Below are 55,098 nucleotides of genomic sequence, written 5' to 3' on the forward strand. Positions count from 1 at the left end.
GATTCTGTTGCTGGGTGCCTTGCACGAGGTCCTCGAAGGCGAACGCCCGGTCCGGCACGCGAATGCGCCAGGCTGGCGGTCGGTCGTCCTGCGGCGGCGTGATGCAGTGGCCGTCGCGATGCAGGCCATCGACGGCGCTCAGGTCGCTGCGACTGCACCAGCAGGCGAAAACCTCTCCATGCTGCTGCAGGTGCTCGAAAGCCTGCAGATAGGCGGTTTCGCGCTGCGACTGATACAGCACAGGTTCGTCGGCCTGCAGTCCGTAGTCATGCAGGGCAGACAGGATCGATGGTGCCGAGCCGGGCACGACGCGAGGTGCGTCGAGGTCGTCCACGCGCAACAGCCAGCGTCCATCGCTCTGGCGGGCGCGCAGCCAGCTTCCCAGCGCCGCGACCAGCGAGCCGGCATGCAGATCGCCCGTCGGCGAGGGGGCGAAGCGTCCACGGTATGTCATGCGCCGATGATGCCAGTGCGGGACTTGAAAGTGCGCGTCGCCGCCCCGATTGCAGCGTTCATGTCAGCCGGGGAGGGGGTTCCCGGCGCCCACTTTCCACGTTTCACCGGAGCCTGATACGCATGAACGCGAACGCCACCGAGACCCGCAAGTTCGAAGCCGAAGTCGCCCAGGTGCTGCATCTGGTCACGCACTCGCTGTACTCGCACAAGGAGATCTTCCTGCGCGAGCTGATCTCCAACGCCTCCGACGCCTGCGACAAACTGCGTTTCCAAGCGCTGTCCGATGCCGCGCTGAAGGGCATGGACGCCGACCTGCATATCGACGTGCTGTGGGATCCGGAGGCGCGCACCATCAGCGTGCGCGACAACGGCATCGGCATGACGCGCGAGGACGTCATCGCCAACATCGGCACCATCGCCAGTTCCGGCACGCGCAAGTTCCTGGAGAACCTCAGCGGCGATCAGAAGGCCGACGCACGCCTGATCGGCCAGTTCGGCGTCGGTTTCTACGCGGCCTTCGTGGTCGCCGACAAGGTCACCGTGCACACCCGTCACGCCGGCGCGGACGCCGCGGACGGTGTGAAGTGGGAGAGCGACGGCAAGGGCGAGTACCTGCTGGAGAGCGAGGAACGGGCCGAGCACGGCACCACCGTGACGCTGCACCTGAAGGCCGACGAGGACGAGTTCCTCAAGGCCTGGCAGCTGCGCTCGCTGGTGCACAAGTACTCCGACCACGTGGCCTTCACCATCCGCATGCCCAAGGACGAGGACGGCAAGCCGACCGACGAGCTGGAGACGATCAACGCCGCCTCGGCGCTGTGGACGCGGCCGAAGAACGAGATCGAGGACGAGGAATACGTCAACTTCTACAAGAGCATGGGCCACGACTTCAACGACCCGCTGGCCTGGACCCACAACCGCGTCGAGGGCACGCAGAGCTTCACCACGCTGCTGTACGTACCGTCGCAGGTGCCGTTCGATCTGATGATGGGCGGACGCGACGAGCGCAAGGGGCTGAAGCTCTACATCAAGCGTGTGTTCGTGATGGACGCCGCCGAGCAGTTGCTTCCGGCCTACCTGCGCTTCGTGCGTGGCGTGGTCGATTCGGACGATCTGCCGCTCAATGTCAGCCGCGAGATCCTGCAGCAGAACCGCCAGGTCGACCGCATCCGCGGCGCCTGCGTGAAGCGCGTGCTGGATCTGCTGGACAAGCTGGCGCGCGACGAGGGCGAGAAGTTCGCCACCTTCTGGGGCGCGTTCGGCAACACGCTGAAGGAAGGCGTGGTCGAGGACCCGGACAACCGCGAACGCATCGCCGGTCTGCTGCGTTTTGCCTCCACGGCGGGCGAGGGTGCGGCGCAGACGGTATCGCTGGACGACTACATCGGCCGCATGCAGGCCGGGCAGGAGGACATCTGGGTCATCAGCGCCGAGACCCACGCTGCCGCTGCGGGAAGCCCGCAGCTGGAAGCGCTCAAGGCCAAGGGCATCGAGGTACTGCTGCTGTCGGACCGCATCGACGAATGGATGCTGAACTCGCTGACCGAATACAAGGGCAAGCGCATCCGCAACGCCGCCAAGGGCGAACTGCCGCTGGACGAGAGCGACAAGCAGAAGCAGGAAGAAGCCAGCAAGGAGGCCGAACCGCTGCTGGAGCGCATCAAGACGCTGCTGGGCGACCGTGTCGGCGACGTGAAGGTCTCGGCGCGTCTGGTCGATTCGCCGTCGTGCCTGGCGCTGGCCGATCACGAGATGGCGCCGCATCTGGCGCGTCTGCTGCGTGAGGCCGGTCAACCCGTGCCGGACAACAAGCCAGTGCTGGAAGTGAACCCGGCGCACGCGCTGCTGAAGCGCTTGCAGGGCACCGAGGACGATGCGCAGGCGGGCGATCTGGCGCTGCTGTTGCTGGAGCAGGCCGAGGTCGCGGCGGGCGCGCCGCTGGCCGATCCGGCGGCGTTCCTCAAGCGCGTGAACCGACTGATCGCCTCGTAGCACGCCGTTTTTCCCGAGCGCGCGGGGCGACCGCCGTCCGCCCCGCGCAGGAATCGTGCGGGGTCGGGCGGACGCCGCCCGTTGATCGTGCGAGGATGCATTCCATTATCCGCAGAGGTTGCTCCATGCAGAATCAGATCCAGAACAAGTCCGACGCCGAGGCCGACAAGGGCGGCAGCCGCGACGCGCAGGTCGACAAACTGATGTTCCAGTCGCGTTTCGTGATGGTGTTCGGCGAGATCAACCATCGCCAGGCGCAGCGCGTGTGCGAACGCCTGCTGGCCATGTCGGAGGAATCGGACAAGCCGATCCGCATGCTGGTGTCCTCGCCCGGCGGTCACGTCGAATCCGGCGACGTCATCCACGACATGATCCGCTTCGTGCGCGCGCCGGTCATCACCATCGGCAGCGGCTGGGTGGCCAGCGCCGGCACCCATATCTTCCTGGCGGCGGAGAAAGAGAACCGTCTGTGTCTGCCCAACACCCGCTTCATGATCCACCAGCCCAGCGGCGGCGCGGGCGGTCCGGCCTCGGACATCGAGATCCAGGCCAAGGAAATCCTGCGCACGCGTGAGCGTATCGCGCGCGTCATCGCCGAAAGTACCGGCCAGCCTTATGACAAGGTGCTGGTCGACGTCGAGCGCGATTTCTGGATGGATCCGCAGCAGGCGATCGAGTACGGCGTGGTGTCGAAGGTGATCCGGCACCATTCCGATCTCGGCATCGAATAAGCGAATGCTTCATGACGACGGCGCGCGGCGGATGTTCCCGCCGCGCGCCGTTTTTCGTTCCTTCCGCGCGAGAAAGCGCGCTGGATGGACCCGCCTATGGATCAGTCTTCGTAGTTCGCCGGCGCCGGATTCAGATGGCCGCAGGCGTCGCAGGTGCGCGCTTCGCGTGAACCGTAGAAGCGGTCGAAGATCGGCGGGAAGTCGTTCTCGATGCTCTCGAGCATGAAATACTCTTCGTAGAGCTTGTGGTTGCACTGTTCGCAGTACCACAGCAGGCCGTCCTTCTCGTGCGGCAGACGCTTGCGCTCGATGACCAGGCCGATGGAGTCCGCCATGCGCTGCGGTGAATGCGGCACGCGCGGCGGCAGATAGAACATCTCTCCGGCGCGGATCGGCAGGTCGCGCGCTTCGCCGTCGTCCTGCACCTTCAGCACCATCTCGCCCTCGATCTGGTAGAAGAATTCCGGACCCTCGTCGTAGTGGTAGTCGGTGCGCGCGTTCGGGCCGCCGACGATCATGACGATGAAATCGCCGTCGACGATGCACTTGTTGCCGACCGGCGGTTTCAGCAGGTGCCGGTGTTCGTCGATCCATTGCTTGAGGTCGAAGGGCGGGGTCAGGGCCATGGTGTGGACTCCGTTGCGGGTGCCCACGGTAACGTCCAGACGATGTGTTGCAAAGTCTGGACCGTCGAGGACGAATCCCGTGCAGCCGACGTCGATGCAATCGGGCGCGACCTTGTTGCGCGCGGGCCTTGCCTGCTACATGCATGAAGACGAAAACGCCGGCGAAGTAGCCGGCGTTTTCGTGCGGACGGAGCATCGCGAGGTGCCTCAGGCGCCGCCGATGGAGCCCTTGGCGATCACGGGGCCGGTCGGCTGGCCGGTCGGCGAGCCGCCCTTGGGTTCGAGCGAGACTGCGAGCAGGGCCTTGTCGCTCAGCTGCTTCACGAGCGTCAGCGGCAGGTCCATGCTGTTGGTCTTGTCCGGCGTGAACACGCCTACCGAGATCGGCTTGTGTCCTGGCGGAATCAGCCACAGCTGGGTCGAGCGATTGTCAGCAATGGCCTGCGGTGTGGCCGGCACCAGGATCATGCGGTGATGGGTGACATCCATCGTCGCGGTCCAGCCGGCGATGCCGTTGTTCTGCTCGATCTTGGCGACCATGAAGGTGGTCGGCGGAGGCGTCGAGGCGGTCTGCACGGGCGTCGGCGCCGGCGAGGGCGTCGGGCGCGGCAGGGTGACCAGCAGCACGAGGCAGGCGGCGGCGACAGTGCTGGCGCCGATACCGATCCAGTGCCACAGGCGCAGGTTGTTCCACAGGCCGCCGCTGGCGGTCGGTTCCGGCGCGCTGCGGGCCATCACGCTGCCGCCCAGGCCGAGTTCGGCCAGGATGCGCGGCCACACGTAAGCGGCGGGCTGGGTGGCGGCGATTTCCTCGGCCAGGGGCGCGAGCCGCTCCTGCCAGGCTTCGACGGCGGCGGCCAGTTCGGGATCTTCCCGCAGTTGCCGTTCGACCTCGCGTCGCTGTTCGGCGTCGAGCACGCCGAGCACGTATTCCGCGCCGCGAAGCTTCTCGTGTCCGTTGGTGTCGGTGGTCGTGGTCATCGTTCCAGGCAGGTGCGCAGTTTGATCAGGCTACGGCGAATCCAGCTTTTCATGGTGCCGAGGGGGACCGAACACCGGTCCGCCAATTCGTTATACGTAGCGCCGCTGAAAAAAGCTTCACGCACCGCGCTGCGATGTTTGTCTTCGAGTTCGTCCAGGCAGTGATCGAGACGCTGATGGTCCTGGCTGGTCTGCGCGTGCGATGGGGGCGTGGGCGCGTCGTCGGCGAAACCGTCGATCATGCTGTCGTCGCCGACCGCCTCGCGCCGCTTGCGCAGGCGGTCGATGGACTTGTTGCGGCTGAGCGTGATCAGCCAGGTCATCGCGCTGGCCTTGGAGGCGTCGAAGCTGGAGGCGCGTCGCCACACCGTGGTGAAGACCTCCTGCAGCGTGTCCTCGGCTTCGCCGCGGTCGCGCAGCATGCGCAGGCACACGCCGTAGAGCTTGCTCGAACTGTGTTCGTAGAGTTTCGCGAAGGCGCTTTCGTCACCGCGGCCGGACAATGTCAGCCATTGTGCGAGCTGCTCCCTGTCGAGCGCGGCATCGGGACTCTGGACCATGCAGTCATCCTGCTTCGTGCAAGTGATGTGTGGGCGTACGTGCCGCGCGCCGCGGGCACCGGGTCAGCATGGCATCGGCGCTGAAGCGGCGCAACACGCCGCTTCGCATGCGTCGTTCAGACTTCCAGCGAGGCGAGGTCGCCTTTCTGTTCCAGCCAGGCCTTGCGGTCGCTTGAACGCTTGCGCGCCAGCAGCATGTCCATGATCTGCGCGGTGCCTTCGTTGTCGTCCACGGTCAGCTGCACCAGTCGGCGCGTGTCCGGATGGATGGTCGATTCGCGCAACTGCGACGGGTTCATCTCGCCGAGGCCCTTGAAGCGGGTGACCGAGACCTGGCCTTTCATCTTCTCGCGCTCGATGCGTTCGAGCAGGATGCGTTTTTCTTCCTCGTCCAGGCAGTAGAACACCTGCTTGCCCACGTCGACGCGGAACAGCGGCGGCATGGCCACGAACACGTGACCCTCACGGACCAGGGACGGGAAGTGCTTGAGAAACAGCGCCGACAGCAGGGTGGCGATGTGCAGGCCGTCGGAATCGGCGTCGGCGAGAATGATGACCTTGCCGTAGCGCAGACCGTCGAGATCGTCCTTGCCCGGATCGCAGCCGATGGCGATGGCGAGATCGTGGACTTCATTCGAGGCCAGCACGCCAGTGGATTCGACTTCCCAGGTGTTGAGGATCTTGCCGCGCAGCGGAAGGATGGCCTGGTAGTCCTTGTCGCGCGCCTGCTTGGCGCTGCCGCCGGCGGAATCGCCCTCGACCAGGAACAACTCGGTGCGGGTCAGGTCGCTGGATGCGCAATCGGCCAGCTTGCCGGGCAGGGCGGGGCCTTGCACGATCTTCTTGCGCACGACCTTCTTGGCAGCCTTCAGGCGCGCGCTGGCGTGGTCGATGGCCAGCTGCGCGATGCGCTCGCCGTCCTCGACATGCTGGTTCAGCCACAGCGTGAAAGCGTCGTGGATGGCATTCTCAACCAGCGAGGCGGCGGGTCGCGAAGACAGGCGTTCCTTGGTCTGGCCGGCAAACTGCGGGTCGCGCATCTTCACGCTGAGCACGAACGACAAGCGTTCCCAGACGTCTTCCGGCGCCAGTTTCACGCCGCGTGGCAGCAGGTTGCGCAGATCGCAGAACTCGCGCATGGCGTTGGTCAGTCCGGTGCGCAGGCCGTTGACGTGGGTGCCGCCCTGCGCGGTCGGAATCAGATTGACGTAGGACTCCTGCACCAGTTCGCCTTCGGGCACCCAGGCAAATGCGGTGTCGACGGTTTCCTGCTCGCGTTCGGCATGCTGCACGAGCAGTTCCGCGGGCAGGGTCTCGATGCCGCCCATCTCGCTCTTGAGGTAGTCGGCCAGGCCGTCCTCGTAGTGCCATTCGACGGTCTCGCCGCTGGCTTCGTCGGTGAGCTTGACGTTCAGGCCTGCACAGAGCACGGCTTTGGCGCGCAGAAGGTGCTTGAGCTTCGAAAGGGAAATCTTTGAAGAATCGAAGTATTTCGGGTCCGGCCAGAAGCGCAGCGTGGTGCCGGTGTTGCGTTTTCCAACGCTGCCGACGACTTCCAGTTCGGAGGCGCGGTCACCGTCGGCGAAGCCCATCTTGTACTCGTTGCCGTCGCGGCGGATGGTGACGTCCAGGCGCGTGGAGAGCGCGTTCACCACCGACACGCCGACGCCGTGCAGACCGCCGGAGAAGGCGTAGTTCTTGTTCGAGAACTTGCCACCCGCATGCAGCCGCGTGAGGATCAGCTCGATACCGGGCACGCCCTCTTCGGGATGGATGTCCACCGGCATGCCGCGGCCATCGTCGCGCACTTCCACCGAGCCGTCCTTGTAGACGGTCACCTCGACATTCTTGGCATGGCCGGCCAGGGCCTCGTCGACGGAGTTGTCGATGACTTCCTGCGCCAGATGGTTCGGGCGCGTGGTGTCGGTGTACATGCCGGGCCGGCGCTTGACCGGATCCAGGCCCGAGAGAACTTCGATGTCGGCGGCGTTGTAGCGACTGCTCATGTTGCGGTGGTCTTCGATCCGGTCGGTGGGTGGCGGTGCAGCATGGCCAGCGCCGTGCATGCGGTCAAGTGTGCGGCAAGTTCGACCTCCTGTCTGCTTTCTGAATAGGACGCGGCGCGGTTTAGGTGCGATTGAGGCGCGACTTCCCAGGGTGCGGCCCGTGGTTCGACGCATCGGCGCCGCCACCGAAATTTCATCCAGCAGGAGGTTTCATCATGAACAAGCTACTTGGCAGTGTCCTGATCGCCAGCGCCGGTTTCCTGGCCGCCCCGGTCTTCGCGCAGGTGGCGGTCGGCGGCGGCGCGGCGGCCCATGTCGGTGGTCAGGTCGGCGGCCTCACGCAGAGTGCGGCCCGGGCCAGTGGTCATCTAAGCGTCCAGGCCCAGACCCGCGCCGCCGATGCCATGCAGCGTGCGCAGATGCAGACCCGCCAGGCCAAGCAGCGCGCGGCGCAGGCCAAGGCTAGCGCCGATACCACGGCTGCCGAGGCGCGCCGGCATGCCGAGCATGCCGCACAGGCCAGCGCTGATGCGGCGGATCGTGCCGGCGGTGCCGTGAGTACGTCCGCGGTGCCGCGTGCCAGCGCCACGGGTGAAGCCCGCATGTCCGCGCAGGGCGGGACGGGTTCCGCTCACGCCGGTATGCATGCATCCGCCCGTAGTTCCGTACATGGCGGTGCCAGTGCCGATGCGCGACTGCATGGCGACGCCGCGGCGGGCGGCGGTCACTGATCCATGCGTTCCGCGCCGGTTGCGCCCCGGCGGATCGATGCAGCGCATCCACAGAAGATGCATCCGCTTGATTGCGCCCGGCCTTGCGCCGGGCGTTCTTTATGGGTGATTCCGGCGTCAGACCGCAGCGCAGCGCGTCTCCAGCCAGGCGCGATCGGCGGGGTCGTCGAGCAGGGGCGATAGCGCCTCGGCGACGCGGGCGTGGTAGTCGTTGAGCCAGGCGCGCTCGCTTTCGTCGAGCAGTGCGAGGTCCAGGGCGCGGGTATCGATGGGACACAGCGTCAGCGTTTCGAATTCCAGGAAGGTGCCGAACTCGGTGTCCTTCCAGGTGCGCACGACGGCCAGGTTCTCGTGACGCACGCCGTGGCGGCCCGGACGGTACAGGCCGGGTTCGATCGACGTGATCATGCCCGGCTGCAGCGGAACCAGTGCGCCGCCCGGTGCCGGCGGGCGGATACCGTGCGGTCCTTCGTGCACGTTGAGGAAGTAGCCGACGCCGTGGCCGGTGCCGTGTCCGTAGTCACCGCCGTCGGCCCAGATCGGCGCGCGCGCCAGGGCGTCGAGCTGCGGGCCGCTGGCGCCGGACGGAAACCGTGCGCGGCTCAGCGCGATGGTGCCTTTCAGCACCAGGCTGCAGTCGCGGCGCTGCTCCGGCGAGGTTTCGCCGAAGGCCCACATACGGGTGATGTCGGTGGTGCCGCCCTCGTACTGGCCGCCGGAGTCGACCAGAAGCAGGCCGTCCGCGTGGAGCTCTGCATGGTGCTCTTCGGTGGCGTGGTAGTGCGGCAGCGCACCGTTGGCCATGTAGCCGGCGATGGTGCCGAAGCTCTCGCTGACGAACGCGGGGCGCGCGGCGCGTTTTTCGCGCAGGATGTCGGCCACGTCCAGTTCGCTCACCGTTTCGTCGGCCTGCAGACGGCGTTCGACTTCGCGCATGCCCTGGACCAGCGCAGCGCCGTCCTCGCGCATGGTGGTGCGGATGTGCGCGATGTCGGCGTCGCTCTTGATCGCCTTGAATGCGGTGGAGGGATTGGCGCGCTCGATCAGACGCGCGCGTTCGGGCAGGCCGTTGACGATGTCCACAACCACGCGTGCGGGATCCAGCATGACGCCAGCATCGTTCGGCAGCGCGGCCATGGCTGCTGCGGTCTCGGCATAGGCGCGCACGACGATGCCGTCTTCCTGCAGCGCGGTGCACAGAGTGTCGTCGAGCTTGTCCGGGTCCACGAACAACGTGCAGCGCTCGCGTTCGATCAGCAGGTGCGCCAGGAATACCGGGTTGTATTCGACGTCGCGGCCGCGCAGTCCGGTGATCCAGGCGATGTCGTCGAGACTGGAAAGCAGATGGTGGCTGGCCTGCGCGTGCTCCATCGTCTCGCGCACGCGCTGCAGACGTTCGCGGCGATCGCCGTCGCACCATGCGGCGGCCTGGGCGCGGACCGGCGCGTGCGGCAGCGCGGGACGGTCCTTCCAGACGGTGCCGGGCAGGTCGAGGTCCGTGCGCAGGCGCGCGCCGGTCTTCCGCAGCCGTTCGCGCAGGCTGCGCGCGCTGGATAGCGCGATGCTGTCGCCGGCCACGGCCAGCGTCTGGCCTTCGCCGAGTTGATCGAGCAGCCAGTCCACGTGCTCGGCGGTGTGCGGTACGCGCAGGCGCATGAGCTCGACGCTGGTGCCGGCCAGTTGCTGTTCGGCCTGTTCGAAGTAGCGCGAATCGGTCCACAGACCGGCGAAATCCCCGGTCACGATCAGGGTGCCGGCCGAGCCGTCGAAACCGGACAGCCACTGCCGCGCCTGCCAGTGTTCGGGCAGGTATTCGGACAGGTGCGGGTCGGCGCTGGGGATCAGACAGGCCTGAATATCGTGCTCGCGCAGCGCGGCGCGGAGGGCGGAAAGTCGGGAAGGAATCTGCGTGTTCATCCGCGAATGCTAGCAGCCGAACTGTGTCGTCGGCAGGGCCGGAGGTCCCGTGCGGCGGGTCAGATGCGGGCACCCAAGCCGGGCTGCAGGCGCTCCAGGAACGCGCGCTGCAGCGGCGCGGCCTGTGTGGACGAACGGTACAGCACCTTGAGCGGGCGACGGATATGCAGCGACTTCAGGCCCAGTTCGCACAGCCCACCGTCGCGCAGTTCCGCGTGCATGCAGATGCGCGGCAGCCAGGCCACGCCGCCGCCGTGGATCGCAGCCTGCTTCAGGGCTTCGGTGTTGCCGAATTCCATGATGCGTGGACTTTCCTTGATGCCGCGCTCGCGCAGCAGGGTGGTGATGACTTCGCGCGTGCCCGAACCACGCTCGCGCATCAGCAATGGCTGCCGGGCGATGTCTTCGATGGTCGGGCGACGACGTGCGAGCAGCGGGTCGTTCTTGGCGACGACCGGCACCAGTTCGTCTTCCTCGAACGTGATCGCGGACAGTCCTTCCAGATGCAGCGGACCTTCGATGAAGCCCAGCATGAAGCGCAGATCCACCACGCCGCGCGAGACCTGCTCGGTGTTGCCGACGAACAGCGTGATGTCGATGTCCGGGTGCTGCGTGCGCATGCCGGCCAGGATCCTGGGCAGCACGTAGGTGCCGATGGTGTTGCTGGCGCCGAGCGTGAGCCGTCCGCTGCGCGCCTCGGCGATTTCTCGAATGGCGGCCTCGGCCGCGTGCTCGATGGCGAACAGGCGCGTAGCGTGCTCATGCAGTACCCGGCCGGCCTGCGTCAGCCGCATGCCGCGCGGGACCCGTTCGAACAGGGGCACGTTCAAGCGTTCTTCGAAGGTCTTCAGTTCGCGCGAGAGTGCGGGCTGCGAGATATGCAGACGGCGTGCGGCTGCGCTGATGCTGCCGGTTTCGGCAATCGCGTGGAAGATCGACAGATGATGGAGATTCATAACAATAATCTATACATATCTTGCTTTATTTGCATTGGATGCATTGCTTCATCTGCGTGATGATCGAAGGCACATTGATTCCACGAGGAGGTGTGCCGTGCGTAGAGACCGTCTTATCCATGTCGCGACGATGCTGTTGTTCGCCGTGATCGCGCTGCCGCTGCAGGCGTCCGCCGCCAGTAACAGCTTCTGGAAGACCCCGACGATCCAGGGCTACGGCAAGATCCACTACCTGGCCGATGCGGCCTATCAGCCGGATCCGAAAGCGACGTACAAGATCGTGTTCGCGCTGACCAAGGGCGCGAAGTCGCCCGATCAGGTCAACGGTTCGCTCGATCATGTGGCGCGTGCCGTGAACCTCTACGTGGCGGCCGGTGTGCCGCTCGACCATCTGAAGTTCGTCGCGGTCGCGAGTGGCGCGGCTACGCCGCTGGTGCTGGACAACGCGCATTACCGCGCCAAGTTTGGCGTCGACAATCCCAACCTCAAGCTGATCGAGGAGCTGCGCAAGGCCGGCGTCGACGTGTCGGTGTGCGCGCAGGCCGTGGCCGAGCATCACTTCCAGTACGGCTGGGTGTCCAAGCATGTCACGCTGGCGCTGTCTGGACTGACCACGACCACCGTCCTGCAGCAGCAGGGTTACGCGCTGAGCCCGCTCTGAGCGACGCCTTCGTCAGGAGACCGCAACCATGACATCGCGTATCGCACGACGCGCCGTGACGCTGGTGCTGGCCGTTTTCGCGGCGGCCGCAGGCATCGCGCCGGCGACTGCCGCAGCACAGACCGCGCAGCAGACCATGCCGCTGGGCGTGTTCCCGCCCTGGCAGGACGGGCGCAACAACGACAGCATCCAGCGCGGCCTGGAGTTCACCATTCCGCAGGTCGACAATCTGGCCGATTTCCACGGCAACCCGGGCACGGCGCGGCTGGTGCTGTACGTGGCCGGCAACTACTACTTCGCCATGGCGCCGCTGGTGCACGCCTTCGAGCGCATGCATCCGCAGTACAAGGGGCGGCTGTACTGGGAGACCATTCCTCCGGGACTGCTGCAGACGCAGATGCAGGCTGGCGGCACGATCACCGTCGGCAACATGACCTGGACCGCGCCGCCGGACGTGTACATGGCGGGGCTGGGGCGTGTGAAGAAAATGGTGAGGGACGGCGCGCTGGACGCGCCGGTCGTGCCGTTCGTGACCAACGACCTGACCATCATGGTGCCGAAAGGCAACCCGGCGCATATCCGCAGCCTCGCCGATCTGGCGCGTGCCGATATCAAGCTGGCCATGCCCAATCCGGCCTTCGAAGGCATCGGCAAGCGCATCGAGAAGGCGCTGGTGAAAGCGGGTGGACCGGCGCTGCTGAAAGCCGTCTACACGGACAAGGTGAAGGCCGGCAGCACCGAGCTGACGCATATCCATCATCGGCAGACGCCGTTGTGGATGATGCAGGGGCGCGTGCAGGGTGGCGTGACCTGGCAGTCCGAAGCCCGCTTCCAGGAAATGGTCGGTCACCCGATCACGCACGTGGACATTCCCGACGCGCACAATGTCACGGCGATCTATGCCGGTGCCGTGGTGCACGGCGCGCCGCACGCCGAGGCGGCCCGTCAGTGGCTGGCCTTCATCCATTCGTCACAGGCGCTGGGCATCTTCAAGCGTTACGGCTTCAAGGCCTACGATGAGGGTGCGCGCTGACGCGCAAGGGGAGTGGACATGTCGATACGAACGCAACGGCGCCGTTTCGCGAAGATCGCGACTGCGCTGACCATCCTTGCCGGCGTGGCGGCGGCCCATGCCGCCACACCCGACGCGGCGCGCATCGCGCAGGTCGGCAATGGGCGCGGTGCGGCACCGTGCTCGGCCTGCCACGGCGCGCACGGCGGCGGGCAGGATGCTGCGGGCTATCCGCGGCTGGCTGGGTTGAACAAGGCGTATCTGCTCAAGCAGCTCGATGCCTTCGCCAGTGGCTCGCGGGCCAATCCGGTCATGCAGCCCAACGCCAAGGCGCTCAGCGTTGCCGAGCGCGAGGCGATGGCCGCGTATTACAGCGCCATGCCGGTGCCGGCTTCCGCGCAGCATCGCGATGCCAAGCCGGTGGCCGACGACGATCCGGGCGCGCAGCTGGCGCAGTGGGGCCGCTGGAGCGAGAAGGTGCCGGCTTGCGTGCAGTGTCACGGTCCGCACGGTGTCGGTGTGGGCGTCAGTTTTCCTCCGCTGGCGGGCCAGCCGGCGAACTACCTCGTCGCCCAGCTCAAGGCCTGGAAGCAGGGCACGCGCAAGAATGATCCGCTGCAGCTGATGCAGCACGTGACCTCGAAGCTGAGCGAGCAGGACATGCGGCACGTGGCCGCCTGGTTCGCTGCGCAGCCAATCAACGCCAGGGGAGAGACGCCATGAATCGGATGATGCATTCGATGCATGCCTGGGCACCCGCCTTCGCCCTTGCGCTGGCCGCCTGTTCCGGGTCTTCGCAGCCTTCGGCGTCGACGAGCGCAGCGTCGTCCACGGCCGCCGTGCCGGCGAAGGCGGCGACGACGTCGACCGCCGCTCCGAAGCAGGCAGTCGCCAAGACCTTCACACCACCGCCGATCGACGCCATTCCGGACACGCCGTTCGGCAAGATGGTGCGCGAGGGCCGGGCGATCTTCATGGACACCCAGACTCATGCCAAGGCCTACGTCGGCAACGGGCTGAGGTGCAGCAACTGTCACCTGGACGCCGGTCGCCTGGCCAATGCCGCGCCAATGTGGGCGGCCTGGGGCATGTACCCGACGTACCGCAGCAAGAACGGGCATGTGAACACCTTCGCCGAGCGCCTGCAGGGCTGCTTCCGCTACAGCATGAACGGCAAGGCGCCGCCGCCCGACAGCCCGGTCATCGTGGCATTGGAAAGCTACGTCTACTGGATGTCCAAGGGGGCGCCGACCGGTGTGGCGCTGGCCGGCCGGGGCTACCCGAAGAAGGGCTTCAAGCCGCCGCAGCCGCCGGACTATGCGCGCGGCCAGCACGTGTTCGAAACCAACTGTGCGTTGTGCCATGGCAAGGACGGGCAGGGCCAGAAGGCGGCGGGCCGCTACGTGTTTCCGCCGCTCTGGGGGCCGCAGTCGTTCAACTGGGGCGCGGGCATGCACAAGCTCGACAACGCCGCGGCCTTCATCAAGGCCAACATGCCGCTGGGGCGCGGCGGCATGCTCAGCGATCAGGACGCCTGGGACGTGGCCCTGTTCATGAACGCGCACGAACGGCCGCAGGACCCGCGTTTCACCGGCAGCGTGGCCGAGACGCGCAAGAAGTTCCATCACAGCAAGATGTCGCTGTACGGCACGGTGGTGAACGGTCATTTGCTCGGATCCGGTTCCCCGCGCTGACCGGCGCGGTCATCGGGCGGCACGCGAACGGCGGAGGCCGGATTTCCGCCGATTTCGCGTGCGCGTCCTATCCCGGTGCTGAACTTCGGGCCCGTCTGGACTCGCAGCATCGCGGACGACTCTGTAGAATGGCCTTTTACCAGCACGAGCCGTCGTTCATGACCCCTCTGATCTTCGTTACTGGCGGTGTGGTGTCCTCGCTTGGCAAGGGCATCGCGGCGTCGTCGCTGGCGGCCATCCTCGAGGCGCGTGGCCTCAACGTCACCATGATGAAGCTCGATCCCTACATCAATGTGGATCCGGGCACCATGAGTCCCTTCCAGCATGGCGAGGTGTACGTCACCGACGACGGCGCCGAGACCGATCTGGATCTGGGCCACTACGAACGTTTCGTGCGCACGCGCCTGACCGGCCGCAATTCCATCACCACCGGCAAGATCTACGAGAGCGTGATCCGCAAGGAGCGCCGCGGCGACTACCTGGGCGCGACCGTGCAGGTGATTCCGCACATCACCGACCAGATCAAGCACTCGGTCTACGAGGCCACGCGCGGTCACGATGTCGCCCTGGTCGAGATCGGCGGCACGGTCGGCGACATCGAGTCGCTGCCGTTCCTGGAGGCCATCCGTCAGCTGCGCATCGAGCACGGTCCCGAGAAGTGCCTGTTCATGCACCTGACGCTGGTGCCGTTCATCAAGGCCGCGGGCGAGATCAAGACCAAGCCGACGCAGCATTCGGTCAAGGAACTGCGTTCGATCGGCATCCAGCCGGACATTCTGGTGTGCCGCTGCGAGCAGCCGCTGCCGGACGGCGAGCGCCGCAAGATCGCGCTGTTCACCAATGTGCCGGAGAAGGCCGTCATCAGCGCGGTCGATCTGGACGTGATCTACAAGTTGCCGTCCTGGCTGCACAAGCAGGGCCTGGACGACATTGTCGTGCGTCAGCTGGGACTGGAGGCCAAGCCGGCCGACCTGTCCGAGTGGGAGGCCACGGTCGAAGCCGTCGAGCATCCGCACGATGAAGTCACAGTCGCCATCGTCGGCAAGTACGTCGAGCACAAGGACGCCTACAAGTCTCTGGGCGAGGCGTTGCGTCACGGCGGCATCAAGCAGAACACCGCCGTGCATCTGAAGTGGCTCGATTCCGAGCAGATCGAGGCCGAAGGCGCCGCCGCGGTGCTGGGCGACGTTGACGCCGTGCTGGTCCCGGGCGGTTTCGGCAAGCGCGGCTTCGAGGGCAAGGTGCAGGCGGCGCAATACGCGCGCGAGCACAAGGTGCCGTACTTCGGCATCTGTTATGGCATGCATGCGGCGGTGGTCGACTTCGCCCGTCATGTGGCCGGCATCGAAGGCGCCGACTCCAGCGAGAACGACCGTCACGCCAAGGACCCGGTGATCGCCCTGGTGACCGAGTGGACCACGGCCAGCGGCGAGGTCGAGACGCGCAGCGAGCAGTCCGATCTGGGCGGCACCATGCGCCTGGGCGCGCAGGAGGCCCGTCTGAAGCCGGGCACGCTGGCGCACAATCTCTACGGTCGCGACGTGGTGCGCGAGCGTCATCGCCATCGCTACGAATTCAACAACCGCTACCGCCAGCAGTTCGAGGACCTCGGCATGGTGGTGTCGGGCAAATCCATGGACGATCTGCTGGTCGAGTTGGTCGAACTGCCGCCGCAGACGCATCCGTGGTTCCTGGCCTGCCAGGCGCATCCGGAATTCACGTCCACGCCGCGCGACGGGCATCCGCTGTTCATCGGCTTCGTGCGCGCCGCGCGCGAATTTCACGCCGTGCGCACCGGTCAGCAGCTGGCCGACGCACAGGAGGCCTCGGCATGAAGTTGTGTCATTTCGAGGCGGGTCTGGACCGGCCGCTGTTCCTGATCGCCGGGCCGTGCGTGGTCGAATCCGAGCAGCTGCAGGTCGACACCGCTGGCACGCTCAAGGAGATCACCAGTGCGCTGGGTATGCCGTTCATCTTCAAGTCCAGCTTCGACAAGGCCAACCGCTCATCCGGAACCAGCTTCCGCGGCCTGGGCATGGAAGAGGGCCTGCGTATCCTCGGGGAGGTCAAGCGCCAGGTCGAGGTGCCGGTGCTGACCGACGTGCACGAATACACGCCGTTCGACGAGGTCGCGGCCGTGGTCGACGTGCTGCAGACGCCCGCGTTCCTGTGCCGGCAGACCGATTTCATCCAGAAGGTCGCCGCCGCCGGCAAGCCGGTGAACATCAAGAAGGGCCAGTTCCTGGCGCCGTGGGACATGAAGCACGTGGTCGAGAAGGCGCGCGCCGTTGGCAACGAACAGATCATGGTCTGCGAGCGCGGCGTGAGCTTCGGCTACAACAACCTGGTCTCGGACATGCGCAGCCTCGCGGTGATGCGCGAGACGCAGTGCCCGGTCGTGTTCGACGCCACCCACTCGGTGCAGTTGCCGGGCGGGCAGGGCGCGAGTTCGGGCGGACAGCGCGAGTTCGTGCCGGTGCTGGCGCGCGCGGCCGTGGCGGCCGGCGTGGCCGGCCTGTTTGCGGAAACGCATCCGGACCCGGACAAGGCGCTCAGCGACGGCCCGAATGCCTGGCCGCTGGACCGTATGAAGGCCTTGCTCGAGACGTTGATGGAGCTCGATGCCGTGGTCAAGCAGCGCGGGTTCCTCGAACAGCACTGACGCATCGGCCGGAGCGAACATCGGTACATGACAGGGGGGAGAGCCACATGAACGAAAGCATCGCCATCCAGCCCGTTTCGACCTCGCCGCCAGATGCCCCGCGCAAGCATTCGGGGCTGGGTATCGCTTCGTTCGTGATCGGCCTGGTCACGCTGGTGATGATGTTCGGCGTGTTCCTTCTTGCCGTAGCCATCAACGTCCACAACGGCGGCGTCGCCCCCGACGAGCATGCGCCGCAGACCGTCATGCTCGGACTGCTGGTCATACTGACCGGCCTGATCAGTCTGGTCGGCCTGGGGCTGGGCGTGCCGCCGTCGTACAGAAATCCCGCCGCCGCACGTTCGGCATCATTGGTCTGTGCCTGAACGCGGCGGTGGTTCTGCTGATTCTTCTTCTCCTCATCATTGGTCTGACCGCAAGCTGACAGGAAACCATGAGCACAATCATCCAACGCATCCACGCCCGCCAGATTCTCGATTCGCGCGGCAATCCCACTCTCGAAGCCGACGTCACCCTGGCCGACGGCAGCATGGGGCGCGCCGCGGTGCCTTCGGGTGCCTCCACCGGCACGCGCGAGGCGGTCGAGTTGCGCGACGGCGACAAGGGTCGCTATCTGGGCAAGGGCGTGACCAAGGCGGTCGACAACGTCAACAAGGTGATCGTCGACGCGCTGAAGGGGTTCGATGCGGCGGATCAGAAGAGTCTGGATGACAAGCTGATCGCGCTCGACGGCACCGAGAACAAGGGCAAGCTGGGCGCCAATGCGCTGCTCGGTGTGTCCATGGCGGCCGCGCATGCCGTGGCCGCTTCGCGCCGCGTGCCACTGTGGCAGTACCTGGCCGGCGGTCGTTCGGTGGAGCTGCCCGTGCCGATGATGAACATCATCAACGGCGGCGCACACGCCGACAACAATGTCGATGTGCAGGAATTCATGGTCATGCCGGTCGGGCTGCCCAGCTTCAGCGAGGCGCTGCGCGCCGGCGCCGAGATCTTTCATGCGCTGAAGAGCGTGCTGAAGGGACGCGGATTGCACACCACGGTGGGCGACGAGGGCGGCTTCGCGCCGGACCTGCGCTCCAACGAGGAAGCCATCGAGACCATCCTCGAAGCCATCGGCAAGGCCGGCTACAACGCCGGCGGCGATATCTGGCTGGGGCTGGACGCGGCGTCCTCCGAGTTCTACAAGGACGGCAAGTACGACCTGGCTGGCGAAGGCAAGGCCTACGATTCGGCCGGCTTCATCGACGTGCTGGCGGGCTGGTGCGACAAGTACCCGATCCTCACCATCGAGGACGGCATGGCCGAGCAGGACAACGCTGGTTGGAAGGCGCTGACCGAGCGTCTGGGCAGCCGCATTCAGCTGGTCGGCGACGACAACTTCGTCACCAACCCGAAGATCTTCCGCAAGGGCATCGACGACGGTATCGCCAACGCCATCCTGATCAAGGTCAACCAGATCGGCACGCTCAGCGAGACGCTGGAGACCATTGCCATGGCCGATGCGGCCAAGTACGCAGCGGTGATTTCGCACCGCTCCGGCGAGACCGAGGACACCACCATCGCCGACATCGCGGTGGCGACGACGGCCACGCAGATCAAGACCGGCTCGTTGTCGCGCAGCGATCGCGTCGCGAAGTACAATCAGCTACTGCGGATCGAGGAGCAGCTGGGCGATGCCGCGCGCTACGCCGGACGCGACGCGTTCCCGAACCTGTCGTCCTTCCCGGACGCATGACGGAACACGGGCCGCTGCCATGCTGCGCTGGATCGGACTGCTGCTGATCGCGTTTCTGCTGATTCTGCAGTGGAAGCTGTGGGTCGGCGCCGACGGCATCCGCGAGGTGCACGCGCTGCGCGCCAGTGTGGCTGCGCAGCGCGAAGAGAACGATCAACTCACGCGTCGGAATCAGGCGCTGGAGGCGGACGTGAAAGACCTCAAGCACAATGGGCAGGCGGTCGAGTCGCGCGCGCGCTCGGAACTGGGGCTGATCAAGCCCGGAGAGACCTTCTACCAGGTGGTCGAACCGGCCTCGGCGAGCAGTTCCGATGCGCACTGACGAGGCCCTGTGGTGCGTGGTGCCGGCTGCCGGCCATGGTCGGCGGTTCGGCAGCGAAGTGCCCAAGCAGTACATGCCGCTGGCCGGTCAGCCGCTGATCCTGCGCACGCTGGAGCGGCTGGCCGCGCATCCGCGCATTGCCGGCCTGATGGTGGTGCTGGCCGAGGGCGACACGGCGTGGGCAGGCATCGACACGATGGACGGCAAGCCCGTGCTCACCACACTTGGCGGCGCCGAGCGTGCGGACTCTGTGCTGGCCGGGCTGCGCGCCTTGCCGGGCGATGTGAGCGCGGATGCGTTCGTGCTGGTTCACGATGCGGCGCGTCCCTGTGTCCGCGCGGCCGACATCGAGCATCTGGTGGTTCGCGCCTCGGTCGGCGAGGGCGGGCTGCTGGGCGCGCCGTTGCGCGACACGCTCAAGCATGCCGATGCCGGCGGGCACAGTTGCGGCACCGAACCGCGCGATGGTCGCTGGCGCGCGTTCACGCCGCAGATGTTCCGCCGTGGTGCGCTGAGCGACGCGCTGACGCAGGCGCTGGCCGATGGCGTGGCGATCACCGACGAGGCCATGGCGATGGAGCGCGCCGGCATGACGCCACTGCTGGTCGAGGGCAGCGAGGACAACATCAAGGTCACCACCCGCGCCGATCTGGCGCTGGCCGAGTTTCTGCTTCCGCGCACGCGGTAAGGCAAGGATTTCAGACATGCGGATCGGACAGGGCTTCGACGTGCACGCCTTCGCCCCCGGCGATCATCTGATGCTGGGCGGGGAACGCATCGCACACACGCACGGCGTGGCTGCGCATTCGGATGGCGACGTGGTCATCCACGCTCTGTGCGATGCCTTGCTCGGCGCGCTGGCGCTGGGCGACATCGGGCAGCACTTTCCGCCGTCCGATCCGAAGTGGAAGGATGCCGACAGTCGCGATTTCCTCGGCGCCGTCGCCGGCATGATCGAGGCTCGCGGCTATCGTCTGTGCAATGCGGACATCACCGTGATCTGCGAGCGACCGAAGGTCGGTCCGCATGCCGATGCCATGCGCGCCAATCTGGCCTTGGATCTGGGCGTCGACGTGTCGCGTATCAGCATCAAGGCGACGACCACCGAACGTCTGGGCCTGACCGGTCGCGGCGAGGGCATTGCCGCCATGGCGGTCGCCTTGCTGGAGCCGTGCGGCTGACATTTGCGCCGAGGTTGCGCGCAATAAGCGCCGTCGCCGCCCATGCGCGCGCCCCAAGCCAGGTCGCTGCTGGTATCATGTGCGGATACACCGGCACAACGTCGGAACTTTCAGCTATGGACGTACCCAGTCAACCTCCCAGTTTGAACGTAACGTTCTCCTTGACCCGGTAACTCCGAAGGCGCGCTCCGCCCTCGGGGACGGAGCGTGTCATGAGCGAAGTCGAAACTCGCAAACCGCAGAGCCGCCTGCAGGAGCAGTTCGCGCAGATCAACGATTTGTTGCAGCGTCAGCGTCAAGCTGAGGAACTGCTACGTCGTCACGGTGGCGAACACAAGCGCGCCGAAAGCCTCATGCAGCGGCAGAATCGCGCCGAACTGCAGCGCTGCCTGGACGGCCTGCATCCGGCCGATATCGCCTACATCCTCGAAGCGCTGCCGCTGGAAGACCGTCTGGTCGTATGGCAGCGCGTGAAGGCCGACCGCGACGGCGACATTCTGCTGGAAGTGTCCGATGCGGTGCGCGAAAGCCTGATCGCGGACATGGACGAGGGCGAGATTCTCGCCGCCATCGAGCCGCTGGATTCGGACGAACTGGCCGATCTGGTAGAGGATCTGCCGCCCGAGGTCCTGCCCGAGCTGATGGCCAGCCTCGATCCGCAGCAGCGCGAGCAGGTGCAGTCCGCGCTGTCCTACGACGAGGACCAGGTCGGCGCGTTGATGGACTTCGAGATGGTCACGATCCGCGAGGACGTGACGCTGGAAGTCGTGCTGCGCTACCTGCGCCGCTTCGACGAACTGCCCGAACAGACCGACAAGATCTTCGTCATCAATCAGGACAGCGTGCTGACCGGCGTGCTGCCGTTGAAATGGCTGGTGGTCAATTCGCCGGACAAGAGTGTCGGCGACGTCATGGCGCGTGACGTCAACACCTTCCTGCCGACCGACGACGCCGACGACGCGGCACAGGCCTTCGAGCGCTACGATCTGATCTCCGCGCCGGTGGTGGACGGCGAAGGGCGCCTGATCGGCCGTCTGACCATCGACGTCATGGTCGACCGCATCCGCGAGGAGAGCGAATCCGAGGCGCTGGGCCGCGCCGGTCTGCGCCAGGAAGAGGACATCTTCTCCTCGGTCTGGGCCTCGGTGCGCAACCGCTGGTCGTGGCTGGCGATCAACCTGGTCACGGCCTTTCTGGCCTCGCGCGTGATCGGCCTGTTCCAGGGGTCGATCGAGAAGCTGGTGGTGCTGGCCACGCTGATGCCCATCGTCGCCAGCATCGGCGGCAGTTCGGGCAACCAGACCATCATCAAGATCGTGCGTGCCATTGCCACCGATCAGGTCGGTCTCAGCGCGATCTGGCGATTGCTGCGCAAGGAACTCGGCGTCGCTTTCTTCAACGGTCTGATCTGGGGCGGCGTGATCGGCTGCGTGGTCGCGCTGATGTACCACGACATTCCCCTGGGCCTGGTGATGACTGTCGCCATGGTGCTCGAACAGATGCTCGCCGCCGTGATGGGCGTCGGCATCCCGATGATGATGCTGCGCCTGGGACGAGATCCGGCGATGGGGTCGAACATCTTCCTGGTGTTCATGACCGACAGCGGCGGCTTCTTCATCTTCCTGGGGCTGGCTTCGATCTTTCTTCTGCATTGAGAGCACGCGAAGTGGGTCATGAGCCGTGATGCTCGAAGGGCATCTCGCTGCCCCGGATTCCGTTTCCCGTTTCTCGCTGCACACTGCTTGAATCCCTTATGACGAACACGAACCACGAACTTCCCCATGCCCACGGCGGCCCGCCGCTGACTGCACGCTTGCGTGCGAAGCCCGAGGACTTCGTGGTCGAGGAAATCCTCGGCTACGACGCGGACGGCGAGGGCGAGCATGTGCTGCTGACTGTCGAGAAGCGCGGTCACGACACGCAGTGGGTGGTGCGCGAACTGGCGCGCTTCGTCGATATCTCGCCCGTCGGCATCGGCTTTGCCGGTCTCAAGGATCGCCATGCGGTGACGCGTCAGGCGGTGTCCGTGCATCTGGCCGGCCGCGACGAGCCGGACTGGTCGGCGTTCCCGCACGAGGGTGTGCGCATTCTCGAGAGCGTGCGCCATCGCCGCAAACTCAAGCGCGGCGCGCTGTCCGGCAACCGTTTCGTGCTGACGCTGCGCAATGTGGAGGGAGATCGCGATGCGTCCGAACGCGTCCTCCAGGCCATCGCCGAGCGCGGCGTGCCCAACTACTTCGGCGACCAGCGCTTCGGTCGCGGCGGCGCGAATGTCGACCGCGCGCGAGCCATGTTCGCCGGCAAGCGCGTGGACAAGCGCACGCGTTCGCTGCTGCTTTCGGCGGCGCGTTCGGAACTGTTCAACCGCGTGCTCGCCGGACGCGTCGCGGATGCGTGCTGGGATACGCCGTTGGACGGCGAGATCTGGTCGTTGGCCGGCTCGCGGTCATGGTTTGGCCCCGAGCCGTTCGACGACACGCTGGCCGACCGGCTGGCGCGTGGCGACATTCACCCGTCCGGCCCGCTGTGGGGCAAGGGCGAGCCGCCGACTCAGGGCGAAGCCGGTGCCCGCGAACGCGCGGTAGCCGAAGCCGAGCCCGAACTGGTCAACGGCCTGGTCGCCGCCGGTATGGATCAGGAGCGCCGGGCGCTGCGACTGCTGCCGCAGCAGCTTTCCTGGGACTGGCTCGACGACACCTCGTTGCAGCTTCGTTTCGCCTTGCCGGCCGGCAGCTACGCCACGGTCGTGGTGCGTGAATTGACTCGCCAGGCATGAATACGTGCGGCGGGGCGTCCCGCCGCGACTGTAGATTTCCATGACGGGGCCGCGTGACGACGATCACGTGCCGACAGCCGCGTCAGCGCTTATTCCGCACCATGAAACGGCTCAGTCACGATGTCCCAAATGGCTTCGGGTCCTGCCTGCGTCATGTCCTTGCCGACTTCCCGGCGGACGCACTCGCGCAAGGGCGGGGGCATGCAGGGGCGCAGGTGTCCTAGCAAGTCCGGCGTCGCGATCAGCATCAGGTGCTCGAAACGATGCTGCACGCGGCCATCTTCGAGTACGGATGCGAGTTGGCGCGCGAAATTTTCGGCTGCCTTCGTCGCCGGTTCGGTATGCGGTTCAATGGCGTGACGCGCGGAGCCGGTGCGGTCGAAGGTTCTCGGTGGACGGTTTTCGCCGCGCGAGCCGGCCGGTGCGCGTCCTTCGGGATTGAGGAAATCTTCCTTCTCCGTCAGGTCGCGCTGTTCTTGATCGAATTCGAACAGGCGCGCACGAGCACGGCTGGCTACAAGAATCCAGGTTTTCGACATGGCTTGTCTCCTGGTTCGTCTGGGTGATCGTCAATGGGTCGTGGATGCCGGCCCGTGCATGCCCCGCCGCTCGTTCACGAGCGGGTCTCCATTTCGTGGATCTGCTCTCGCGCCAGGGCGTGGGATAGATCGTTCAGGTGCATGCTCAGCGCGACGAAAATGTCGTCGGCCGACAGCAATCCTGCCAATCCGCCGTTGCGGTCGAGGACTGGAAGTCGCCGTACGCCACGCGTGCGCATGGTCTGCACGGCATCGAAGAGTTCCTCGCTCTCGGTGCAGGTCGCCAGCTGTCGCGTCATGATATCCCCGACCGAGAGCGTATCGGCGTCGGCATCCGCGGCGATGACCGAGACCACGATGTCGCGATCCGTGACGATTCCGATCGGAATGCGTTCGCCATTCGGCTGATCGACCACCACCAGCGTGCCAACGTGCTGTTTGCGCATCAACTGCGCGGCATCGCGAACGGAAAGGTCCGCATCGACGTGGACGACGTCGTGAGTGCAGATGTTGGCAATACGCATGGCTGGTCTCCCGTGTCGCGATTCGTCGCCTGCAATTTGGACTGTTTCCGGTTCGGACGACTTGATGCCAGTCAAAAAGCGGGACGGGCGCGGACCAGGGGCGGGGTATTAACGCAGCAGCACGACCGTGGCGCCGGTGCCGCCCTGGGCGGGGCGGGCCGAGGCGAAGGCGAGCACGTCGCTGCGGCGGCGCAGCAGGCGGTCGGTCAGCCCTTTCAGCACTGGGCCACCAGGACGCGAGCGCAGTCCCTTGCCGTGCACGATGCGCACGCAGCGCCAGCCTTCGGTGTGGGCTTCGTCCAGCAGGTCGAGGATGCTGGTGCGCGCCGCCTCGGCATTCATGTGGTGCAGATCGGTCTCACCCTGGATGCTGAACTGGCCGCGCTTGAGGCGGCGCAGCAGTTTCGGCGAGTGGCCCTCGCGCAGGTAGCTCAGTTCCTCGCCGATCTCGATCAGCGCCGGGTCGTACTCGGCGCGAAGCAGATCGCCGGCAACGGCGGCCTCGTCAGCCTCGCGCATGTGCGCTCGCGGACGGGGGCGGGGCTTTTCCGGCGCGGGCGCCTCGGTTTCGATGCGGCGCACCGGGCCGACCGCATCGCGGAACAGCGCGATGTCGTCGGTACTCGGCTCGGGCGGGGCGCGGCGGCTCATGGGCCTATCCTAGCGCGGGGCAGCCGCAGGCTGAATCGGCTAGAATGCGAGACTGTTTCCCGGCGTCGCGCACGCCGGTCTTTCTGCTGGAAGATGGTCCCCGATGCGAGTTCTAGTAAGCAATGACGATGGCGTGGATGCACCGGGCATCCGTGTCCTGGCCGAGCGCCTTTCCACCATCGGCGAAGTCACCGTGGTCGCACCCGACCGCGACCGTTCGGGCGCCAGCAATTCGCTGACCCTGGACCAGCCGATCCGCGTCCTGACGATGGACAACGGCTACCATCGCGTCGCCGGCACGCCGACCGACTGCGTGCATCTGGCGCTGTCCGGGCTGCTCGACAAGCAGCCGGACATCGTGGTGTCGGGCATCAACAATTCCGCCAATCTCGGCGACGACGTGATCTATTCGGGCACCGTCTCGGCGGCGATGGAAGGGCGCTTCCTCGGCCTGCCGGCGATCGCGGTGTCGCTGGTCAGCGAGGATCATCGTGGTCGTAACTACGAATCGGCGGCGCGTGCGGTGCTCATCATCATGCAGCATCTGCTGAAGGACCCGCTGCCGGCGGACACCATTCTCAACGTCAACGTGCCCGATCGACCGTGGTCGGACATTCATGGTTTCGAGGTCACGCGGCTGGGCAAGCGGCATCCTTCGGCGCCGTGCATTCGCCAGGAAGACCCGCGCGGACGCCCGGTGTGGTGGATCGGTCCGGCCGGAGAGGTCGACGACGACAGTCCGGGCACCGACTTCAACGCGGTCAGTCGCGGTTATGTCTCGGTGACGCCGATCCATACCGACCTGACGCGTTTCCAGGCGTTGGACAAGATCAGTGGCTGGGTCGGAGCGATGAGCCACGAGCTGCACGACGAGGACGCGGCATGAAGACGCATGCGTTGCCAGCCGAGGCCTTGCGCGGCGAGGGACTGACTTCGCAGCGCGCGCGCGACCGGCTGGTGGCGCGTCTGCGCGAAGAGGGCATCAAGGACCTTCGCGTGCTGGAGGCCATTCGCCGTCTGCCGCGTCACCTGTTCATCGACGAGGCGCTGGCCTCGCGCGCCTACGAGAACACCGCGCTGCCCATTGGTCATGGCCAGACGATCTCGCAGCCGTGGGTGGTGGCGCGCATGACCGAGGCGTTGATCGAGCGCGGCATTCCGCAGCGCGTGCTGGAGATCGGCACCGGTTCCGGCTACCAGGCCGCCGTGCTGGCCTCGATCGTGCCGCAGATCCACACCGTCGAGCGTATCGAGGAACTGCTGCGCAAGGCGCGTCGCCGCTTCCGCCAGCTCGGGATCGAGAATCTGCGCTCCAAGCATGACGATGGCAATCTCGGCTGGCCCGAGGAGGCGCCGTTCGACGCCATCATCCTCACTGCCGCAGGCGAGGGCATTCCGCAAGGATTGTTCGATCAACTGGCCCCGGGCGGAGTGCTGGTCGCGCCGGTGGGGCCGAGCGGGGCGCAGACGCTGCTTCGCCTGACGCGTGATGCGGAGACCGGCGAAGTGGTGCCGGAGGATCTGGGACAGGTCAGTTTCGTGCCACTGCTGGGCGGGCTGGTCTGAGTGGTCGCATCGATGTCCCGGCACGTCCGGTCCTGGAAGGAGTATTCGCACTGATGCGTCTTTTTGGTCCCCTCTACGAGCGCGCCCTGCGCTGGTCGAAGCATCCGCATGCGGAACGCTATCTGGCCGGACTCAGTTTCGTCGAAGCGTTCATCTTCCCGATTCCACCCGAAGTCATGCTGGCGCCGATGGCGCTGGCCAAGCCCGAGCGTGCGTTCCGTTTCGCTTCGGTCAGCCTATTGTTTTCGCTGCTGGGTTCGCTGGTCGGTTACGCCCTGGGCCACTATGCCTTCCAGGCGCTGCATCCGGTGCTCGACGCGCTGCATCTGCTGGCACCGATCGAGCATGGCGTGGACAGCCTGCGCAGCCAGATGAACCAGCACTGGCTGGGGTTGCTGCTGGTGTTGCTGCTGGCCGCGCTGCAGCCGGTGGTGCCGATGAAGTTCATTACCTGGGCCTCGGGCATCGTCGGTGTGCCGCTGATTCCGTTCATGTTGTGCATGGCGCTGGGGCGCGGCAAGCGGGTGTATCTGCTGGCGATGCTGATCCGCCTGTTCGGCAAGCGGGCGGAGGACATGCTGCACCGTCACATCGAGCGCATCGGCTGGGCCGCGCTGGTCATTCTCGCGGCGCTGGTGGTCTGGTGGCTGCTGGCACGATGAAATTGCCTGTGCGCCCGGCTATGCTGACCCGCATGCATGCCAAGAACGTCGCCGCCAGTCTTCTCGTCGCCTGTCTGCTGACGGCCTGCGTGGTACCGCATCACTCGGTGGTGATCGAGTCTCCGCACGGGCCGGAAACGGATGCCAACGGCGTGCCTGTGCATGCCAGCGGACCGATGACGGATACGCACTACACGGTGGTTCGCGGCGATACGCTGTACAGCATCGCTTTCCGGGCTGGCGTCGACTTTCGCGATCTGGCGCATTGGAACGGCATTCCGGCGCCGTATGTGATTCATCCCGGCCGACGCCTTCGCCTGACACAGCCCGTGCGTACGGTGGGTGTGCCCAGCCGGCCAGTCTTCAAGCCGGTGTCTCCGTCGTCATCACATTCGACATCGAGAACGGTCGCGCATCACGTACCGTCGCCGGCCAACAAGACCGCGCATGCCGCAGTCGAGGTGGCGCGAGCCGTCAGCACCACGGTTCCGGTCGCGGGTGAAGCCACGCCCCCGGATCGTGCGCCGGTATCGGCCAAGGCCGTGCCCGCCGCTCCGTCGCGCAGCACTGGTGGAGTGACCTGGCGCTGGCCCGCGGACGGTGCACTCGTGAATGCCTTCAATCCCCATGACCCCATTCCCGGCATCGAGATCGCCGGAAGGGCCGGCGATCCAGTGCGGGCGGCGGCCGACGGTGTGGTGGTCTACAGCGGCAATGGCCTGGTCGGCTACGGCGAACTCATCATCATCAAGCACAACGACACTTACCTGTCCGCGTACGGGCACAATCGCAAGCGACTGGTACGCGAGGGAGAACGCGTGCGGGCGGGGCAGGTCATTGCTGAAATGGGTTCTACCGGTGCTTCGCGCAACGAACTGGAATTCCAGGTGCGCAAGAATGGCAAGCCGGTCGATCCGACGCATTACCTGCCGTCGCGATAGTTCATTCGAAGCGCCGGCGGTATCTGCGGTACGGACATGAAAAAGCGCGCCCTGGTATCGGGCGCGCTTTTTTTTCGATCGCGTTTGGCGAGTCAGGCCGGCACGGCTTTCGGATTCGGGCCGTATTCGTTGGAGCCGGTGCTGTCGAGCAGCATGAACACCAGCAGCACAATGCCGCCGATGATCGGAACCAGGCTGATCAACACCCACCAGCCGCTGCGCCCCGTATCATGCAGACGGCGCACCGTGACGCCCAGCGACGGAAGAAACACCAGCAGCGAATACAGGCCGGTCAGGAAGTTCAGGCCGTGTTTGTTGGATTGCATGCCGAGCACCATCGCGATCACCGTCAGAAGAATGTAGGCGATGATGTTGAACAGCGTGAACATCCAGTATTCCTTGCGCCGCGCGCGGCCGGAGAACACGAAATATTTCTTGAGAACGTCGAAGTACCAGTTCAAGGTTCATACCCCCATGAGCATCCGATGGATGCGTTGGCGACTGCAGGCCCGACGATGCCGGGCTTTCCCCCTGGGCAGGCCGGTCGCGTCGACCTGCTCGTCGATGGTCGCAGCATGCGGCATGCGCGGCAACTGGGGCATGCAATGCGCGAAGGGACTGGTGTTGCCGCACACAGCGCGTAGAGTGGGGCTTTCACGAACACGACAGCCATCATGATTACGCGTGATCCCGAAGCGTTCCTGCACGCATTCGCGGCGTTGCCCTACACGGCGGCGCGGCCAGCGACCGCACGAGCGGCGTTCATGGTCGCGCCGTCGCATTTCGGTCTCGCCGGGGAGTCGGCGCAAGACAATGCCTACATGCGGATGCAGGATGTGGTCGATCCGCAGCGTGCGGCACGTCAGCATGCCGCGCTGGCCGAAGCGCTGCGCGACGACGTCCCCGTCGTGACTTTCCCGGGTATTCCGGACGCGCCGGATGCGGTGTTTCCCAACAACGTCTTCGCGACGCGGCCGGGTGCATTGGTGGTCGGGCGCATGCGTCACGCGGTGCGCCGCCGGGAAGCGCTACGCACAGACATCCGCGGATTTTTCCGTGATGTGCTCGGATACGAGGAAATCGATCTGTCGGGGCCGTCGCAACCGGTGGCCGAGTTGACCGGTTCGCTGGTGATCGATCATGCGCGCGGCGTCGGATTTTGCGGTCTTGGCGAACGTTGCACCGAGGCCGGTGCGGCGGCCATGCATCGTGCGTTCGGACTCCAGCTCACGTTCTGCTTCGATCTGGCGCCGGGCGAATACCACGCCAATGTGCTGATGACCGCGCTGGCCGGACGTGGCGTGCTGCTGGTGCCGGACGGCTTCCGCGATTCCGCGGCTGCCGAGGCTGTTGCGCGTGCCTACGAGGGGCGCGTGGTGATGCTCGAGGCCGCGCAGAAGGAACGATTCGCCGCCAACGCCATCACGCTGGATCCGCATCGGGTCTGGATGAGCGGGACTGCCGCGAGCAGTCTCTCGCCTGCGCAATGCGCGCAACTGGAAAGGCTGGGATTCCGGATCGGGGCGGTCGAGCTGGATGAGATCGAGAAGGCCGGTGGCAGCTTGCGCTGCTGCGTGGCGGAGATCTTCTGAGCGCCCAGGTGCGTCGCGCGGACGGGTTATCATCCAGGGCGATCCATTCGCACGAGCCCACGCATGACCGCCAAGCCGTACGCCACCGTAGCGCTGCCCGCGCGCGAATCCATGACCGACGCCGAGCGCGAACAGCGAGCGGCTGCGTTCGCCGAGACCATGGCGCAGCGTCGGACCGTGCGCGATTTCGCGCCCACACCGGTTCCGCGCACGATCATCGAGCAGTGTCTGCGTGCAGCGGGCACGGCGCCCAGCGGTGCGAATCAGCAACCCTGGCGGTTCGTGGCCGTCAGCGACCCGAACATCAAGCACCGCATCCGCGAGGCCGCCGAGGCGGAGGAACGCAGTTTCTACGAGCACCGTGCACCGGAGCAGTGGCTGGAAGCGCTGGCGCCGCTGGGCACGGATGCCGACAAGCCGTTCCTGGATGTCGCGCCCTGGCTGATTGCGGTGTTCTACGAGCGCTTCGCGCTGGACGCGGAGGGCAACAAGCACAAGCGCTACTATCCGCACGAATCGGTGGGTCTCGCCACGGGACTGCTGATCGCGGCGCTGCATCAGGCTGGATTGGCGACGCTCACACACACGCCCAGTCCAATGGGATTTCTCAACGAAATCCTGGAACGTCCCCGCAACGAGATGGCGTACTTGCTGCTGGTGGCCGGCCACCCGGCCGAGGACTGCCGGGTGCCGGATATCGAGCGCCTTCCGCTGCAGGATTACACGCGCTTCATGTAGTCAACCGCGCCGCGGACTGCGTTCCCCGGATAGGGTTCCGCTGGCATGAACGCGGGGCGGAATGCCATCCGCCCCATGTATCGACATCTGAGGGTGATCAGTGACCGTCGCTGGTGATCTGCATGTCCTCCCCGATCAGTCGGCGCTTGATGAGTCGGCTGAACAGGGCCAGCACCACGCCGACACCGATCGAGATGGCGGCAATGGTCAGGTAGATGCGCGGCATTTCGCCGACGTCATGCGCGCTGAAGCGGCCCGCGATCAGACCGGCCAGCAACTCGCCGAGCGCCATGAACAAGAACCAGGTGCCCATCAGGCGGCTGGCGTAGCGCTTCGGTGAAAGCTTGGTCGTGGCCGACAGGCCGACGGGACTCAGGCACAGCTCGCCGATGGTGTGCAGCAGATAGGTCAGGGTCAGCCACATCGGCAAGGCCTTGTGGCCGGCCACGACGATCCAGGCCGCGCCCATCATCACCAGGAAGCCGATGCCGATGAAGACCATGCCCAGGGCGAATTTCATCGGCGTCGACGGATCCAGCTTGCGTCGTCCCAGCCAGACCCAGAACCAGGCGAAGAACGGCGCCAGCAGCAGGATCAGCAATGAGTTCTCGCTCTGGAACCACGAGGCCGGGAAGGCGTAACCGAACACATGCAGGTCGGTGTAGCGCTCGGCGAACAGGTTGAAGTTGGAGCCGGCCTGTTCGTAGCCGGCCCAGAACAGCGCCTGCACCAGGAACAGGATGGTCAGCGCGGCCAGCCGTTTCTTCTCCACGGCGCTGAGCCGGCCGAAGAAGAACAGCCACAGCAGGAAACCCAGGCCCAGCAGGAGGATCACGATGCCCGACCACAGCGCCAGCGGCACCGGTGCATAGACCACCGCGCCGCTGTAACCGAGGCCGACCACGACCACGATGACCGCCACGCCAATCCACAGCGCGCTCCAGGAACGCTTCAGGAAGCGGTGCTGGCGCGCGGGGTCGTCGTAGGCAGGCAGGGCATGCGTGCCTGCGCCGCCGAGGTTGCGCAGCGTCAGGCGGTACTGGATCAGACCGAACACCATGCCCACGCCAGCGGCGACGAAGCCGTAGTGCCAGTTGATCTTCTGGCCCAGATAGCCGCAGATCAGCGGACCGAGGAAGCCGCCTAGGTTGATGCCCATGTAGTACAGCGAGAAACCGGCGTCGCGACGGCTGCCGCCTTCGGGGTACAGCTCGCCGACCAGGGCGCTGGCGTTGGGCTTGAGCAGACCGGTGCCGAGCACGATGAACACCAGGCCCAGGAAGAAGGTGCCGCGGCTGGGGATCGCCAGCGTGAAATGGCCCAGGGCGATGATCAGACCGCCGTACCAGATGGAACGCTGCTGACCGATCAGGCGGTCGGCGATCCAGCCGCCGGGCAGCGAGGTCAGGTAGACGGCGGCCGTATACAGACCGTAGATCGCGGTGGCGGTCTTGTCATCCAGGCCCATGCCGCCGGTGCTGGTCGCCGCGACCATGAACAGCACCAGCAGTGCGCGCATGCCGTAGAAGCTCAGGCGTTCCCACATCTCGGTGAAGAACAGCGTCATCAGGCCGCGCGGATGGCCCATGATGGTGGATTCGCCGGTCGGCGCGGTGTCGGTCATGTTGCGGGATTTCCGTTCGTGCGTATCGGCCAAGCGTCGGTCATGCGCTGTCGTGGCGTCAACTGGGAGGCCGTGCGCTGTGTGTGTCCGGGATGGTCTGACAGTCGTCACTTGTCCGCCCACGATGCGCCGTCTACGCTTGGTTCCGACTTCCGATGGAGCATTGCCGTGAACGACGACAGCAACAAGCCCGCGCCGCGGTCCTCGCAGAGCGTGGTGACCGGTCTGGTCGTGATCGCCATCGGCGTGTTCTTCCTGCTGCGCAATCTCGGTATCGAGATGCCCTGGATGGACCTGCCCAACTGGTGGGCGCTGTTCATTCTGGCGGCCGCGCTGGGGCCGTTGCTGCAGGCGGTCAACCGCTACCGGCACCAGGGACATTTCGACGGCACCACGGGACGCTACCTGCTGACGGCGCTGGTGATCGCCACCATCGGCCTGATGCTGCTGCTGGAGGTGCGCTGGCACCTGTGGTGGCCGGTGTTCATCATCTATGGCGGATTGTGGATGGTGCTACGCGACCGCGGCGACGAGTGACACATCTCTGGGATGCGTTGACGGATGCGCTCGGCTAGGATCGCCGTTTATTGACGGACGCATCGTGCAGAGGAGCCGCGTGCAGTACCAGCATATTCTCGACCAGATCCACGAGGAGATCGCGCCGACTCTTCCGCAGGGGCGCATCGCCGACTACATCCCGCAATTGGCGTGCGTGGACGAGCGCAAGTTCGGCATGGCGATCTGCGATGTCGACGGTGGTTTCGCCTGGGTGGGCGATGCCGACGAGCGATTTTCGATCCAGAGCATTTCCAAGGTTTTCACGCTGACCCAGGCGATGCGCACGGCAGACGCGCAGCTGTGGCGGCGGGTCGGGCGCGAGCCGTCGGGCACGGCGTTCAATTCGCTGGTGCAGTTGGAGTTCGAGAACGGCATTCCGCGCAACCCGTTCATCAATGCCGGCGCGCTGGTGGTGACCGACATCGTGCTTTCGCACCTGGGCGACGCCAAGGCGGCGCTGCGCGAGTTCGCACGGCGGCTGAGTGGCGCGGACGATATCGACTACGACCTGCGCGTGGCCGATTCCGAGGCGCGTCTGGGCTACCGTAACGCCGCGCTGGCCTACTTTCTGAAGAGCTTCGGCAATCTGGAGAATCATCCGGATCAGGTGCTGGACGCGTATTTCCATCACTGCGCGCTGTCGATGAGCTGTGCCGAACTGGCGCGTTCGTTCATGTATCTGGCGCGCCACGGTCTCAATTCCGATGGCGAGGTCATCTCGTCGAGTCAGGCCAAGGCGATCAATTCGCTGATGCTCACGAGCGGCACCTACGATGCCGTGGGCGCGTTCGCCTACAGTGTCGGTCTGCCGGCCAAGAGCGGCGTTGGTGGCGGTATCGTCGCGGTGATGCCGGGCATGTTCAGTCTGTGCGTGTGGGCACCGGGTCTGGACGGGCGCGGCAATTCGATGGCGGGAAGCCGTGCGCTGGAGCGTTTCGCCGAGCTGAGCGGCCAGTCGATCTTCTGATCGGCACCGTCGTCGCGTTGCGGCGGCGCGCATGACGCTAACGGCACGATTCGGGTATGGTGCGGTCAGGCACCGACAGGGGGCATGCATGCAATACAGGCAGGTATGCAGTCGCAGCGGTTTTCACAGGGTATGTGTACTCGTGCTGGCGCTGCTGTGCGCAGGATGCGGACCGACACCCGGCCGTCTCTCGGATATCCGCGAACGCGGCACGCTGATCGTTTTGACGCGCAACGCGCCGACGACCTACTACATCGGCCGTAATGATCGGCCGCAGGGGACCGAATACGAGTTGGTGAAGGATTTCGCCCACTCGCTGGGCGTGAAGCCGAAATTCGTGTTCAAGAATTCGATCGCCGAGCTGCTGAAGGCGCTGGACGACGGCGAGGGCGACATGATCGCCGCGGGGCTGACGCGCACGCCGCTGCGGCACCGGCGTTTCGAATTCGGTCCGGATTACCAGCAGGTGACCCAGCAGGTCGTTTGCCGGCGCGACGACGCACAGCCGGATTCGGTCGCCGAACTGGCCGACGTCGACTTGGAGGTGGTCGCCGACAGCAGCTATGTCGATCGTCTGCGCGCGCTGCGCAAGAAGCATCCCGGACTGCACTGGCGGGTGAACGCCACCGAAGGCACCGAGCAGCTGCTGCGCAAGGTCTGGGCGGGCAAGCTCGCATGTACGGTGGCCGACTCGGACATCGTCGCCATCAACCGGCGCTATTTTCCCAATCTGACGGTGGCGTTCGATCTCAGTCCGCCGCAATCGCTGGCCTGGGTGCTTCCGCGCGGCTCCGATGCGCTGCGCAAGGCGATGGACGGCTGGATGACGAAATACCGCGACAGTGGACGTCTGCAGCACCTGATGAAGCATTACTACGGTCTGGCGGCCGTGTTCGACTACGTGGACACGCGCACCTACGTGCGGCGCATCGAAAGCGTGTATCCCGAGTTCGCCGGGTTGTTCCTGCAGGCGGCGGATGTCTATGACTTGCCGCCGATGATCCTGGCTGCGCAGTCGTACCAGGAGTCGCACTGGAGGCCCGATGCGATCAGCTCGTCCGGCGTGCGCGGCATGATGATGCTCACGCGCAACACCGCCAGCGCGCTGGGCGTGAAGAACCGGCTCGATCCGGCCGCGAGCATCCGTGGCGGCGCGCGCTATCTGGCGCGGATGCGGCGACGATTGGGGCCGAACATCCGCAAGCAGGATCGGATCTGGTTCGCTCTGGCCGCGTACAACGTCGGGCTGGGGCATGTGCGCGACGCGCGGCGGCTGACCAAGCGGCTGGGACACGATCCCGATCGCTGGGCAGACGTCAGCAAGGTGTTCCCGCTGCTCAGCGAATCACGCTACTACCGCTCGCTCCCGCACGGTTACGCACGCGGGCTGGAGCCGGTTCGCTATGTCCACCGGATCCGCAATTACGCTGACATTCTCCGCTACCGGCTGAATATGGTGGACGAACCGGAGAATCTCGCGCTCGATGACGATCAGTAGCGGCGCCAGGTCATCAGGCGACCGCGGAACGGCGCATTTTCCTGCGGGTCGAAACGCATGCGCTGCTGTTCGAGGGCGTATCCCTGTTCGATCAGCATGCGCGACAGGCGGTTGGCGTGGCCCCGTCCGGGATCGGTGATGATGATCTCGGCTTGCGGTCGCGCGTGCTGCTTCAGCACGTCGGCCAGCAGGGCTACGTGCTGGGCTTCGTACAGGATGTCGCTGCCGATGATCAGGTCGAAGGTGCCCAGTTCCGGCGAGGGTACCTGCCAGTCGAGCGCATGGAAGGCGATGTCGGGCAGCTGGTTGCCACGGCTGTTGATGGACAGGAACTCGGCGGCCAGCGGGTGGTAGTCGCTGGCGGTGATGTTCGCACCACGGCGGCTCAGCACCAGGCTGGACAGTCCCAGACCGCAGCCCAGTTCGAGAATGCGCTTGCCCTCGATCTCGTGGGCGCACATGTGGTCGGCCAGGACGCGTCCGGCGGGCCACAGATGGCCGAACAGGCTCCATTGCGCCGAGGAGATACCGATGCGTTCGGCGGCGTGATCGGGGTCGTCGAACTGCTGCAGGTCTTTCAGGGCCTGCAATCGGTAGCCGTGACCGCCGAGATCGATCTGGAGTTCGCGCGTGAGGTATCCCGACATGAGACGCTCCTGAAGAAGACGGACACCCCGCAGTGGGGCGGTAAGCAAAAACGGAGCGAAACGGGGACTGCGCGCGGCGGACCGGCGATTCGCAATAGATTGTGCAACGGCTCGATTCTAGCCGAAGTCCGCCTCCCGCGCCGGTGTGGGGGCCGCCGTACAGCGTGGGGCGCTCATGCGAGCCAGTTGCCATGGCCCATCCGAGCCACACCGCGGCGGCCCGTACGCAGACTGATGCTCAGGTCCAGAACGTTTTCTCGACCGAACTCGTCGACCTGTAGGGAGACGCGGAACCTGCTCATCGACGATGGCCGTGTCGGCGGCGCATCCGATGTCATCAGCCAGCTGTCACTGAGTGCGTGATCTTTTTGCCTTGACTGGGTGGTCTGTGCTCCCTGTCCGAGGGTTCTATGCATAGAGGATCAGGTCGGAGCAGCGTAGCTGGGATTCAAGGCGCAAGACACGGAAGGCTGGCTCGAACCGGGGGGCAGCGGGCAGGCGTTTGCCCCGATGACCGGCCCCTCGTTCAGGTCACTGCGCGGTACCGCGCATGCTTCACGCAGTCGCCGACGGAGTTTCATTGCGCTGTGGAAAGGGGTGCTGCCAGGCGTCGAGCGTCTCCAGTCGCGCGTTCCAGCGTTGCACGGCCGGGAACGCGTCCAGCGGCAGCTGCATCGACTGCGCGTACGGCAGGGCGACCGCCACGGCGAAGTCGGCCACGCTCAGGCGCTCGCCGACCAGCCAGGTGCGTTCGCTCAGATGGGCGTCCAGGACGGCGGCGTGGGCATGGAAATGCTTCATCGCGCGCTCGACCTTGTCCGGCGCGGGGGGCGCATCGGCGAAACGCCGTTTGACGATGTGTTCGAAGTACAACTCGCCGCAGGTACGGCCGAAATGCTGCTTGTCCCAACTCAGCCAGCGCAGGATCTCGATCTGGCGTTCGGCGTCGTCAGGCCACAGGTCGGCGCCGGCGCGCCGCGACAGTTCGCACATGATGGCGTCGGCTTCCCACAGCGTGCGTTCGCCATCGACCAGCGTCGGCACCTTGCCGTTCGGATTCAGTTTCAGATAGTCCGGCGTCTTGTGCTCGCCGCGCGCCAGATCGAGGTAGACGTACTCGACCGGCGCATCGAGATGGGCCGCCACGGCACAGGCTTTTCGCGGCGAGAGTACGTCGGAATAGTAGAGCTTCATGCGGGCGACTCCTGGTTCTGCGGTTCGTATGACGAGTTCGGCAAGGGGGCGATGCAGGGACCGCCGGCCAATTGGTGGAGGTTGTGCACGGTGGTCTCGCCGAGTTCCTCGACCAGCGATTTCTGCACCGCTTGCCAGGTCGGCAGCGCTGTTTCCAGTGTGTGCCGACCGTGCGCAGTGAGCGTGGCGATTCGGCTGCGCGCATCCTCGGGATCGGCACGCAGGGTCAGCAAGTCGCGCTGCGCGGCGACGGCCAGATTGCGGCTCATGGTGGTGCGCTCGATATCGAGCAGATCGGCCAGCGCGCCCACGCTCTGCGGGCCGGCAAGGCGCAGCGCGGCGAGGATGGTGAACTGCGTCGCGCGCAGGCCGTGCGCGCGCAGCGCCTGGTCGAAACGCCGCGTGATGCGCCGTGCGGCGCGGCGCGAGGCGAGGCAGGCGCAACGCGTGGTTTCGAAGAGGGAAGTGCGATCATCCATCAAATATGTATATACACATATTTGCCCCAAAGCAACGGAACGAACGGTCGAGTCGTGAGCCGTCAGGTGCCAGGAAGCGTTCGCAGGTGTCGCTCGATGGCGAACACGTGAGTGTCATCGTCGCCGAGTTCGCGCAGGGCGTCGGCCAGCCGCAGCAAGTAGTCGCGGTTGCTGCCGCTGGGGCCTTGCGCCTGCGCTATGTGGCGGGCGATATCGGCTTCGCTGGCGGGTCCCAGGTAGGCCGCATTGTCGTCGCTGGCGATGTAGACCAGACCTTCAGCGTGGTCGCCGTCATCGAACGTCATCTCCGTGGTGAAGCGCAGATAGCCGTTCTTCTCACGCACGTCGAGGTGCGTGAATACATCGGGACGGATGCGGTAGGCCATGCCCGCGCATACGTTGCCCGTCTCCGGGACCAGCGTGGCCACGCGACCGGGCGCGTCGGGCGTGCCGCGGTGGTCGTGCGAACCCTGCCAGAAGCGTCGCGCCCAGCCGCGGATGCGTGCCGGGCGGCGCTCGATGTACGGGAAGTCGGCCTTGTAGATCAGCGAGCCGTAGCCGAACAGCCACACGTTATCGTGTCCGCTGAAGTCATGCCGGTGCCGGTTGGTTTCGGTGGTGTCGTGGGACATGCGGCAGAACTGGGGACGCGATGCGGTGGATCAAGGCGAGGACGGCGAGGCGGCGTCCGGTTTGGGCTTGCCGACGAACAGCAACGTCTCGTTGTCGCGCGTGACCATCTGCAGGCGCGGCGCGGCGGTGGTGCGGATGAGCGACAGCTGCGGCGTCTGCTGCAGCACATGCAACGCGGCCTTTTCCATGCGGTTCAGTGCCGGATCGGCGCAGGCCATCATGGTGTGCAGCAAGCCGTCCACCTTCAGTGCGCCATCCTGCACGCGATAGGTGCCGCCGATGGCGTTGCAGGCGTGCTCGACGTGCATCTGCGTGCCTTCAAACACGATCTGCAGCGGCGGATGGCCCGCGGGCATCAGCGCGTCGAGCGGCGCACCGGCCGCGGTGCGTGCCTCCTGCAGCGTCCAGACATAGCGCGGCAGGTCCTGACCCATGCGCGCGGTCGAGGCTTCGGGATGGTGCAGGACCGGCGTGACGACCGGGTGATCGGCCTGCTGATGCGAACAGGCTGTCAGCGGTAGGGCGATGAGGGCGGCGGCGATCCAGTAGGGGGTGAGGCGCATGGTCCGTGGCTCCTTGGTCCGTGATTCTTCCAGCGTACATCCTTCTGCGTCACGGCAGCTGAATGCGGCTGGATTCGTTCTCCGCGAGTCGACAGACTATGCGTCATGGGAATAGCCATTGTCTGGTTCCGCCGGGACCTGCGCCTGCAGGATCATCCGGCCCTCGCCGCCGCGGCCGCGCGTCACGAACGCGTGCTGCCGGTGTACATTCATGCACCGGACGAGGAGGGCGAGTGGGCGCCCGGCGCGGCCAGCCGCTGGTGGCTGCATCATTCGCTCGACGCCTTGCAGCGTGACCTGCATCGTCATCGCGGCGAACTGCATTTGCGCGCCGGTCCCAGTCTGCAGACGCTGCGGGCGCTGATCGAGTCCAGCGGCGTGGAAGCGGTGTACTGGAACCGGCTCTACGAACCGGCGCTGGTGGCGCGCGATACCGAGATCAAGAAGGCGCTTCGCGAACAGGGTCTGCATGTCGCCAGCTTCGACGCGGCGCTGTGGCGCAATCCGTGGCAGGTGCTGACCAAGCAGGACGAACCGTACCGCGTGTTCACGCCGTTCTGGCGCAATCTGCGCGCGCAACTCGGCGACGATCCGCCGCTGGACACACCCAGCCCCCTGCGGCTGGAAAAGGCCGAAGGCAGCGTGACGCTGGACGCGCTGGAACTGTTGCCGCGCTTGGACTGGGCCGACGGTTTCGGCGCGCACTGGACGCCGGGCGAGCGCGGCGCGAGCGACATGCTGGAGCGCTTCGCCGACGATGCCCTGCGCGGGTACGGCGAACTGCGCGACCGGCCGGCGCGCACCGGCACCTCGCGTCTTTCTCCGCACCTGCATTTCGGCGAGATCACGCCGCGCATGGCGCGGGCCGCGCTGCGCGAGCACGCTGATGCCGAGGGGGCGGACAAGGGCCTGGAACCCTACCTGCGCGAACTCGGCTGGCGCGATTTCGCGCACCATGTGATGTACCACTTCCCGCACAGCGTCGAACGCAATCTCAACGAGCGTTTCGACCGTTTCGCCTGGGTCGAGGACGACGCGGCGCTGGAGCGCTGGCAGCAGGGCCGCACCGGCGTGCCGCTGGTCGACGCCGGCATGCGCGAACTGTGGGCGACCGGCTGGATGCATAACCGCGTGCGCATGATCGTCGCCAGCTGGCTGACCAAGAACATGCGCCAGCACTGGCTCAAGGGTGCGCGCTGGTTCTGGGATACGCTGGTCGATGCGGACCTGGCCAACAACAGCCTCGGCTGGCAATGGGTGGCCGGCAGCGGCGTCGACGCGGCGCCGTATTTCCGCATCTTCAATCCGGTCACGCAGGCGCAACGCTTCGACGCCGACGGCGAGTACATCCGCCGTTGGGTCCCCGAGTTGCGCGACGCGCCGAAGAAACTGCTGCACGAGCCGTGGGCGCAGGACGGGTTCGCGTCGTCCTGCGGCTACCCGCTGCCGATGCTCGACATCAAGGCGTCGCGCCAGCGCGCGCTGGACAGTTACCAGGACATCCGCGACTGAACCGTGGGCGGGTCACTCGTGACTGTGGCCGGATGTCGCCGCGTCGCCGTCCTCGGTGGGTGGTTCGGGTTCGCTCGGGCTGCGCTTGAGTAGCATCGATAGCACTGGCGGCGTGACCACGGCGGTCAGCAGCGACATCGCCACGATCACCGCGTAGACGCGCTCGCTGAATACGCCGGCAGCCAAGCCCAGCGCCGCGATCACCACGCCGACTTCGCCGCGCGGCACCATGCCGAAGCCGACGATGGTCGCGCCGCGCTTGCCCAGCGCCAGTGCGCCGAGGAAACCGCCCAGCAATTTGGAAAGGATCGCGATGACGGTCACCACGATCAGCATCCACACAGCGTCCCAACTGGCCAGTTCGTTGAGGTTGATCTTTGCGCCGGTGACCACGAAGAAGAACGGCGTCAGCAGCGCCAGCAGCGGTTGCATGCGCTTTTCCAGGGTCTCGCGCTGCTTGGTCTCGGAAGCGATCATGCCGGCCAGGAACGCGCCGATGATGGCGGCCAGGCCGAATTTCGTCGACAGGAAGGCCAGGCCCAGACACAGCGCCAGGACGATGGTCAGCGGCGAATGCGAGCTGATCGGCTTGTCCAGCCAGTAGGAGCGCCGCCGCGCCATCTGCGTGCCGGCCCAGCCGAAGATGGCCAGGAAGCCGATCGCGCCCAGCAGCGTGAACAGCAACGACTGCACATTGATCTCGCCGCCGCCCTGCAGCGAGGACACCACGCCCAGCAGCAGCATGGCGAGGATGTCGTCGATCACCGCCGCACCGAGAATGACGCGGCTCTCCGTGCGCCGCAGTACGCCCAGTTCCTGCAGCACGCGCGCGGTAATGCCGGCCGAGGTGGCGACGAAGGCCGCGGCCACGAACATCGACTTGACCCAGGCGAAGCCCGACCCATGCGCCCACAGCACGCCGGCAATGAACGGCACGATGACGCCGAGCACGCCGACCAGGAAGGCGCTCTTGCCGACTTTCTTCAGGTCTTCCAGCCGGGTTTCCAGGCCAACCGAGAACAGCAGCAGCACCACGCCGATTTCGGCCAGCGCGTCGAGCGGCTGGCCGGCAGCGATCTGCGCCGGCGCGATCCAGCCGAGCAAGGACGGGCCGATGATGCAGCCGGCGGCGATCTCGCCGACCACACCCGGCATGCGCAAGCGCTGGGCGATTTCCGAGCCGACCTGGGCGGCGACGAAGATGATGAAGAGCGTCAGCAGGATGTCACTGGCGTGATGCATGGCGGAACGATTCCGTCAGGAGTGGCGTTGCCCCGATCCTACATGAGCGAAGGCCGCCAAAACATGCGCGTTCGGCCGCACGGCGCGCCCCCAGATTGGGGATGCCTGCGGTCGTCGGTGGATGTAGCGCTCAGGACACGCCGAACAGATGCATGGCGTCGAAGGCCAGATGCACCAGCACGCTGGCGACGAAGCCCAGCGCGATGGCCCAACTCCACTTCAGGTGGGTGCGGAAGGTGTACAGACCTCGTGACACGCCCATCAGCGCCACACCCGCGGCCGAGCCGACCGACAGCAGGCTGCCGCCGACGCCGGCCGTCAGGGTGATCAGCAGCCACTGGCCCAGATCCATCGGCGGGTTCATCTTCAGCACCGCGAACATGATCGGGATGTTGTCGATGATCGCCGACAGCAGGCCCATGCCGGTGTTGGCCAGAGTGAAGCCGATGCCGCCGTAGAGCAGGCGCGAGGCCATTTCCAGATAGCCGATCGCGGCCAGCCCGCCGACGCAGGCGAACACGCCGTAGAAGAACAGCAGTGTGTCCCACTCCGCGTTGGCGATGATCTTGAAGATCGAATAGCCCTTTTCCTCGACTTTGACCTGGCCGTTGGCCAGGGCGTAGCGGCGCAGACGGCGGTCGATGCGTGAGGCCACCAGGTTCAGCAGCGCCAGGCCGGTTAGCATGCCGAATGCGGTCGGCATGCCCAGCCACTGCTTGCCGACCACGGTCATGAAGATGGTCAGCGCGAAACTGATGCAGATGCCGATGCCACCGTGCTTGATGTGCGCCTCGCCGGACAGGCCCTCCGGCTTGCCGCGCGGCACCGCGAAGTTCATCGCCAGCGCCGGCACCAGCCAGTTGACCAGCGACGGCACCAGCAGGGCGAAGAAGTCGGCGAACTGGGCCTTGTGCGCCTGCCACACCATCAGCGTGGTGATGTCGCCAAACGCGCTCCAGGCACCGCCGGCGTTGGCCGCCACGACCAGGTTGATCATGGCCAGGGTGATGAAGCGCGCGTTGCCCGCGCCCAGCGCGAGAATCACCGCCGACATCACCAGCGCGGTGGTCAGATTGTCCAGCATCGGCGACAGGAAGAACGCCAGGGTGCCGGTGATCCAGAACAGCTGCCGGTAGCTGAAATGCCGCTTGGTGATCTGCGCGCGCAGCGCCTCGAACACGCCGCGTTCGCCCATGGCGGTGACGTAGGTCATCGCCACCACCAGGAAGAAGAACAGTTCCGAGTAGTCCAGGAACATGCCCTCGAAGGCGATCTTCACCGGCGAGGCCGCGTCGTGACCGGCGCCGACCTTCCACGCCAGCATGCCCCAGATCAGCGCGGCGGCCAGCAGCACCGGCTTGGACTTGGCGATCTGGATGCGTTCCTCGGCGACCACGGCGGCGTAGGCCAGCACGAAGAACAGCAGCGCCAGCCAGCCGATCGGATGGTGGGTCAGGTGGAAGTTCGCCTCGGTGGATTCGGCCATGGCGGCCGTCGGCGCGAGCGCCAGGGCGAAGAGGGCGATGATCGAGCGCATGCGGGGTCCTTGCATTGAATCGTCGCGTCCGCGCGCGGACGCGGGACGCAATGCTGCAAAGGTACGCGGTTTGCCGGTTCGCTGTCAGCCTGCGGTGTGCGGGCAGGTACACTTCGCGGGTCATTGAAGGAAAGTGCATCGATGTCGAACGATTCTGCCCACGCCGATCCCGCGCAGCGCGTCGAAGCGCTGCGCAAGCGCCTCGAAGACGCCAACTACCGCTATCACGTGCTCGACGATCCGGATATTCCCGACGTCGAGTACGACCGCATGCTGCGCGAGTTGGACGAACTGGAGACCGCGCACCCGGAACTGGCGAGTCCTGATTCGCCCTCGCGCAAGGTCGGCGCGCGCGCCGAAGGCGGTTTCGCCGAGGTACGTCATGCCATGCCCATGCTGTCGCTGGGCAACGCCTTCGAGCAGGAGGGCGACGACGACGCCACGCGCTTCGCCGAGGTCGGCGATTTCGTGCGCCGCGTCGAGCAGACCCTGGGCCGCAAGGACCCCGTGTTCTCGGTGGAGCCGAAGCTGGACGGTCTGGCCATCAGCCTGCGCTACGAGCACGGCGTGTTCGTGCAGGGCGCCACGCGCGGCGACGGCGAGACCGGCGAGGACGTCACCGCCAACCTGCGCACCGTGCGTGCGATCCCGCTGCGGCTGCGCGGCGAGGGCTGGCCGGACGTGCTGGAAGTGCGCGGCGAGGTCATCATGCTGCGCAAGGATTTCGAGGCGTTCAATGCCTGGGCGCGCGAACACGACGTCAAGCCACTGGCCAACCCGCGCAACGGCGCGGCCGGCTCGCTGCGCCAGCTGGACCCGGCCAAGACCGCGCAACGGCGCTTGAGCTTCTTCGCCTACGCGGTGGGTGTCGTCGAAGGCGGCGAACTGCCGGCCACGCATTCGGCCACGCTGCAGCGCCTGCGCGACTGGGGCTTTCCGGTATCGCCGCTGGTCGACACCGCCATGGGCTTCGAGGGCCTGATTGCTTATTTCCGCCGCATTGGTGCGCAGCGCGACAGTCTGCCGTACGACATCGACGGCGTGGTCTACAAGCTGGACGACTACGAAGGCCAGCGCGAACTGGGCTTTGTCTCGCGCGCGCCGCGCTGGGCCATCGCGCACAAGTACCCGGCGCAGGAAGAGATGACCGTGCTGGAGGACATCGAGATCCAGATCGGCCGCACCGGCGCGGCCACGCCGCGCGCGCGGATGCAGCCGGTGCAGGTCGGTGGCGTCACCGTCACGCACGCCACCCTGCACAACGCCGACCAAGTGGCGCGGTTGGACGTGCGCATCGGCGACACCGTGATCGTGCGCCGCGCCGGCGATGTCATTCCCGAGGTTGTGCGCGTGGTGCCCGAGCACCGCTCGCCGGACGCGCAGCCGTGGCGCATGCCCGAGACCTGTCCGGTATGCGGCTCCGAGCTGCTGCGCGAGGACGACAAGGCGGTCTACCGCTGCACCGGCGGCCTGATCTGCGCGGCGCAGCGCAAGGAGGCGCTGATCCATTTCGCCTCGCGCAAGGCGATGGACATCGACGGGCTGGGCGAGCGCTACGTCGACGCGCTGGTCGAACTCGAGATCGTGCACACCCCTGCCGACCTCTACGGCCTGACAGTCGAGGATTTCCTCGACATGAAGCGCCGCGCCGACGAACGCGACGGCACCACGCCGGAAACCGTCAAGCAGGGCAAGATCGCCACCAAGTGGGCAGAGAATCTGGAGGCGGCGATCCAGGCCAGCAAGCACACCACGCTGGCGCGTTTTCTGTTCGCCCTGGGCATCATGCACATCGGCGAAAGTACGGCAAAAACTCTCGCCAAGTGGTTGGGATCATTGGAAATGATCGAGGCCATGCCGGCGCAGATCCTGCGCGTTCTGCCTGACGTGGGCAGCGAGGTCGCGACTTCGATCGCGGCCTTCTTCCAGCAGTCGGGCAACCGCGACGTGCTCGACCAGCTGCTGGCGGCGGGTATCGAATTCAGCGACGTCGGCCCACCGTCGCCGCTGCTTGGCGAACGGCTTGACTTCAAGGTGCTGCTGAATCAGGCCGGCATACAGGGATTGGGACCGACCAACGCCGCGCGTCTGGCCGAGCAGTTTCCTACCCTGGACGCGTTGATCGAGGCGGGTCCCGCGCACTGGAGTTCGGCCGGCTTGCCGAAACCGGCGGTGGCCGGACTGGAAAATGTCCTGGCCGACGCGAAGCGCGTGGCGCGGCTGCGCAAGGCCGAGGCCGCGATGCGGCGTCTGCTCGACGCCGTGCCGGCGTCCGATGGCGCCGAAGAAGCCGATCAGCCGCTGGCGAATAAGACCGTCGTGCTGACCGGTACGCTGTCGACGATGACCCGCGACGAGGCGAAGGAAAAGCTCGAAGCGTTGGGTGCGAAGGTCAGCGGCAGCGTGTCGAAGAAGACCGACTTCGTGGTTGCCGGCGAGTCGGCCGGTTCCAAACTGGCCAAGGCGGAGTCGCTCGGTGTCGCGGTCTGGGACGAGGCGAAACTGCAGGATTTCCTGACCGAGCACGCAGGTGCGCAGGCGTGAGACATCATGACTGATCCGCAACCGGCGACGCCGCTGCGCGTCACGATTTCCTGCGCCGACCTGGACGCTTCGCTGGCGTGCTACACGGACGAGCTGGGCTTCCGGCTGGACATGATCATGCCGGCCGATGCACCGCGCATGGCGGAACTGTCCGGATACGGCCTCTCGCTGGGTCTGCGGCGCGTTGAGCACGCAGCGCATCCCGATGATGCCGAAGGCGGAGCGGAGACCATTCCGGCAGAGCGAGATGCCGTCGCTTCGACCGACTGGATCGTCGGACGCGCCGGGATGCAGTACCGCGACCTGATTCCGGGCCGGTGGGACGGGCGCGTCATCGCCTCGCATATTCGCATTCCCGAAGGCGGGCCGGTGCCCGATTACGTGCACTATCACCGGGTCGGCTTCCAGATGATCTTCTGCCGTCGCGGCTGGGTGCGCGTGGTCTACGAGGACCAGGGGCCGCCGTTCGTGATGCAGGCGGGCGACTGTGTGCTGCAGCCGCCGACGATCCGGCACCGTGTGCTGGAGGCGTCGCCGGGACTGGAAGTGGTGGAGGTCGGCTGCCCCGCCGAGCATGAAACCTGGCGCGATCACGCCTTGACGCTGCCGACTTCGGAGCGGCGTCCGCAGCGTTTGTTCGGCGGGCAGCGTTTCGTGCGCGCCGTGGCGACCGAGGCTCATTGGCAGGCTGCGTCGGCGTCGCACTGTCTGTATCGCGACACGGGTATCGCGGAGGCGACCGACGGCGTGGCCGATGTTCGGGTCCTGCGCGCAAATTCGGAGCAGGCATGCAGCGCGCCGGCATGGCTTCCGGAAGGCGGTGCGCGGTTCGTGTTCGTGCTGCGCGGGCGGCTGCGTATCCATGGCGTGGACGGTGCGCTGCGGGAACTGTCGGCCGACGGAGCATGCCTGCTCGTCGGTACGGATGCGTCGAAGTTCGAGGCCGTTGACGCCGATACCGAATGGCTGGATGTCTGCCTGTCGCCGCAGGCGCTGCAATCCTGACTGACGGTTCGGTGGGCACGACGGCGCGCGGCATCCGTGCCTTCCGGCAGACGTCGGCGGATCTGCATTCGGCTAGGCTGATCTGCGATCTATCAGGAGGATGAATCGGTGTCTGCTCACTGGATGACCTATGCGATGGCGGTGCCTCTCGTGGCGCTGCTGATCTGGCGCCGCATCAGCCGGCAGTTCGGCCGTCAGCCGGTGCGTCGCAAACGCATGCTCGCGCGGATCGCGATCCTGGCCGTGCTGGCCGCATTGCTTGGTCTGAGCGGACTGCGCGATCTGCACCTGCTGGAAGGGCTGGTGGGCGGCGTCGCACTCGGCGCCGTGGTCGGTCTGGTCGGATTGCGCCTGACGACCTGGACCGTGGATCCGCAGCGCGGCGATTGCTATATCCCCAATCGCTGGATCGGCGCGTTGCTGACCGCCGTGCTGCTGGGACGACTGTCATGGCGCTTCATCGTGGTCTGGCCGCAGGTCGAGGACAGCGCGCGTGCCGCCGGCATGACGCCGATCCAGCATGCCTCGACGCCGTTGACGCTGCTGGTGTTCGGTCTGCTGGTCGGGTACTACATCGTTTACTACAGCGGGTTGCTGATGCATCACCGCCGCTTTCTGCGCGAACGCAGCACCCGGCGCAACGAGGCGGCGCCCATGCCCGAGCCGCCCGCCTGATGCGTGGACCGCGCTGGGGTCAGTTCTTGTCGCGATCGTCCAGATTCGCGCGCCGCGCGGCGACGGTCGCCAGCGACGCCCAGTCGCGTTCGCCGCCGCCGCCGGCCAGCGCTTCCAGCAGCGCCTCGCGCGCCACGCCGGCGAAGGGCAGGGGCACGCGAGCGTCGTCGCCGGCTTCGAGCGCCAGCCCGACATCCTTGAATCCCAGACGCACCGGGAAGCCGGCGGGTTCGTAGCGCGATTCGGCGATCAGCTTGCCGTAGCCCTGGTAGGCCGGCGCGGCGAACAGCGTCTGCGTCATGATCTCGAGGAAATCGGCGGCCTCGATGCCGTGGGCGCGGGTCAGCGCCGAGGCTTCCGCCATGCTCTCGATGGCCGAGGCCAGCATGAAGTTTCCGGCGATCTTGGCCACGCTGGCGCGTACCGGATCGTCACCGAGCGGCCAGGTGCGCTGGCCGACGGCATCGAACAGAGGCTGCACGCGCTCGAGGCTGTTGCGGTCGCCTGCGCACACGACATGCAACTTGCCCGCCGCAGCCATGTCGGGACGGCCGAACACCGGCGCGGCGACATAGTGCACGTCGCGCGCCGTGTGCAGGTCGCTCAGTTCGCGCGCCAGTCGCACCGAGATGGTCGCGTGGTTGACGTGCACGCCGCCGGTCGGCAGCGCATCGAGTACGCCGCCATCCAGCAGCACGGCGCGGACGGCCGCATCGTCGGCCAGCATGCTCAGCACCACGCCCCCGGATGCGACCTGCGCGGGCGTTTCGGCAATGTGTGCGCCCTGCGATTTCAGTGCGTCCAACGGTGCCTGCGAGCGGTTCCAGACGGTCACGGTGTGTCCGGCGGAGAGCAGGTTGGCGGCCATGCCCTGACCCATGGCGCCCAGTCCGATGAATCCGACGTGCATGAGGGACTCCTTGCGATGCGTTGCGGGGAAACCCGGATTATTTCATGCGGCGTCTGTACGTACGGTGGATCGGTGTGGCGTCTTTCGACCAGACGTCGGTCGAGCGGTACGTGCCGCCGATGCATGATCGATCCGCGCGTGCATCGGCGCGCGGCGATCCACACTCATTCTCCGCGAAGCGTTAGCGCCTGTTCGCGGATGCGCTGCATTTCCTGCGCGTCGCGGCGCTGCAGGTTGCGCACCTGCAGTTTCATGCGTGGGTGTTCGGCGAAGCGCTCGCGATGCCGGTCGAGAAAATCCCAGTACAGCACGCTGACCGGGCAGGCGCGCGGACCGGTGGTGTCGTCCGGTCGGAAGCGGCAGTGTGCGCAGTAGTTGCTCATGCGCTGGATGTACTTGCCGCTGGCGATATACGGTTTGGAGGCCATGATGCCGCCGTCGGCCCATTGCGACATGCCGATCACGTTGGGCAGTTCTACCCACTCCACGGCGTCGACGTAGATGGCCAGGTACCAGGCGTGCACCTGGCTCGGCTCGACGCCGAGCAGCAGCGCGTACAGTCCGGTCACCATGAGCCGCTGAATGTGGTGGGCGTACCCGGTCTCCAGCGTGTCACGCAGGCTCGCACGCAGACAGTGCATGTCGGTGTCGCCGGTCCAGTAGAAATCGGGCAGCGCGACGTGCGTGTCCAGCGCGTTGTCGCGGGCGTGTTCGGGCATGCGCTGCCAGTACAGGCCGCGCACGTATTCGCGCCAGCCCAGGATCTGCCGGACGAAGCCCTCGACCGCCTCGATTGGCGCGTCGCCGCGTTTCAGCGCCCGGCATGCGGCTTCGCAGACTTCGCGCGGACCGAGCAGCTTGAGGTTCAGCGCGGCCGACAGTCGGGCGTGGTAGAGCGCACCCCGCCGCGGCGGGAGGCCGTCCCACATGGCATCCTGCCAGCGTCCGAAGCAGGGCAGGCGATGCGCGACAAAGTCCTCCAGTGCGTCCAGCGCCTGGGCGCGGGTCACCGGCCAGGCGAAGTGCTCCAGCGAGCCAGGATGGCGGGAGAACGCATCCTGCACCGTCGTCAGTACCTCGCGCGTGAGCGCGTCCGGTTCGAAGCCGAGGTGGTCGGGCAGATCCGAAGGCGGCCCGTCGCGGCCGAAGGCGGAGCGGTTGTCGTGATCGAAATTCCACTGTCCGCCGACCGGCGTGCCGTCGTCCTGCATCAGGATGTCGTGTTCGCGGCGCATGCGGCGGTAGAAGTGCTCCATGCGCGGCTGCCGGCGTCCCTGCATCCAGTGCTCGAAATCGGCGCGGGGGCACAGGAAGTGGGTGTCTTCGCGCAGCGCCACCTCGATGCGTCCTTCGAGGCGTCGCCGCAGGTCGAGGAGCGCTTCGCGCAGGCGCCATTCACCGGGTTCCACCACCAGCACCCTGCGCGGCTGCAGGCGTTCCAGGTCCTGTTCCAGCAGTGCGATCAAGCCGAACTCGGACGCGGGGTCGAGTTCGGTGTAGTGCACCGTCAGGCCCTCGTCGCGCAGCGCATCGCGGAAATGGCGCATGGCGGAGAGGAACAGCGCGATGCGCGCCTTATGGCTCCAGACGTGCGTCGCCTCGGCCGCACATTCGGCCATCCACACCGCGTCCTTGTCCGCATCGATATCCGCCAGCGCGGGGGAGTGCCTGTCCAGTTGGTCGCCCAGTACGACGACGAGATGGCGCATGACTACTGCTCCGTATGTCCGGTTCGCATCGGGATGGCGAGATCGGGCCCCGGATGGGGCCAACCGCACCCGAAAGAGGCGATGATGCCCGATTTCACGCGTTGTGTTTTCGCGTACGCGAGGGGATCTCCCTCATTCGAATCGGCTGGCGGGATCGTATTTTCTTGCGTGAGCGAGGGGTGGGCCCAGTACGGTCTATGGGTGGTGTGCGTATTGCAAATAGTGCCTATCCGGTCACAAAACCGATTTCGTTTCGAAGGCTAACTAGAGTCGCAAGAACGTTCGACAGGCGTCATGCCCTGCATGGCGTGTCATGCATGACCGTGCCGTTATCAGGATGATGAAGGGGGTGCGCAGTGGAGAACGAGTACCCGAGTGACGCTGCGCCCCACGCAGCGTCCGAGCATGACCGGGATGTGCGTGTGCGCCCGCTTTTCCGCCATCGCGATCCTCTGTGGCGGCTTCCCCGCAGCGCCGGACCCGCAGGCGCGGTTTCCCCGATTTCCCCGATATCTTCCCCTCCCGATCTTTCCGAATCCATGCCAGCGACCGATTCCGGCGTGAGCGGTCTAGGGCCCGTGTTGCAGTCGCTGCGCGAGGGTGCGGCCCGCGGGACCGGACAGGCCACGCTTCTGCACGGCGCCGTCGCGGTGTTCCACGTCGATTTCAAGGCACAGCGCGTTTCCTGTCTCGGAGCCGGACCGCCGGAGGAGCGCCGGCTAGGTCAGCATCTCGCCGCGATGGCCCGCGAGGTTCGCCTGAGCGAGAGCGTCGACCCGAACGTGAACGAGCGAGTTCGCGACCGTCGTAGTCAGGCGCTTTCCAGCCTGCTCTGGGATGCGGCGCTGGACGCCGGACCAGAGCACCGGATTGCCGAGATCGACGCCGATACCGTCGTGCGGCTTCGGCGCTGGCCGGGATTTCACCTGCTGGCCCACCGTCACGATCACTTCCGTCTCTGTTCGCTGATGCTCAGGCGTCCCAGCAGTGCGCGCGAGTGTGTCGACATGCTGGGCATCGACATGGAGCAGACCCAGGCCTTCGCCCACGCTGCATACGTGGCCGGGTGTGCGGAGCTGCGGCCCGCCGAAGCGTCGTCGGCGCATGCGGCGAAGGTCGGCTGGCGTCATGGCGGTTCGCGCCTGGCGGATTGGTGGCGCAGCGTGCGCGAAGCGCAGAGGGCGGCTTCGTGAGGGAGCACAAGATCGTGGTGCTCGGTTCGATGGGTGCGGGAAAGTCCACGCTGGTGCGCGCCATTGCCGCGGGCAACATCGTCGATACGGATGTCGCCAACACCGATCCGAGTTCGGACAAGCTGACCACGACCGTGGCGCTCGACTACGCCGACATCGCACTGCCGGACGGTGACCGTCTGCGTCTGTACGGCGCGCCGGGACAGACGCGCTTCGATTTCGTCTGGCCGTCCCTGCTGAAGGGCGCGGCCGGCGTAGTGATCATGGTCGACGCCACGCGCGAACCGGTGAAGGCGGAAGTGGAGCGCTACCTGAGCGTGGCGCGCGACGCCGGCGACATGCCGATCGTCATCGGCCTCAGTCGACTGGATCTGGTCGAGGAGGGGGCGGAGCGCGTGCTCATGGATGCCGAAACCGCCATCGACGGCCGCGTGCCGCTGGCGCCTGTCGACGCACGCAACGAGGAACAGGTGCTGATGCTCATGGACATGCTGGTCAGCGAAATCGAATCCGCCGAAATGGGGTGCGCATGAAATCCACGGCAAGGGATACGCCGGTAAGCACGCAACACGCCGATCTGCAGAAACATCTCGATACCCTGGCCAGCGGACTCGTCGGCATCCGCGCGGCGGTCGTGGCCAGTGTCGACGGTTTCGCCATCGCTCATTCCAGCACTTCCCAGGTCAGCGAGGAAAAGCTCGCTGCGATGACCAGCTCCATGCTGGCGCTGGCTTCGGCCATCGGCCGCGAGCTGGCGCTGGGCGAGTTGCAGGCGCTGATGCTCGACGCCGAGAACGGCAAGGTCCTGATGCTGGCGATCAGCAGCGCGCGCGAACCCTTGCTGCTCATGGTCGCCTGCTCGCAGAAAAGCGTGATGGGCAAGGTCCTGTGGGCCGCCCGCGAATGCGCCAGGGAAATCGCGGCGACGCTTTCCTCGGCCTGACAACGGTCACGATCGTTCGTGGCGAACATTCAACCGAAGAAGGGGAACGAAGATGTCCAATCTGTCCGAATCGCTGCAGGAACTGCTGTCCATCGACGGCGCACAAGCCGTGTCGCTGGTCGATTACAGCAGCGGGATGCTCCTGGGCGAGGCCGGTTCGGGAATCGACATGGAAGCGGCCGCCGCGGGCAATACCGAGGTGATTCGCGCCAAGATGCGCACGATGGATGCCTTGAAGCTGGATGACGAGATCGAGGATGTACTGATCTCGCTGCACAAGGCGTATCACATCATCCGACCCATCGCCTCGAAGGATGGGTTGTTCCTCTATGTCGTGCTGGATCGGAACAAGTCCAATCTCGCGCTGGCCCGTCGCAAGGTGCTGGAGGTCGAGAAGGGGCTCGAGCTGTAATTCACCGGCTGTTCGCAGCGCTGCGCCGCATGCGGGCGTAGCGCTGGGACGGTGCAGGGAATGTGCCGCCCCACGCGAAATCCATCGCGCGGGGCGGACGCCTCCATTCAGTGCTTCGAGTCGACCGTGGTCTTCGGAAGAACCGTGAACGTGATGGACGACGGGTAACGCGCGTCGTGATGCACGGCGTTGTGGGCGACGACCCAGTGCGTGCCCGTCTCGTTGTTGCCGCCGGTGTTCAGGTTGCGGTCGAAGCGGGGAAAGTCGCTGCTGCTGATCTCCACGCGCAGGCGATGGCCGGGCAGGAAGGCATCGGCGATGTCGCTTGGCTGAAAGCGCACCTCGTACACCTCGCCGGGTTTCATCCAGACCGGTGGCTTGTTGTATCCGTTCCGGTAGCGCATGCGCTGGATGTTGCTGGTGAGATTGTAGGCCTTGCCGTCCGGGTAGACGTCCATGACCTTGTAGGTGAAATCGGTGTCCCGGGCGTCCGAAGACACGTAGAGCGTGACGTCGATCGGTCCGGTCGCGACCATGGTCTTCTTGAACGGCGCGGTCTGATAGACCAGGACATCCTTGCGGTTCTCATACGGCGTCTGGTCCACCGCACCCCACTGCTTGAACTTGCCGATGCAGCATCCGCCATGCGTGCCGACAGGGTCCGCCGGGTCGTAGGTGAAGCGATCGGGGAGGTCTTTGATCACCGTGCTCGCGGACAGCGTGCCGTCGCTCGCTTTGTCACCGCTGCGCAGGTAGAAGGTCCGTTGCGTCGTGCCCGCCGGCGGCCAGGTCTCGGCATGCATCCACACGTTCTTGCCGAGCAGGTAGTACATCACCTTCGGCTGCTTCTTCAGGATGCCGTTGTGCTCGCCTTTCAGGAAATGGTCGAACCAGGCGTAGATGAGTTTGTCATAGTCGAAGCGCGCATCGCCGACATCGAGCTGTCCGATCTTGGTGTGCTTCTTCGACAGCGAATAGGCGCAGTGCAGGGAAGGGGCGATGACGGCGTACTGCTCGTTGGCGACGGGTTTGGGCGCGGTGCGTCGCACGAAGTTGTACGCGGCCAGATTCGGCGACACCGAGACGTCGTACCAGCTCATGAACCACAGGCCGGGTTTCTTGATCGGCATGCTGTCGTTCCACAGGCCGCCCTTGTACCAGGCCGGGTCGTTCGGTGTGCGGTCGATCATGTCGCCGCCGGTTGCGACCGGCATGTGATCGGCGTAGATGCCTGGTGGACCGCCGTAGTGCTTGATGATGTCGCGAACCGGGAGGTGCCAGAACGCCTTCTCCCAGTCGACGTCGAGGTAGTGGGGCTGCAGGTCGTACATTTTCGCCGCCCGGATCCGGTCCGCCTGCGACATGTTGTGCGGGAACATCGGCCGCAGCGGATTCTGCTCGTAGTAGAGCCACTCCGTGAACAGCATGCGGTAGGCGCCGCCGCGGAACCAGTTGCCCTGTTCGTAGTACGGACCGACTCGTCCGACGCCCGCGCCGAAGCCCTGCACGTTGAAGGTGGTGTAGGCAGGGTCGTTACGCGCGACCACGCCCAGCTGCCATTCGGCCGAGGACGAACAGCCCATCGTGCCGATCTTGCCGTTGGACCAGGGCCGCGACGCCAGCCATTTGATCTCGTCGGAGCCGTCCGTGGTCGGTGCGCCGAGGATGTCGTAGGTGCCTTCCGAGAAGAACTGGCCGCGCTCGCTGACCAGCGCGAAGGCGTACCCGTGGCGGACCGCTGTGACGGCTTGTTCCAGGTAGGGGCCGGGAGCCTTCTGGGTGACGTCCCAGTAGTTGGTGTTGTATGGCGTGCGCCAGAAAATGACGGGCACTTTGCCCTTGGCGTGTTTGGGACGATAAATGTCAGCGGACATCCGTTTGCCGTCCCGCATCGGGATCATCACCTTGCGGTCGATGATGGCCATGCGTTCCAGGGTTTTTTCCGCCGCCTCGCGCTTGGCGATGCGCCGGGCCTTGGCGTCGTCCTTTTTCTTCGTGCTGCTCGTGGATGCATGGGCCGGCACCCAGGGGGCCGCGAACAGTGCAATCCATGACGCGGCGACAAATACGCGTAGAGCCTTGACGGTCCGCATGCAAAATCCTCCCCTTGAAGATGTCCCGACTATAGGCAACATTCCCACCCGCTGCACGCGGGGCGCTCCGGAGCGTCATGCACGTGGGGGCGCAGCCGTTGCGCGGTTTTCGGCAGGGTGGAGCAAACATCGGGGATGTGCCTTTAGTCCCGTAGACCGGGGGGAGGGGTAGCGGTACGGTATATCTTCCCCATCCAGGGTGATCGCATGGTCCTCTTCGCGGAGACATGCATCATGAAAACCAAAGTCTTGGTTCTGGCCGCCGTGTTCCTGCTGGTCCCCTTGGCGGTAGTCGCTGGAGAAAGCCCGCTTCATGGCATCTGGAAAGTGGATGCGAATACGATCCGGGCCTCTCATCCGCATGCATTCGTGATCAAGGACGGCATCTACGAATGCCAAAGCTGCACACCGTCCTTCAGCCTTCCGGCAGACGGCGCCTTCCATGCCGTTCCGTCCGATCCCCGACGGGATGAGATGGCGGTTCTGGTGATCGATGCCCACAAGGTGCAAATCACCGAGCGCAAGAACGGCATCATGGTCGCCAATACCCTTCGCGAGATGAACGGAGACAATGCGCTCGCTGAAGTGACCTATCAGGATTTTTCGGGGAAGAACCCCGTGATCAGCAAGTTCCGTCATCATCGCGACGGCATGGCCTCCGGTGATGCGCACCCGGTCTCGGGGAACTGGCACAAGGCCGTATACACCAGCGTCTCGAACAGCAGGCGCGCCTTCACCTACAACGTCAACGGCCGTCGCATGGAGATGAACGATCCGCGCGGCCACGCTTTCGTCGCGCGCATGGACGGCAGCGAAGCGCCGTACACCGGCTCGCATCTGGTCAGCAGCGTCTCGGTGGAGAAACTGGCGCCGCATCGTGTGCGTATGCAGACCCGGCACGAGGGGCAGGTAGTCGGCATCACCACCGTGCACGTGCTTCCCGGAGGG

The 55,098-nt window shown here is 65.9% G+C and carries 56 protein-coding genes (2 of these 56 cut by a window edge); 34 read left to right on the top strand and 22 right to left on the bottom strand.

The annotated features are described in order from the left end of the window. On the bottom strand, nucleotides 1–454 hold the 5' portion of the coding sequence (gluQRS, locus tag HF690_RS08920; RefSeq protein ID WP_168609193.1) for a tRNA glutamyl-Q(34) synthetase GluQRS. It extends 419 nt beyond the left edge of the window; 454 of the gene's 873 nt are visible here — the first part of the coding sequence; it begins with the start codon at nucleotides 452–454; its stop codon lies off the left edge, out of view. Nucleotides 455–576: 122 nt separating this feature from the next. On the opposite strand from gluQRS, the gene htpG reads away from it, so the two are divergent. Together htpG and HF690_RS08930 are read left to right on the top strand one after the other, a co-directional pair. Continuing rightward, entirely contained in the window at nucleotides 577–2,448 is a 1,872-nt protein-coding gene (gene htpG, locus HF690_RS08925) for a molecular chaperone HtpG (protein WP_113064715.1), read from the top strand. A 125-nt stretch (nucleotides 2,449–2,573) separates the two neighbouring features. Continuing rightward, nucleotides 2,574–3,179, top strand: coding sequence for an ATP-dependent Clp protease proteolytic subunit (locus tag HF690_RS08930; protein ID WP_113064716.1), 606 nt, complete (start codon nucleotides 2,574–2,576; stop codon nucleotides 3,177–3,179). 101 nt (nucleotides 3,180–3,280) lie between these two features. On the opposite strand, the gene HF690_RS08935 is transcribed toward HF690_RS08930, so the two are convergent. The 4 genes from HF690_RS08935 to parE form a co-directional block, all read right to left on the bottom strand. Continuing rightward, the gene (locus HF690_RS08935; RefSeq protein WP_113065083.1) at nucleotides 3,281–3,805 is read right to left on the bottom strand and encodes a 3-hydroxyanthranilate 3,4-dioxygenase; all 525 of its coding nucleotides are present in this window, start codon (nucleotides 3,803–3,805) and stop codon (nucleotides 3,281–3,283) included. Between the two features lie 207 nt (nucleotides 3,806–4,012). Beyond that, nucleotides 4,013–4,786, bottom strand: a complete 774-nt coding sequence (locus HF690_RS08940) for an anti-sigma factor (RefSeq protein WP_168609194.1) — start codon at nucleotides 4,784–4,786, stop codon at nucleotides 4,013–4,015. Further along, a complete protein-coding gene (locus tag HF690_RS08945; protein ID WP_113064718.1) occupies nucleotides 4,783–5,346 on the bottom strand; it encodes a sigma-70 family RNA polymerase sigma factor in 564 nt (187 codons plus the stop codon). The genes HF690_RS08940 and HF690_RS08945 overlap by 4 nt, the downstream gene beginning before the upstream one ends. A 116-nt stretch (nucleotides 5,347–5,462) precedes the next feature. Next, nucleotides 5,463–7,352, bottom strand: coding sequence for a DNA topoisomerase IV subunit B (gene parE, locus HF690_RS08950; RefSeq protein WP_113065084.1), 1,890 nt, complete (start codon nucleotides 7,350–7,352; stop codon nucleotides 5,463–5,465). A gap of 215 nt (nucleotides 7,353–7,567) precedes the next feature. Between parE and HF690_RS08955 the strand changes: the two genes are divergently transcribed. Next, nucleotides 7,568–8,083 carry a hypothetical protein gene (locus tag HF690_RS08955; RefSeq protein WP_146742293.1) on the top strand — a complete coding sequence of 172 codons (516 nt, stop codon included), beginning with the start codon at nucleotides 7,568–7,570 and terminating at the stop codon, nucleotides 8,081–8,083. Between the two features lie 117 nt (nucleotides 8,084–8,200). On the opposite strand, the gene HF690_RS08960 is transcribed toward HF690_RS08955, so the two are convergent. Together HF690_RS08960 and HF690_RS08965 are read right to left on the bottom strand one after the other, a co-directional pair. Beyond that, on the bottom strand, nucleotides 8,201–10,000 hold the full coding sequence (locus tag HF690_RS08960) for an aminopeptidase P family protein (protein WP_168609195.1): 1,800 nt from the start codon (nucleotides 9,998–10,000) through the stop codon (nucleotides 8,201–8,203). A 59-nt stretch (nucleotides 10,001–10,059) separates the two neighbouring features. Further along, nucleotides 10,060–10,956, bottom strand: a complete 897-nt coding sequence (locus tag HF690_RS08965) for a LysR family transcriptional regulator (protein ID WP_168609196.1) — start codon at nucleotides 10,954–10,956, stop codon at nucleotides 10,060–10,062. A 97-nt stretch (nucleotides 10,957–11,053) separates the two neighbouring features. Here HF690_RS08965 and HF690_RS08970 point away from each other — a divergent pair, with 97 nt between their 5' ends. From HF690_RS08970 to truD, 13 genes are all read left to right on the top strand, one after another. Beyond that, a complete protein-coding gene (locus HF690_RS08970; RefSeq protein WP_240601766.1) occupies nucleotides 11,054–11,617 on the top strand; it encodes a DsrE family protein in 564 nt (187 codons plus the stop codon). Nucleotides 11,618–11,645: 28 nt separating this feature from the next. Then, nucleotides 11,646–12,650: a molybdate ABC transporter substrate-binding protein gene (locus HF690_RS08975; protein WP_113064723.1), complete on the top strand. Its 1,005-nt coding sequence runs from the start codon at nucleotides 11,646–11,648 to the stop codon at nucleotides 12,648–12,650. Nucleotides 12,651–12,668: 18 nt separating this feature from the next. Further along, complete coding sequence (locus HF690_RS08980; RefSeq protein ID WP_168609197.1) at nucleotides 12,669–13,352, top strand: c-type cytochrome; 684 nt, start codon at nucleotides 12,669–12,671, stop codon at nucleotides 13,350–13,352. Beyond that, a complete protein-coding gene (locus HF690_RS08985; RefSeq protein WP_240151692.1) occupies nucleotides 13,349–14,323 on the top strand; it encodes a c-type cytochrome in 975 nt (324 codons plus the stop codon). Before HF690_RS08980 ends, HF690_RS08985 begins: the two co-directional genes overlap by 4 nt. A 158-nt stretch (nucleotides 14,324–14,481) precedes the next feature. Then, nucleotides 14,482–16,158 carry a CTP synthase gene (gene pyrG / locus HF690_RS08990; RefSeq protein WP_113065086.1) on the top strand — a complete coding sequence of 559 codons (1,677 nt, stop codon included), beginning with the start codon at nucleotides 14,482–14,484 and terminating at the stop codon, nucleotides 16,156–16,158. After that, nucleotides 16,155–16,985, top strand: coding sequence for a 3-deoxy-8-phosphooctulonate synthase (gene kdsA, locus HF690_RS08995; RefSeq protein WP_168609198.1), 831 nt, complete (start codon nucleotides 16,155–16,157; stop codon nucleotides 16,983–16,985). Before pyrG ends, kdsA begins: the two co-directional genes overlap by 4 nt. A gap of 47 nt (nucleotides 16,986–17,032) precedes the next feature. Then, entirely contained in the window at nucleotides 17,033–17,350 is a 318-nt protein-coding gene (locus HF690_RS09000; protein ID WP_168609199.1) for a hypothetical protein, read from the top strand. Between the two features lie 68 nt (nucleotides 17,351–17,418). Continuing rightward, a complete protein-coding gene (gene eno, locus HF690_RS09005; RefSeq protein WP_113064727.1) occupies nucleotides 17,419–18,720 on the top strand; it encodes a phosphopyruvate hydratase in 1,302 nt (433 codons plus the stop codon). A gap of 19 nt (nucleotides 18,721–18,739) precedes the next feature. Then, nucleotides 18,740–19,042 (top strand): cell division protein FtsB, encoded by a 303-nt coding sequence (gene ftsB / locus HF690_RS09010; protein WP_168609200.1) that lies wholly within the window; start codon nucleotides 18,740–18,742, stop codon nucleotides 19,040–19,042. Beyond that, on the top strand, nucleotides 19,032–19,730 hold the full coding sequence (gene ispD / locus HF690_RS09015) for a 2-C-methyl-D-erythritol 4-phosphate cytidylyltransferase (RefSeq protein WP_113064729.1): 699 nt from the start codon (nucleotides 19,032–19,034) through the stop codon (nucleotides 19,728–19,730). The genes ftsB and ispD overlap by 11 nt, the downstream gene beginning before the upstream one ends. Before the next feature lie 16 nt (nucleotides 19,731–19,746). Next, nucleotides 19,747–20,223 carry a 2-C-methyl-D-erythritol 2,4-cyclodiphosphate synthase gene (gene ispF / locus HF690_RS09020; protein ID WP_168609201.1) on the top strand — a complete coding sequence of 159 codons (477 nt, stop codon included), beginning with the start codon at nucleotides 19,747–19,749 and terminating at the stop codon, nucleotides 20,221–20,223. A 212-nt stretch (nucleotides 20,224–20,435) separates the two neighbouring features. Then, nucleotides 20,436–21,878 (top strand): magnesium transporter, encoded by a 1,443-nt coding sequence (gene mgtE / locus HF690_RS09025; protein WP_113064731.1) that lies wholly within the window; start codon nucleotides 20,436–20,438, stop codon nucleotides 21,876–21,878. A gap of 98 nt (nucleotides 21,879–21,976) precedes the next feature. Further along, nucleotides 21,977–22,999 (top strand): tRNA pseudouridine(13) synthase TruD, encoded by a 1,023-nt coding sequence (truD, locus tag HF690_RS09030; RefSeq protein ID WP_168609202.1) that lies wholly within the window; start codon nucleotides 21,977–21,979, stop codon nucleotides 22,997–22,999. Between the two features lie 89 nt (nucleotides 23,000–23,088). On the opposite strand, the gene HF690_RS09035 is transcribed toward truD, so the two are convergent. From HF690_RS09035 to HF690_RS09045, 3 genes are all read right to left on the bottom strand, one after another. After that, the gene (locus HF690_RS09035; protein WP_168609203.1) at nucleotides 23,089–23,538 is read right to left on the bottom strand and encodes a host attachment protein; all 450 of its coding nucleotides are present in this window, start codon (nucleotides 23,536–23,538) and stop codon (nucleotides 23,089–23,091) included. 74 nt (nucleotides 23,539–23,612) lie between these two features. Then, nucleotides 23,613–24,062, bottom strand: a complete 450-nt coding sequence (locus tag HF690_RS09040; protein WP_113064734.1) for a CBS domain-containing protein — start codon at nucleotides 24,060–24,062, stop codon at nucleotides 23,613–23,615. Between the two features lie 108 nt (nucleotides 24,063–24,170). Next, nucleotides 24,171–24,713 carry a Smr/MutS family protein gene (locus HF690_RS09045; protein ID WP_113064735.1) on the bottom strand — a complete coding sequence of 181 codons (543 nt, stop codon included), beginning with the start codon at nucleotides 24,711–24,713 and terminating at the stop codon, nucleotides 24,171–24,173. Nucleotides 24,714–24,816: 103 nt separating this feature from the next. Here HF690_RS09045 and surE point away from each other — a divergent pair, with 103 nt between their 5' ends. Genes surE through HF690_RS09065 form a run of 4 tightly spaced genes read left to right on the top strand, consistent with a single transcriptional unit; the run spans nucleotide 24,817 to nucleotide 27,882 of the window. Next, entirely contained in the window at nucleotides 24,817–25,599 is a 783-nt protein-coding gene (surE, locus tag HF690_RS09050; RefSeq protein WP_113064736.1) for a 5'/3'-nucleotidase SurE, read from the top strand. After that, nucleotides 25,596–26,279, top strand: a complete 684-nt coding sequence (locus HF690_RS09055; protein ID WP_113064737.1) for a protein-L-isoaspartate(D-aspartate) O-methyltransferase — start codon at nucleotides 25,596–25,598, stop codon at nucleotides 26,277–26,279. Before surE ends, HF690_RS09055 begins: the two co-directional genes overlap by 4 nt. 53 nt (nucleotides 26,280–26,332) lie before the next feature. After that, on the top strand, nucleotides 26,333–26,941 hold the full coding sequence (locus HF690_RS09060) for a YqaA family protein (RefSeq protein ID WP_168609204.1): 609 nt from the start codon (nucleotides 26,333–26,335) through the stop codon (nucleotides 26,939–26,941). Further along, on the top strand, nucleotides 26,938–27,882 hold the full coding sequence (locus HF690_RS09065; RefSeq protein ID WP_113064739.1) for a peptidoglycan DD-metalloendopeptidase family protein: 945 nt from the start codon (nucleotides 26,938–26,940) through the stop codon (nucleotides 27,880–27,882). The genes HF690_RS09060 and HF690_RS09065 overlap by 4 nt, the downstream gene beginning before the upstream one ends. Before the next feature lie 92 nt (nucleotides 27,883–27,974). Here the strand turns inward: HF690_RS09065 and HF690_RS09070 are convergent, their stop codons facing one another. Further along, nucleotides 27,975–28,343, bottom strand: a complete 369-nt coding sequence (locus HF690_RS09070; RefSeq protein WP_113064740.1) for a DUF805 domain-containing protein — start codon at nucleotides 28,341–28,343, stop codon at nucleotides 27,975–27,977. Nucleotides 28,344–28,556: 213 nt separating this feature from the next. On the opposite strand from HF690_RS09070, the gene HF690_RS09075 reads away from it, so the two are divergent. Continuing rightward, nucleotides 28,557–29,474, top strand: a complete 918-nt coding sequence (locus HF690_RS09075) for an arginine deiminase-related protein (RefSeq protein WP_168609205.1) — start codon at nucleotides 28,557–28,559, stop codon at nucleotides 29,472–29,474. Between the two features lie 63 nt (nucleotides 29,475–29,537). Further along, complete coding sequence (locus tag HF690_RS09080; protein WP_168609206.1) at nucleotides 29,538–30,212, top strand: nitroreductase family protein; 675 nt, start codon at nucleotides 29,538–29,540, stop codon at nucleotides 30,210–30,212. 97 nt (nucleotides 30,213–30,309) lie between these two features. Here HF690_RS09080 and HF690_RS09085 read toward each other — a convergent pair whose 3' ends face one another. Further along, entirely contained in the window at nucleotides 30,310–31,836 is a 1,527-nt protein-coding gene (locus HF690_RS09085) for a peptide MFS transporter (protein ID WP_113064743.1), read from the bottom strand. 168 nt (nucleotides 31,837–32,004) lie between these two features. On the opposite strand from HF690_RS09085, the gene HF690_RS09090 reads away from it, so the two are divergent. The 3 genes from HF690_RS09090 (at nucleotide 32,005) to mltF (ending at nucleotide 34,859) form a co-directional block, all read left to right on the top strand. Continuing rightward, nucleotides 32,005–32,373, top strand: a complete 369-nt coding sequence (locus HF690_RS09090; protein WP_168609207.1) for a LiaF transmembrane domain-containing protein — start codon at nucleotides 32,005–32,007, stop codon at nucleotides 32,371–32,373. Nucleotides 32,374–32,452: 79 nt separating this feature from the next. After that, entirely contained in the window at nucleotides 32,453–33,361 is a 909-nt protein-coding gene (locus HF690_RS09095; protein ID WP_168609208.1) for a glutaminase, read from the top strand. Between the two features lie 88 nt (nucleotides 33,362–33,449). Further along, nucleotides 33,450–34,859: a membrane-bound lytic murein transglycosylase MltF gene (gene mltF, locus HF690_RS09100; protein WP_168609209.1), complete on the top strand. Its 1,410-nt coding sequence runs from the start codon at nucleotides 33,450–33,452 to the stop codon at nucleotides 34,857–34,859. On the opposite strand, the gene HF690_RS09105 is transcribed toward mltF, so the two are convergent. The 5 genes from HF690_RS09105 to HF690_RS09125 all read right to left on the bottom strand — a co-directional run bounded on the left by HF690_RS09105 (nucleotide 34,853) and on the right by HF690_RS09125 (nucleotide 38,375). Continuing rightward, complete coding sequence (locus HF690_RS09105; protein ID WP_113064748.1) at nucleotides 34,853–35,506, bottom strand: class I SAM-dependent methyltransferase; 654 nt, start codon at nucleotides 35,504–35,506, stop codon at nucleotides 34,853–34,855. The two genes, mltF and HF690_RS09105, sit on opposite strands and share 7 nt — an antisense overlap. A 555-nt stretch (nucleotides 35,507–36,061) precedes the next feature. Then, nucleotides 36,062–36,700, bottom strand: a complete 639-nt coding sequence (locus HF690_RS09110) for a glutathione S-transferase family protein (protein ID WP_168609210.1) — start codon at nucleotides 36,698–36,700, stop codon at nucleotides 36,062–36,064. Then, nucleotides 36,697–37,179: a MarR family winged helix-turn-helix transcriptional regulator gene (locus HF690_RS09115; protein ID WP_168609211.1), complete on the bottom strand. Its 483-nt coding sequence runs from the start codon at nucleotides 37,177–37,179 to the stop codon at nucleotides 36,697–36,699. Before HF690_RS09115 ends, HF690_RS09110 begins: the two co-directional genes overlap by 4 nt. Nucleotides 37,180–37,241: 62 nt before the next feature. Continuing rightward, entirely contained in the window at nucleotides 37,242–37,811 is a 570-nt protein-coding gene (locus HF690_RS09120) for a gamma-glutamylcyclotransferase (RefSeq protein WP_113064751.1), read from the bottom strand. 30 nt (nucleotides 37,812–37,841) lie between these two features. Beyond that, complete coding sequence (locus tag HF690_RS09125; RefSeq protein ID WP_113064752.1) at nucleotides 37,842–38,375, bottom strand: META domain-containing protein; 534 nt, start codon at nucleotides 38,373–38,375, stop codon at nucleotides 37,842–37,844. Between the two features lie 105 nt (nucleotides 38,376–38,480). Here HF690_RS09125 and HF690_RS09130 point away from each other — a divergent pair, with 105 nt between their 5' ends. Then, a complete protein-coding gene (locus HF690_RS09130) occupies nucleotides 38,481–39,887 on the top strand; it encodes a cryptochrome/photolyase family protein (RefSeq protein WP_168609212.1) in 1,407 nt (468 codons plus the stop codon). A gap of 12 nt (nucleotides 39,888–39,899) precedes the next feature. Here the strand turns inward: HF690_RS09130 and HF690_RS09135 are convergent, their stop codons facing one another. Further along, a complete protein-coding gene (locus tag HF690_RS09135; RefSeq protein WP_113064754.1) occupies nucleotides 39,900–41,129 on the bottom strand; it encodes a cation:proton antiporter in 1,230 nt (409 codons plus the stop codon). Between the two features lie 130 nt (nucleotides 41,130–41,259). After that, the gene (nhaD, locus tag HF690_RS09140; RefSeq protein WP_168609213.1) at nucleotides 41,260–42,666 is read right to left on the bottom strand and encodes a sodium:proton antiporter NhaD; all 1,407 of its coding nucleotides are present in this window, start codon (nucleotides 42,664–42,666) and stop codon (nucleotides 41,260–41,262) included. Nucleotides 42,667–42,807: 141 nt separating this feature from the next. Between nhaD and ligA the strand changes: the two genes are divergently transcribed. The 3 genes from ligA to HF690_RS09155 all read left to right on the top strand — a co-directional run bounded on the left by ligA (nucleotide 42,808) and on the right by HF690_RS09155 (nucleotide 46,890). Beyond that, nucleotides 42,808–45,210 (top strand): NAD-dependent DNA ligase LigA, encoded by a 2,403-nt coding sequence (ligA, locus tag HF690_RS09145; protein WP_168609214.1) that lies wholly within the window; start codon nucleotides 42,808–42,810, stop codon nucleotides 45,208–45,210. A gap of 6 nt (nucleotides 45,211–45,216) precedes the next feature. Continuing rightward, entirely contained in the window at nucleotides 45,217–46,215 is a 999-nt protein-coding gene (locus HF690_RS09150; RefSeq protein ID WP_168609215.1) for a cupin domain-containing protein, read from the top strand. Between the two features lie 108 nt (nucleotides 46,216–46,323). Further along, nucleotides 46,324–46,890 (top strand): CcdC protein domain-containing protein, encoded by a 567-nt coding sequence (locus tag HF690_RS09155; RefSeq protein WP_338042894.1) that lies wholly within the window; start codon nucleotides 46,324–46,326, stop codon nucleotides 46,888–46,890. Nucleotides 46,891–46,909: 19 nt separating this feature from the next. On the opposite strand, the gene HF690_RS09160 is transcribed toward HF690_RS09155, so the two are convergent. Further along, entirely contained in the window at nucleotides 46,910–47,800 is an 891-nt protein-coding gene (locus tag HF690_RS09160; protein ID WP_168609216.1) for an NAD(P)-dependent oxidoreductase, read from the bottom strand. Nucleotides 47,801–47,964: 164 nt separating this feature from the next. Further along, nucleotides 47,965–49,509 (bottom strand): cryptochrome/photolyase family protein, encoded by a 1,545-nt coding sequence (locus HF690_RS09165; protein WP_168609217.1) that lies wholly within the window; start codon nucleotides 49,507–49,509, stop codon nucleotides 47,965–47,967. A gap of 560 nt (nucleotides 49,510–50,069) precedes the next feature. On the opposite strand from HF690_RS09165, the gene HF690_RS09170 reads away from it, so the two are divergent. Genes HF690_RS09170 through HF690_RS09185 form a run of 4 tightly spaced genes read left to right on the top strand, consistent with a single transcriptional unit; the run spans nucleotide 50,070 to nucleotide 52,057 of the window. Then, a complete protein-coding gene (locus HF690_RS09170) occupies nucleotides 50,070–50,702 on the top strand; it encodes a hypothetical protein (RefSeq protein ID WP_168609218.1) in 633 nt (210 codons plus the stop codon). Further along, complete coding sequence (locus tag HF690_RS09175; protein ID WP_113064762.1) at nucleotides 50,699–51,235, top strand: GTP-binding protein; 537 nt, start codon at nucleotides 50,699–50,701, stop codon at nucleotides 51,233–51,235. The genes HF690_RS09170 and HF690_RS09175 overlap by 4 nt, the downstream gene beginning before the upstream one ends. Beyond that, entirely contained in the window at nucleotides 51,232–51,645 is a 414-nt protein-coding gene (locus HF690_RS09180; protein WP_113064763.1) for a roadblock/LC7 domain-containing protein, read from the top strand. Before HF690_RS09175 ends, HF690_RS09180 begins: the two co-directional genes overlap by 4 nt. A gap of 52 nt (nucleotides 51,646–51,697) precedes the next feature. Next, entirely contained in the window at nucleotides 51,698–52,057 is a 360-nt protein-coding gene (locus tag HF690_RS09185; protein WP_113064764.1) for a hypothetical protein, read from the top strand. 107 nt (nucleotides 52,058–52,164) lie between these two features. Here HF690_RS09185 and HF690_RS09190 read toward each other — a convergent pair whose 3' ends face one another. Further along, nucleotides 52,165–54,150, bottom strand: coding sequence for a CocE/NonD family hydrolase (locus tag HF690_RS09190; protein WP_168609219.1), 1,986 nt, complete (start codon nucleotides 54,148–54,150; stop codon nucleotides 52,165–52,167). 234 nt (nucleotides 54,151–54,384) lie between these two features. Between HF690_RS09190 and HF690_RS09195 the strand changes: the two genes are divergently transcribed. Further along, nucleotides 54,385–55,098, top strand: the 5' portion of a protein-coding gene (locus tag HF690_RS09195) for a hypothetical protein (RefSeq protein WP_168609220.1). It continues 159 nt past the right edge of the window; the window shows 714 of its 873 coding nt (coding positions 1–714); its start codon is at nucleotides 54,385–54,387; its stop codon lies beyond the right edge, outside the window.

Origin of the sequence: Oleiagrimonas citrea (genome assembly GCF_012395255.1) — a bacterium.
Lineage (GTDB): Bacteria > Pseudomonadota > Gammaproteobacteria > Xanthomonadales > Rhodanobacteraceae > Oleiagrimonas > Oleiagrimonas citrea.

Excerpts from the sequence above, each read along its gene's own strand:
- HF690_RS08940 (WP_168609194.1), bottom strand. The coding sequence starts at position 4,786 with ATGACCACGACCACCGACACCAACGGACACGAGAAGCTTCGCGGCGCG.
- HF690_RS09185 (WP_113064764.1), top strand. The coding sequence starts at position 51,698 with ATGTCCAATCTGTCCGAATCGCTGCAGGAACTGCTGTCCATCGACGGC.
- HF690_RS09035 (WP_168609203.1), bottom strand. The coding sequence starts at position 23,538 with ATGTCGAAAACCTGGATTCTTGTAGCCAGCCGTGCTCGTGCGCGCCTG.
- ftsB (WP_168609200.1), top strand. The coding sequence starts at position 18,740 with ATGCTGCGCTGGATCGGACTGCTGCTGATCGCGTTTCTGCTGATTCTG.
- nhaD (WP_168609213.1), bottom strand. The coding sequence starts at position 42,666 with ATGCGCTCGATCATCGCCCTCTTCGCCCTGGCGCTCGCGCCGACGGCC.
- HF690_RS08945 (WP_113064718.1), bottom strand. The coding sequence starts at position 5,346 with ATGGTCCAGAGTCCCGATGCCGCGCTCGACAGGGAGCAGCTCGCACAA.
- ligA (WP_168609214.1), top strand. The coding sequence starts at position 42,808 with ATGTCGAACGATTCTGCCCACGCCGATCCCGCGCAGCGCGTCGAAGCG.
- HF690_RS08955 (WP_146742293.1), top strand. The coding sequence starts at position 7,568 with ATGAACAAGCTACTTGGCAGTGTCCTGATCGCCAGCGCCGGTTTCCTG.
- HF690_RS09150 (WP_168609215.1), top strand. The coding sequence starts at position 45,217 with ATGACTGATCCGCAACCGGCGACGCCGCTGCGCGTCACGATTTCCTGC.
- HF690_RS09110 (WP_168609210.1), bottom strand. The coding sequence starts at position 36,700 with ATGAAGCTCTACTATTCCGACGTACTCTCGCCGCGAAAAGCCTGTGCC.
- HF690_RS09085 (WP_113064743.1), bottom strand. The coding sequence starts at position 31,836 with ATGACCGACACCGCGCCGACCGGCGAATCCACCATCATGGGCCATCCG.
- HF690_RS08935 (WP_113065083.1), bottom strand. The coding sequence starts at position 3,805 with ATGGCCCTGACCCCGCCCTTCGACCTCAAGCAATGGATCGACGAACAC.
- ispD (WP_113064729.1), top strand. The coding sequence starts at position 19,032 with ATGCGCACTGACGAGGCCCTGTGGTGCGTGGTGCCGGCTGCCGGCCAT.
- HF690_RS09180 (WP_113064763.1), top strand. The coding sequence starts at position 51,232 with ATGAAATCCACGGCAAGGGATACGCCGGTAAGCACGCAACACGCCGAT.
- HF690_RS08985 (WP_240151692.1), top strand. The coding sequence starts at position 13,349 with ATGAATCGGATGATGCATTCGATGCATGCCTGGGCACCCGCCTTCGCC.
- surE (WP_113064736.1), top strand. The coding sequence starts at position 24,817 with ATGCGAGTTCTAGTAAGCAATGACGATGGCGTGGATGCACCGGGCATC.
- HF690_RS09105 (WP_113064748.1), bottom strand. The coding sequence starts at position 35,506 with ATGTCGGGATACCTCACGCGCGAACTCCAGATCGATCTCGGCGGTCAC.
- HF690_RS08965 (WP_168609196.1), bottom strand. The coding sequence starts at position 10,956 with ATGAATCTCCATCATCTGTCGATCTTCCACGCGATTGCCGAAACCGGC.
- truD (WP_168609202.1), top strand. The coding sequence starts at position 21,977 with ATGACGAACACGAACCACGAACTTCCCCATGCCCACGGCGGCCCGCCG.
- HF690_RS08930 (WP_113064716.1), top strand. The coding sequence starts at position 2,574 with ATGCAGAATCAGATCCAGAACAAGTCCGACGCCGAGGCCGACAAGGGC.
- parE (WP_113065084.1), bottom strand. The coding sequence starts at position 7,352 with ATGAGCAGTCGCTACAACGCCGCCGACATCGAAGTTCTCTCGGGCCTG.
- kdsA (WP_168609198.1), top strand. The coding sequence starts at position 16,155 with ATGAAGTTGTGTCATTTCGAGGCGGGTCTGGACCGGCCGCTGTTCCTG.
- HF690_RS09130 (WP_168609212.1), top strand. The coding sequence starts at position 38,481 with ATGGGAATAGCCATTGTCTGGTTCCGCCGGGACCTGCGCCTGCAGGAT.
- HF690_RS08960 (WP_168609195.1), bottom strand. The coding sequence starts at position 10,000 with ATGAACACGCAGATTCCTTCCCGACTTTCCGCCCTCCGCGCCGCGCTG.
- HF690_RS09120 (WP_113064751.1), bottom strand. The coding sequence starts at position 37,811 with ATGTCCCACGACACCACCGAAACCAACCGGCACCGGCATGACTTCAGC.
- pyrG (WP_113065086.1), top strand. The coding sequence starts at position 14,482 with ATGACCCCTCTGATCTTCGTTACTGGCGGTGTGGTGTCCTCGCTTGGC.
- HF690_RS09190 (WP_168609219.1), bottom strand. The coding sequence starts at position 54,150 with ATGCGGACCGTCAAGGCTCTACGCGTATTTGTCGCCGCGTCATGGATT.
- eno (WP_113064727.1), top strand. The coding sequence starts at position 17,419 with ATGAGCACAATCATCCAACGCATCCACGCCCGCCAGATTCTCGATTCG.
- HF690_RS09055 (WP_113064737.1), top strand. The coding sequence starts at position 25,596 with ATGAAGACGCATGCGTTGCCAGCCGAGGCCTTGCGCGGCGAGGGACTG.
- HF690_RS09065 (WP_113064739.1), top strand. The coding sequence starts at position 26,938 with ATGAAATTGCCTGTGCGCCCGGCTATGCTGACCCGCATGCATGCCAAG.
- HF690_RS09160 (WP_168609216.1), bottom strand. The coding sequence starts at position 47,800 with ATGCACGTCGGATTCATCGGACTGGGCGCCATGGGTCAGGGCATGGCC.
- HF690_RS09080 (WP_168609206.1), top strand. The coding sequence starts at position 29,538 with ATGACCGCCAAGCCGTACGCCACCGTAGCGCTGCCCGCGCGCGAATCC.
- htpG (WP_113064715.1), top strand. The coding sequence starts at position 577 with ATGAACGCGAACGCCACCGAGACCCGCAAGTTCGAAGCCGAAGTCGCC.
- HF690_RS09040 (WP_113064734.1), bottom strand. The coding sequence starts at position 24,062 with ATGCGTATTGCCAACATCTGCACTCACGACGTCGTCCACGTCGATGCG.
- HF690_RS09075 (WP_168609205.1), top strand. The coding sequence starts at position 28,557 with ATGATTACGCGTGATCCCGAAGCGTTCCTGCACGCATTCGCGGCGTTG.
- HF690_RS09125 (WP_113064752.1), bottom strand. The coding sequence starts at position 38,375 with ATGCGCCTCACCCCCTACTGGATCGCCGCCGCCCTCATCGCCCTACCG.
- HF690_RS08980 (WP_168609197.1), top strand. The coding sequence starts at position 12,669 with ATGTCGATACGAACGCAACGGCGCCGTTTCGCGAAGATCGCGACTGCG.
- HF690_RS09000 (WP_168609199.1), top strand. The coding sequence starts at position 17,033 with ATGAACGAAAGCATCGCCATCCAGCCCGTTTCGACCTCGCCGCCAGAT.
- mltF (WP_168609209.1), top strand. The coding sequence starts at position 33,450 with ATGCAATACAGGCAGGTATGCAGTCGCAGCGGTTTTCACAGGGTATGT.
- HF690_RS09045 (WP_113064735.1), bottom strand. The coding sequence starts at position 24,713 with ATGAGCCGCCGCGCCCCGCCCGAGCCGAGTACCGACGACATCGCGCTG.
- HF690_RS09165 (WP_168609217.1), bottom strand. The coding sequence starts at position 49,509 with ATGCGCCATCTCGTCGTCGTACTGGGCGACCAACTGGACAGGCACTCC.
- HF690_RS09115 (WP_168609211.1), bottom strand. The coding sequence starts at position 37,179 with ATGGATGATCGCACTTCCCTCTTCGAAACCACGCGTTGCGCCTGCCTC.
- ispF (WP_168609201.1), top strand. The coding sequence starts at position 19,747 with ATGCGGATCGGACAGGGCTTCGACGTGCACGCCTTCGCCCCCGGCGAT.
- mgtE (WP_113064731.1), top strand. The coding sequence starts at position 20,436 with ATGAGCGAAGTCGAAACTCGCAAACCGCAGAGCCGCCTGCAGGAGCAG.
- HF690_RS09060 (WP_168609204.1), top strand. The coding sequence starts at position 26,333 with ATGCGTCTTTTTGGTCCCCTCTACGAGCGCGCCCTGCGCTGGTCGAAG.
- HF690_RS09135 (WP_113064754.1), bottom strand. The coding sequence starts at position 41,129 with ATGCATCACGCCAGTGACATCCTGCTGACGCTCTTCATCATCTTCGTC.
- HF690_RS08975 (WP_113064723.1), top strand. The coding sequence starts at position 11,646 with ATGACATCGCGTATCGCACGACGCGCCGTGACGCTGGTGCTGGCCGTT.